This is a genomic window from Bradyrhizobium sp. AUGA SZCCT0169 (assembly GCF_018130085.1).
In the GTDB taxonomy this organism is placed as follows: domain Bacteria; phylum Pseudomonadota; class Alphaproteobacteria; order Rhizobiales; family Xanthobacteraceae; genus Bradyrhizobium.
In genome coordinates, this window is sequence record NZ_JAFCMC010000041.1 from 1 (window position 1) to 55,169 (window position 55,169).

General features: G+C 63.7%; 58 protein-coding genes, 1 other RNA gene and 2 pseudogenes (1 of these 61 running past the window's edge). 22 read left to right on the forward strand and 39 right to left on the reverse strand.

The window, feature by feature from the left end:
• Positions 1–377 precede the first annotated feature (377 nt).
• From JQ609_RS29950 to JQ609_RS29995, 10 genes and pseudogenes are all read right to left on the reverse strand, one after another.
• Positions 378–1,144 (reverse strand): annotated as a pseudogene (locus tag JQ609_RS29950) (serine acetyltransferase).
• A gap of 599 nt (positions 1,145–1,743) precedes the next feature.
• Positions 1,744–2,130: a type II toxin-antitoxin system HigA family antitoxin gene (locus tag JQ609_RS29955; RefSeq protein ID WP_212213096.1), complete on the reverse strand. Its 387-nt coding sequence runs from the start codon at positions 2,128–2,130 to the stop codon at positions 1,744–1,746.
• On the reverse strand, positions 2,127–2,438 hold the full coding sequence (locus JQ609_RS29960; RefSeq protein ID WP_212276390.1) for a type II toxin-antitoxin system HigB family toxin: 312 nt from the start codon (positions 2,436–2,438) through the stop codon (positions 2,127–2,129). Before JQ609_RS29960 ends, JQ609_RS29955 begins: the two co-directional genes overlap by 4 nt.
• A 186-nt stretch (positions 2,439–2,624) precedes the next feature.
• Entirely contained in the window at positions 2,625–3,110 is a 486-nt protein-coding gene (locus JQ609_RS29965; protein WP_211999528.1) for a DUF2852 domain-containing protein, read from the reverse strand.
• Positions 3,111–3,216: 106 nt separating this feature from the next.
• Positions 3,217–3,945, reverse strand: coding sequence for a TetR/AcrR family transcriptional regulator (locus tag JQ609_RS29970; protein WP_212213098.1), 729 nt, complete (start codon positions 3,943–3,945; stop codon positions 3,217–3,219).
• 115 nt (positions 3,946–4,060) lie between these two features.
• A complete protein-coding gene (locus JQ609_RS29975; protein WP_212276353.1) occupies positions 4,061–4,486 on the reverse strand; it encodes a YciI family protein in 426 nt (141 codons plus the stop codon).
• Positions 4,487–4,614: 128 nt separating this feature from the next.
• Positions 4,615–5,031 carry a YciI family protein gene (locus tag JQ609_RS29980; protein WP_212276354.1) on the reverse strand — a complete coding sequence of 139 codons (417 nt, stop codon included), beginning with the start codon at positions 5,029–5,031 and terminating at the stop codon, positions 4,615–4,617.
• 282 nt (positions 5,032–5,313) lie between these two features.
• Complete coding sequence (locus tag JQ609_RS29985) at positions 5,314–5,682, reverse strand: nuclear transport factor 2 family protein (protein ID WP_212276355.1); 369 nt, start codon at positions 5,680–5,682, stop codon at positions 5,314–5,316.
• Positions 5,683–6,336: a glutathione S-transferase family protein gene (locus JQ609_RS29990; RefSeq protein WP_212276356.1), complete on the reverse strand. Its 654-nt coding sequence runs from the start codon at positions 6,334–6,336 to the stop codon at positions 5,683–5,685. It abuts the gene before it with no gap.
• Positions 6,337–6,405: 69 nt separating this feature from the next.
• On the reverse strand, positions 6,406–6,957 hold the full coding sequence (locus tag JQ609_RS29995) for a dihydrofolate reductase family protein (protein ID WP_212276357.1): 552 nt from the start codon (positions 6,955–6,957) through the stop codon (positions 6,406–6,408).
• Positions 6,958–7,050: 93 nt separating this feature from the next.
• Between JQ609_RS29995 and JQ609_RS30000 the strand changes: the two genes are divergently transcribed.
• On the forward strand, positions 7,051–7,545 hold the full coding sequence (locus JQ609_RS30000) for a helix-turn-helix domain-containing protein (RefSeq protein WP_212276358.1): 495 nt from the start codon (positions 7,051–7,053) through the stop codon (positions 7,543–7,545).
• 329 nt (positions 7,546–7,874) lie between these two features.
• Entirely contained in the window at positions 7,875–9,485 is a 1,611-nt protein-coding gene (locus JQ609_RS30005) for a PAS domain-containing protein (protein ID WP_409411207.1), read from the forward strand.
• Positions 9,486–9,611: 126 nt separating this feature from the next.
• Here the strand turns inward: JQ609_RS30005 and JQ609_RS30010 are convergent, their stop codons facing one another.
• Positions 9,612–9,995: a cupin domain-containing protein gene (locus tag JQ609_RS30010; protein WP_312014738.1), complete on the reverse strand. Its 384-nt coding sequence runs from the start codon at positions 9,993–9,995 to the stop codon at positions 9,612–9,614.
• 153 nt (positions 9,996–10,148) lie between these two features.
• On the opposite strand from JQ609_RS30010, the gene JQ609_RS30015 reads away from it, so the two are divergent.
• Complete coding sequence (locus tag JQ609_RS30015; protein ID WP_212276359.1) at positions 10,149–10,937, forward strand: SDR family NAD(P)-dependent oxidoreductase; 789 nt, start codon at positions 10,149–10,151, stop codon at positions 10,935–10,937.
• A 2-nt stretch (positions 10,938–10,939) separates the two neighbouring features.
• On the opposite strand, the gene JQ609_RS30020 is transcribed toward JQ609_RS30015, so the two are convergent.
• Together JQ609_RS30020 and cobS are read right to left on the reverse strand one after the other, a co-directional pair.
• Complete coding sequence (locus JQ609_RS30020; protein WP_212276360.1) at positions 10,940–11,515, reverse strand: histidine phosphatase family protein; 576 nt, start codon at positions 11,513–11,515, stop codon at positions 10,940–10,942.
• On the reverse strand, positions 11,512–12,264 hold the full coding sequence (cobS, locus tag JQ609_RS30025; protein ID WP_212276361.1) for an adenosylcobinamide-GDP ribazoletransferase: 753 nt from the start codon (positions 12,262–12,264) through the stop codon (positions 11,512–11,514). The genes JQ609_RS30020 and cobS overlap by 4 nt, the downstream gene beginning before the upstream one ends.
• Before the next feature lie 82 nt (positions 12,265–12,346).
• On the opposite strand from cobS, the gene cobT reads away from it, so the two are divergent.
• Entirely contained in the window at positions 12,347–13,363 is a 1,017-nt protein-coding gene (cobT, locus tag JQ609_RS30030; RefSeq protein WP_212276362.1) for a nicotinate-nucleotide--dimethylbenzimidazole phosphoribosyltransferase, read from the forward strand.
• Positions 13,364–13,542: 179 nt separating this feature from the next.
• The gene (locus JQ609_RS30035; RefSeq protein WP_249119690.1) at positions 13,543–13,974 is read left to right on the forward strand and encodes a hypothetical protein; all 432 of its coding nucleotides are present in this window, start codon (positions 13,543–13,545) and stop codon (positions 13,972–13,974) included.
• A gap of 142 nt (positions 13,975–14,116) precedes the next feature.
• Here the strand turns inward: JQ609_RS30035 and JQ609_RS30040 are convergent, their stop codons facing one another.
• The 3 genes and pseudogenes from JQ609_RS30040 to JQ609_RS30050 all read right to left on the reverse strand — a co-directional run bounded on the left by JQ609_RS30040 (position 14,117) and on the right by JQ609_RS30050 (position 15,577).
• The gene (locus tag JQ609_RS30040) at positions 14,117–14,533 is read right to left on the reverse strand and encodes a VOC family protein (RefSeq protein WP_212213130.1); all 417 of its coding nucleotides are present in this window, start codon (positions 14,531–14,533) and stop codon (positions 14,117–14,119) included.
• Between the two features lie 55 nt (positions 14,534–14,588).
• Positions 14,589–15,125 (reverse strand): SRPBCC family protein, encoded by a 537-nt coding sequence (locus JQ609_RS30045; protein ID WP_212213132.1) that lies wholly within the window; start codon positions 15,123–15,125, stop codon positions 14,589–14,591.
• A gap of 24 nt (positions 15,126–15,149) precedes the next feature.
• A pseudogene (locus JQ609_RS30050) lies at positions 15,150–15,577 on the reverse strand (DoxX family protein).
• Between the two features lie 653 nt (positions 15,578–16,230).
• Between JQ609_RS30050 and JQ609_RS30055 the strand changes: the two are divergent.
• Positions 16,231–16,656, forward strand: coding sequence for a globin family protein (locus tag JQ609_RS30055; protein WP_212213134.1), 426 nt, complete (start codon positions 16,231–16,233; stop codon positions 16,654–16,656).
• Positions 16,657–17,014: 358 nt separating this feature from the next.
• On the opposite strand, the gene JQ609_RS30060 is transcribed toward JQ609_RS30055, so the two are convergent.
• Complete coding sequence (locus JQ609_RS30060) at positions 17,015–18,289, reverse strand: RNA polymerase sigma factor (RefSeq protein WP_212276363.1); 1,275 nt, start codon at positions 18,287–18,289, stop codon at positions 17,015–17,017.
• Positions 18,286–18,654 (reverse strand): YciI family protein, encoded by a 369-nt coding sequence (locus tag JQ609_RS30065; RefSeq protein WP_212213138.1) that lies wholly within the window; start codon positions 18,652–18,654, stop codon positions 18,286–18,288. The genes JQ609_RS30060 and JQ609_RS30065 overlap by 4 nt, the downstream gene beginning before the upstream one ends.
• Positions 18,655–18,916: 262 nt before the next feature.
• On the opposite strand from JQ609_RS30065, the gene JQ609_RS30070 reads away from it, so the two are divergent.
• Positions 18,917–19,882 (forward strand): glyoxylate/hydroxypyruvate reductase A, encoded by a 966-nt coding sequence (locus tag JQ609_RS30070; RefSeq protein WP_212276364.1) that lies wholly within the window; start codon positions 18,917–18,919, stop codon positions 19,880–19,882.
• A gap of 171 nt (positions 19,883–20,053) precedes the next feature.
• On the opposite strand, the gene JQ609_RS30075 is transcribed toward JQ609_RS30070, so the two are convergent.
• Complete coding sequence (locus JQ609_RS30075; protein ID WP_212276365.1) at positions 20,054–20,761, reverse strand: TetR/AcrR family transcriptional regulator; 708 nt, start codon at positions 20,759–20,761, stop codon at positions 20,054–20,056.
• A gap of 120 nt (positions 20,762–20,881) precedes the next feature.
• On the opposite strand from JQ609_RS30075, the gene JQ609_RS30080 reads away from it, so the two are divergent.
• A complete protein-coding gene (locus tag JQ609_RS30080) occupies positions 20,882–21,526 on the forward strand; it encodes a glutathione S-transferase family protein (protein ID WP_212276366.1) in 645 nt (214 codons plus the stop codon).
• Between the two features lie 148 nt (positions 21,527–21,674).
• Here the strand turns inward: JQ609_RS30080 and JQ609_RS30085 are convergent, their stop codons facing one another.
• The 10 genes from JQ609_RS30085 to JQ609_RS30130 all read right to left on the reverse strand — a co-directional run bounded on the left by JQ609_RS30085 (position 21,675) and on the right by JQ609_RS30130 (position 28,865).
• Positions 21,675–22,250 (reverse strand): TetR/AcrR family transcriptional regulator, encoded by a 576-nt coding sequence (locus tag JQ609_RS30085; RefSeq protein ID WP_249128575.1) that lies wholly within the window; start codon positions 22,248–22,250, stop codon positions 21,675–21,677.
• Positions 22,251–22,257: 7 nt separating this feature from the next.
• Positions 22,258–22,725, reverse strand: a complete 468-nt coding sequence (locus JQ609_RS30090) for a nuclear transport factor 2 family protein (protein ID WP_212276367.1) — start codon at positions 22,723–22,725, stop codon at positions 22,258–22,260.
• 71 nt (positions 22,726–22,796) lie between these two features.
• Complete coding sequence (gene ybgC, locus JQ609_RS30095; protein WP_212276368.1) at positions 22,797–23,246, reverse strand: tol-pal system-associated acyl-CoA thioesterase; 450 nt, start codon at positions 23,244–23,246, stop codon at positions 22,797–22,799.
• Positions 23,247–23,315: 69 nt separating this feature from the next.
• Positions 23,316–24,227 carry a metallophosphoesterase gene (locus JQ609_RS30100; protein WP_212276369.1) on the reverse strand — a complete coding sequence of 304 codons (912 nt, stop codon included), beginning with the start codon at positions 24,225–24,227 and terminating at the stop codon, positions 23,316–23,318.
• A 91-nt stretch (positions 24,228–24,318) separates the two neighbouring features.
• Positions 24,319–25,188: a DUF6869 domain-containing protein gene (locus tag JQ609_RS30105; protein WP_212276370.1), complete on the reverse strand. Its 870-nt coding sequence runs from the start codon at positions 25,186–25,188 to the stop codon at positions 24,319–24,321.
• 104 nt (positions 25,189–25,292) lie between these two features.
• On the reverse strand, positions 25,293–26,342 hold the full coding sequence (gene ruvB / locus JQ609_RS30110) for a Holliday junction branch migration DNA helicase RuvB (protein WP_212276371.1): 1,050 nt from the start codon (positions 26,340–26,342) through the stop codon (positions 25,293–25,295).
• A 39-nt stretch (positions 26,343–26,381) separates the two neighbouring features.
• Positions 26,382–26,696 carry an NIPSNAP family protein gene (locus JQ609_RS30115; protein WP_212276372.1) on the reverse strand — a complete coding sequence of 105 codons (315 nt, stop codon included), beginning with the start codon at positions 26,694–26,696 and terminating at the stop codon, positions 26,382–26,384.
• Positions 26,697–26,721: 25 nt separating this feature from the next.
• Positions 26,722–27,339, reverse strand: a complete 618-nt coding sequence (gene ruvA, locus JQ609_RS30120; protein WP_212032930.1) for a Holliday junction branch migration protein RuvA — start codon at positions 27,337–27,339, stop codon at positions 26,722–26,724.
• Positions 27,336–27,863 (reverse strand): crossover junction endodeoxyribonuclease RuvC, encoded by a 528-nt coding sequence (ruvC, locus tag JQ609_RS30125; RefSeq protein WP_212265556.1) that lies wholly within the window; start codon positions 27,861–27,863, stop codon positions 27,336–27,338. The genes ruvA and ruvC overlap by 4 nt, the downstream gene beginning before the upstream one ends.
• Before the next feature lie 255 nt (positions 27,864–28,118).
• Positions 28,119–28,865 (reverse strand): YebC/PmpR family DNA-binding transcriptional regulator, encoded by a 747-nt coding sequence (locus tag JQ609_RS30130; RefSeq protein ID WP_212213163.1) that lies wholly within the window; start codon positions 28,863–28,865, stop codon positions 28,119–28,121.
• Positions 28,866–29,084: 219 nt separating this feature from the next.
• On the opposite strand from JQ609_RS30130, the gene JQ609_RS30135 reads away from it, so the two are divergent.
• The 3 genes from JQ609_RS30135 to ppk2 all read left to right on the forward strand — a co-directional run bounded on the left by JQ609_RS30135 (position 29,085) and on the right by ppk2 (position 33,510).
• Positions 29,085–30,851: a methyl-accepting chemotaxis protein gene (locus tag JQ609_RS30135; protein ID WP_212276373.1), complete on the forward strand. Its 1,767-nt coding sequence runs from the start codon at positions 29,085–29,087 to the stop codon at positions 30,849–30,851.
• Positions 30,852–31,047: 196 nt separating this feature from the next.
• Entirely contained in the window at positions 31,048–32,472 is a 1,425-nt protein-coding gene (locus JQ609_RS30140; RefSeq protein WP_212276374.1) for a methyl-accepting chemotaxis protein, read from the forward strand.
• A 117-nt stretch (positions 32,473–32,589) separates the two neighbouring features.
• On the forward strand, positions 32,590–33,510 hold the full coding sequence (ppk2, locus tag JQ609_RS30145) for a polyphosphate kinase 2 (RefSeq protein ID WP_212276375.1): 921 nt from the start codon (positions 32,590–32,592) through the stop codon (positions 33,508–33,510).
• A gap of 5 nt (positions 33,511–33,515) precedes the next feature.
• Here the strand turns inward: ppk2 and JQ609_RS30150 are convergent, their stop codons facing one another.
• The 5 genes from JQ609_RS30150 to ssrS form a co-directional block, all read right to left on the reverse strand.
• A complete protein-coding gene (locus JQ609_RS30150) occupies positions 33,516–35,297 on the reverse strand; it encodes an adenylate/guanylate cyclase domain-containing protein (protein WP_249128577.1) in 1,782 nt (593 codons plus the stop codon).
• A gap of 93 nt (positions 35,298–35,390) precedes the next feature.
• On the reverse strand, positions 35,391–36,032 hold the full coding sequence (locus JQ609_RS30155) for a hypothetical protein (RefSeq protein WP_212213187.1): 642 nt from the start codon (positions 36,030–36,032) through the stop codon (positions 35,391–35,393).
• 21 nt (positions 36,033–36,053) lie between these two features.
• Complete coding sequence (locus JQ609_RS30160; protein WP_212213190.1) at positions 36,054–36,881, reverse strand: TIGR00282 family metallophosphoesterase; 828 nt, start codon at positions 36,879–36,881, stop codon at positions 36,054–36,056.
• A 3-nt stretch (positions 36,882–36,884) separates the two neighbouring features.
• Positions 36,885–37,460 carry a 5-formyltetrahydrofolate cyclo-ligase gene (locus tag JQ609_RS30165; protein ID WP_212276376.1) on the reverse strand — a complete coding sequence of 192 codons (576 nt, stop codon included), beginning with the start codon at positions 37,458–37,460 and terminating at the stop codon, positions 36,885–36,887.
• Between the two features lie 115 nt (positions 37,461–37,575).
• Positions 37,576–37,736: non-coding RNA, 6S RNA (gene ssrS, locus JQ609_RS30170), on the reverse strand.
• A gap of 164 nt (positions 37,737–37,900) precedes the next feature.
• Here ssrS and JQ609_RS30175 point away from each other — a divergent pair.
• Both JQ609_RS30175 and JQ609_RS30180 read left to right on the forward strand, forming a co-directional pair.
• Positions 37,901–38,131, forward strand: coding sequence for a BrnT family toxin (locus JQ609_RS30175; protein WP_312014913.1), 231 nt, complete (start codon positions 37,901–37,903; stop codon positions 38,129–38,131).
• 11 nt (positions 38,132–38,142) lie between these two features.
• Positions 38,143–38,442 (forward strand): BrnA antitoxin family protein, encoded by a 300-nt coding sequence (locus JQ609_RS30180; RefSeq protein ID WP_212213199.1) that lies wholly within the window; start codon positions 38,143–38,145, stop codon positions 38,440–38,442.
• Positions 38,443–38,486: 44 nt separating this feature from the next.
• On the opposite strand, the gene JQ609_RS30185 is transcribed toward JQ609_RS30180, so the two are convergent.
• Together JQ609_RS30185 and JQ609_RS30190 are read right to left on the reverse strand one after the other, a co-directional pair.
• Positions 38,487–38,870, reverse strand: a complete 384-nt coding sequence (locus JQ609_RS30185) for a cell division protein ZapA (protein WP_212276377.1) — start codon at positions 38,868–38,870, stop codon at positions 38,487–38,489.
• Entirely contained in the window at positions 38,867–39,187 is a 321-nt protein-coding gene (locus JQ609_RS30190) for a DUF4164 domain-containing protein (RefSeq protein WP_192736870.1), read from the reverse strand. The genes JQ609_RS30185 and JQ609_RS30190 overlap by 4 nt, the downstream gene beginning before the upstream one ends.
• Before the next feature lie 350 nt (positions 39,188–39,537).
• Between JQ609_RS30190 and tkt the strand changes: the two genes are divergently transcribed.
• From tkt to JQ609_RS30235, 9 genes are all read left to right on the forward strand, one after another.
• Positions 39,538–41,520 carry a transketolase gene (gene tkt, locus JQ609_RS30195; RefSeq protein WP_212276378.1) on the forward strand — a complete coding sequence of 661 codons (1,983 nt, stop codon included), beginning with the start codon at positions 39,538–39,540 and terminating at the stop codon, positions 41,518–41,520.
• A 295-nt stretch (positions 41,521–41,815) separates the two neighbouring features.
• Positions 41,816–42,823 carry a type I glyceraldehyde-3-phosphate dehydrogenase gene (gene gap, locus JQ609_RS30200; protein WP_192736872.1) on the forward strand — a complete coding sequence of 336 codons (1,008 nt, stop codon included), beginning with the start codon at positions 41,816–41,818 and terminating at the stop codon, positions 42,821–42,823.
• Between the two features lie 154 nt (positions 42,824–42,977).
• The gene (locus JQ609_RS30205; RefSeq protein ID WP_212276379.1) at positions 42,978–44,174 is read left to right on the forward strand and encodes a phosphoglycerate kinase; all 1,197 of its coding nucleotides are present in this window, start codon (positions 42,978–42,980) and stop codon (positions 44,172–44,174) included.
• A 58-nt stretch (positions 44,175–44,232) separates the two neighbouring features.
• Positions 44,233–45,300 (forward strand): class II fructose-bisphosphate aldolase, encoded by a 1,068-nt coding sequence (gene fba, locus JQ609_RS30210; RefSeq protein WP_192736874.1) that lies wholly within the window; start codon positions 44,233–44,235, stop codon positions 45,298–45,300.
• Between the two features lie 110 nt (positions 45,301–45,410).
• Entirely contained in the window at positions 45,411–46,451 is a 1,041-nt protein-coding gene (locus JQ609_RS30215) for a class I fructose-bisphosphate aldolase (RefSeq protein ID WP_212276380.1), read from the forward strand.
• Positions 46,452–46,453: 2 nt separating this feature from the next.
• The gene (locus tag JQ609_RS30220) at positions 46,454–47,161 is read left to right on the forward strand and encodes a thiamine phosphate synthase (RefSeq protein ID WP_212276381.1); all 708 of its coding nucleotides are present in this window, start codon (positions 46,454–46,456) and stop codon (positions 47,159–47,161) included.
• An 8-nt stretch (positions 47,162–47,169) separates the two neighbouring features.
• A complete protein-coding gene (locus JQ609_RS30225) occupies positions 47,170–48,300 on the forward strand; it encodes a tetratricopeptide repeat protein (protein ID WP_212276382.1) in 1,131 nt (376 codons plus the stop codon).
• A gap of 101 nt (positions 48,301–48,401) precedes the next feature.
• Positions 48,402–49,190, forward strand: a complete 789-nt coding sequence (locus JQ609_RS30230; protein ID WP_212276383.1) for an inositol monophosphatase family protein — start codon at positions 48,402–48,404, stop codon at positions 49,188–49,190.
• Positions 49,191–49,549: 359 nt separating this feature from the next.
• Positions 49,550–49,759: a hypothetical protein gene (locus JQ609_RS30235; RefSeq protein WP_212276384.1), complete on the forward strand. Its 210-nt coding sequence runs from the start codon at positions 49,550–49,552 to the stop codon at positions 49,757–49,759.
• Positions 49,760–49,762: 3 nt separating this feature from the next.
• Here the strand turns inward: JQ609_RS30235 and JQ609_RS30240 are convergent, their stop codons facing one another.
• The 3 genes from JQ609_RS30240 to JQ609_RS30250 all read right to left on the reverse strand — a co-directional run.
• Positions 49,763–52,900 (reverse strand): multidrug efflux RND transporter permease subunit, encoded by a 3,138-nt coding sequence (locus JQ609_RS30240; RefSeq protein ID WP_212276385.1) that lies wholly within the window; start codon positions 52,898–52,900, stop codon positions 49,763–49,765.
• A gap of 5 nt (positions 52,901–52,905) precedes the next feature.
• A complete protein-coding gene (locus JQ609_RS30245) occupies positions 52,906–54,114 on the reverse strand; it encodes an efflux RND transporter periplasmic adaptor subunit (RefSeq protein ID WP_212213242.1) in 1,209 nt (402 codons plus the stop codon).
• Positions 54,115–54,423: 309 nt separating this feature from the next.
• Positions 54,424–55,169, reverse strand: partial view of a cyclopropane-fatty-acyl-phospholipid synthase family protein gene (locus JQ609_RS30250; RefSeq protein WP_212276386.1) — the 3' portion only. The gene runs 283 nt beyond the window's last position; the window shows 746 of its 1,029 coding nt (coding positions 284–1,029); the start codon falls outside the window, past its right edge; the stop codon is at positions 54,424–54,426.

A 55,169-nucleotide genomic window follows, 5' to 3' on the forward strand; every position in this document is an offset into this window, starting at 1 on the left:
GCCGTGATCTCCCCGGAGACGAGTTCTTGGTTGACTCCGTCGCTGCCGTTCAGCTCTCGCCTACCCGACAGCTTGACGCCTGCAACGGGCGCCAGGACCACACGGTTTTGCCGTACGCTAAATCCACGCCGTCGTCAGACGTAAACCAGCGTCCACCGCAACCCGTCCAACGTCCGTGACGACGGCCGACGCCCTTCTGACCAGGACGGGATGGCGATAGATGCGCACTGATTTGGGTCGGCCGACAACAGAAATATTTTTGATTTACAGAAACTTTCTACTTGACACGATTTCTGAAACTCAGAACTTATTTGCCCGTCGGGTTGATTTGTCGCAGCCGGCACCCGAGATCGTGCTTGCGCGAGGAGCGACGCAGCTCACGCCGGCAGCCCCGCCTCGGCGCAATTGACGAGCCGCGCCGGCATGCCGACGGCGGTGCATCCGGCCGGCACGTCTTGCTCGATGAGCGCGCCGGCGCCGATCTTGGCGAAGTCGCCGATGCTGACATCGCCCAGGATCGTGGCGCCGGTGCTGAGCAGCACGCCGCGGCCGATCCGAGGCGCACGGCCCGGCAGCGCCTGCTTCCGGCCGATGGTGACGTTTTGCAGGATCGTCACCTCGTCGCCGATGACAGCGAAGGCACCGACGATGATGCCGGTCGCGTGATCGAGAAACACCGAGACGCCGATCGAGGCGGTGGGATGGATGCTGACCTGCAGGGAATCCGACGACAGGCTTTGCAGCAACAAGGCGAGATCGGTTCGCTCGTTACGCCAGGCCAGTTGGACACGCGCCAGGCCTGCAGCGCGACGTAGCCCTTGAAGTTGAGCAGCGGCGGCAGCAGCCCTTTGGTCGCAGGATCGTGAACGGCAATGCTTTGCAGATCGCGGCTTGCCGCATCGATCAGGTCGGGCGCGGCATGAAAGGCCTCACGGGCCACGCGTGCGAACAGCTCGCGGTCATCAGCGGTCTTGCCGAGCCGTTCGCCGATCTGATGGGCGAGCGCGCGACTGAAATCGGCATGATCGAGGATCGCTGATGACAGCGAAGCGCCGAACAGCGGATCGCTGGCGAGGACGCTTTCCGCCTCGCGGCGGAGGGATCGCCAGATCTGGTCGACTGGTAGAACCTGGTTCTGGATCATCGCCATCGCCTCAGTTGCGCCGGCTCGAAATATAGGTCGTCCAGGGGACTGCGCCATGGTCGGATAGTTTTGGCGGATGTAGTCGCTGATATCATCGAGGTTGCGGAGCGCCTCCTCGGTGTAGACGACCTTCATGCACGACGAAACTTATCAAACGCGGCCCTAACTTGCTCGTCCGTTGCAAAGCGTCCTTCGCCAGCATCCTTCAGGCCACGCTCAATCTCTGCGCGTTCCTCGGGAGTTGGCGCGATAGTCTTCCCCGGAAAATCCCGCGTCGATTTCCAGCGCAAGCTCGGCAAGCTTCACCTGGGCAGCCTCTGGCCAAGCCTCGACACGTCGCATTGCGTCCTGAAGTAATTCCGTGGTCATGAGGCGGAGTATGACATATCGGCCCTGTTTTTTTATAGTGGCATCTCTGCGAGATGGCCGCAACCAAACCCGGGCGACGCCGCGCCGGCGCATAGGGTAACCGCCGCTGAGCGCCTCAACGGCCAGATCAAGCGGCGGGCCGGCTGGTTGGCATACGCTGGACGCCATCGCGCCAGCGAGCGATCCCACCGCATTCATCCTGCAGCAGTTCGTTGCTATGGCCTGCGGGCCTACGCCACTGACTTTCGTCCGCGGGTTCGCGGCGGCGTGATCAGGGCTTCCGCAGGAATGTTCCACTCGTGATGCAGCTTCCAGGCCATCCGCATCGTGAGGGCACGCTTTCTGGTCAGGATGTCCGATGCGCGCTGCCGTGAGCCGAGCAGACGCCCGAGATCGGCTTGGGTATAGCCGCCCGTTTCCATGCGATAGCGGATCGCCTCAATCGTCCCGGGCGGGTCGATTGGCCAGCGCTTGCGTTCGTAGTCCTCGACGATCAGCGCGAGAAGATCGAAGCGATCCGCCTCCGGCGTGCCCGGCTTCGGTTCGTTTTCGAAGTACCGCTCGATTTCTTCGAGCGCCTCGTCGTATTCGGTTTCGGTACGAATCGGACGGATCATTTTCTTCGCCAAGACACGGTCTCCGGATCGATACGATCATATTCAGCATGGGTACCGATGAACTTCACGAGGACGCGTCCGAACGCAAAGGAAACGTGAACGATCAACCGGTATTTGTTGCCGCCGAGATCGAAGATGACCCGGTTGTCGCCCACGAAATCGACGGTAGCTCCGAACTGCCGCTTTATCTCGGCCGGCCCCTTCAATCGTGCCTTGGCGACAATCGCGAACCACGCTCGAATCGGGCCCTCCGCATGCGGGTAACGCGCCCAGAATTCCCTCAGCGTCCGACGGGCGATCACCTGCATCGCCAAGTCATATCATGTCACCAATTTGGTGACAACTCGCCCCGGTACCGGGGCGAAGGCGGCTGCAGACGCCGCGTATCCGCATAAAGCAAACCGCCCGTCTGTGCTGATCACAAACGGGCGGCTCGTTAGCCTTCAGGCGCTATGGGGGCACATCGCCCGAGGCGTCAGCTCACGACTTGAAGTTCAGCTTTGCGGCTGATCGTTCGGCGGGGTCGGACGCGGCTTGTGCTGCGCCATGAACTGGTCGAACTCTTCCTTGTCCTTGGCGTGACGCAGGCGATCGAGGAAGTCGCGGAATTCGACCTGCTCTTCCTCGAGGCGCCGCAGCGTTTCGGTGCGGTATTCGTCGAAGGCGCGGTTACCGCTCGAGGGCGGGCCGAAACCGCCGAAGCCGAAACCACGGCGCTCCATGCGGCCGCGCATCCGGTCCATCTTGTACTGCATCCGCTCCATCTTGTTCTGCCAGCGATCCTGGTGACTCCAGCAACCCATTTTTCTGCTCCCGAGTGTGAAAAAGAGAAGGGCAAGCCCGATCGGCCACCAGATGATGAAGCCGAGGATGGTTACGGCGATCCAGCCAGGATGCCAGGGGCTATCCAGCATATGCGGGGGCCGACTGGTTTCTTCAGCGGGGCCGCGCCATCGATTGACATCTGCGGTGTAGGCCATTTCCCTCTCCATGACGGCGATCACGCCGTTGTGAATGTAAATAACATTTACATACCTAAACCATCCACGTTTTTTGTCAAGCGGGCGGCAAGCGGCCGCCGGTAAATTATTTTGGAGAGCCCCAGGGGCCGGCCGGCGGAACCGGCGGCGGGCCGGACGGCTTCTCGCTCGCCGGGTCTTTCGCTGCAGCCCTGCGATCGGTCGGGAAGCCGAGCCCGCGCAGATAAATCAGCACTTCGGCTTCCAGGAGATCCTCGGCCGACATCGGCAGCTTGCGGCGCGCCGCATCGCCCCGCGCAAACAGCGACGCCACGCCGTGCGACATCGACCAGATGTGCAGCGCCATCATCATCGCGGGCGGCCGCGGCATGCCCGGCGGCACCAGCGCGGCGAGACGCTCGGCTGCAGCCCTGATCACGGCGAAGGCGCGTTCGCTCGCCGCCTGCAGTGTCGGACTAAGATCGACCGGAAGGCCGGATTCGAACATCGCCGAGTAGAACGCCGGCTCATTGCGCGCGAATGCCAGATAGGCTTTGCCCAGCCGCTCGAACGCCGTGACGGTGTCGGGGCGACCGTCGTCCCAGGCTTGCAGCAAGAGCGCCTCGAACTGCTCGAAGCCGCGCTGCGCGATCGAGGACAGCAATTCGTCGCGATCGCGAAAATGCCGGTAGGGCGCCGCCGGGCTGACGCCGGCCATCCGCGCGGCGTCGGCAAAAGTGAAACCGGCCGCGCCCTTTTCGGCGATCAGGCCAAGCGCCGCCTGCAGCAACGCTTCTTTCAGATTGCCGTGATGATAGCCGCGCTCGGGGCGGCGGGGTTCTTTGCGCCAACTCATGTGAAAGGCTTTTACATGAGTTGGCTATAAAGGTCACTTATTTTGGGCGTTCAGGAAGGTTAACGGGCGGAAATGCGTGGCTCCACAAGCGGCGCAAGCCGAGGGTTCCAGCGCCTCACCGCGCCTTGTGCGCATTTCCCTTCTGCAACTCTTCGAAGCCTTTGGCTGCCTGCTGCACTTCCTCCGAGAAATCGGACATCTCCTGCACCTGGCGGATTTCGATGATCTCGTTCTCGGAAGCCGGGCACTTCTTGGCCCAGGCGATCGCCTCCTCGCGCGATGCGACGTCGATCATCCAGTAGCCGCCAAGCATTTCCTTGGCCTCGGTGAAGGGACCGTCGGTGACGATGGGCTTGCCGGATGCAAACGACACCCGCGCGCCCATCGACGGCGGGTGCAACCCGTCGAGCGCGATCAGGACTCCGGCTTCACTCAGCGCCTCATTGTATTTCATCATCGCCGTGACGCGCTCGGGATCGAGCTGCACATCCGGCGCCGCGGTCTCATAACCCAGGGGGATCATCAGCATCATGAATCGCATGGTGGGGTCTCCTGTTTTGGAAGCTGTCATTCCGGGGCGCGCGAAGCGCGAACTCCGATGTGCAATTGCACATCGGAGAATCTCGAGATTCCGGGTTCAGCCCTGCGGGCTGCCCCGGAATGACTTCGTCATTTCTTCCCCGCCTGCGCGCGCAGGCGATCTTCCTGCTCGCGCAGTTCGGGGGTGAAGGCCTCGCCAAAATCCTCGGCCGCGAACACCTGGCGAATTTCGATCTCGGCGCTGCCGTCGAACGGCGCGCGCTTCATCCACGCGATCGCCTCGTCGAGCGATTTGGCGTTGATCAGCCAGAAGCCGGCGACGAGATCGCTGGTCAGGGGGAACGGCCCTTTGACGGCACTGCCCTCTCCGCCCTGATATTTGACCCGTGCGCCCTTGGAAGACGGATGCAGGCCCTCGCCCGCCTCCATCATGCCGGCCTTGACCAGCTCCTCGTTGAACTTGCCCATGGCGGTCAGCATCTCCGTGCTCGGCATCACGCCGGCTTCGGTATCCTTGCTGGCCTTCACAATCACCATGAATCGCATCGTTTCGCTCCGTTTGTCTGTCTGGCCGGTCGGCCGGTACCATCGCTCGTCAACATGACGAACCGGGCTTTGCGGCACCGACATGTCGGTGAAAATTATTTTGGAGGCTTGCCCCGGGCGCTGCGCAGCAAGCCGCTTCGCTTGGTGCGCTGCCGACCCGGGGTCCATCCATCGCGTTGAGGGAATGGACCCCGGATCAGCGAAGCAGCGTTACACGCTGCATCGCGTCCGGGGAACGTCGCGGGGGCGCACGCTCAATCGCCGATCGCCTGTCCGGCGCCTCTAGCCCTGCTGCTTAACAAAAACACCGTTCTGATATGTCGCACCGAAATAGACGTCGATGCGACTGATCCTGTCGCCCGCAAAAGCGAAGGACTCCGTATTGCGGAAACTCTTGCCTTCCTTGGCGACGCATCGATAGGTCACAAACGCCGCCTCGCCCTCGACCATGATCCGCTCGAGATCCTGTCGTTCGATCCAGTCGCTGTTCTGCCAGCACCGCTCGAAATAGGTCGCCTTGTCGATTTCGTCGTCATAGGGGCTAGTGAAACGGAAATCGTCGGTGAAGGCGGCCTCGACCGCTGCGCGGTCGTTCGCCAAATAGGCGGCGAACAGCTTGCGGATGATCCCGGTCTTGCTTGCGGCGCTCATTCAGCGCTCCTTCGGCACCATGTTGAAATAGGGCTCAGCCTCCTTCAGCACCCGTGCGAATGACGGCCGCGCTTTCAGGCGTTCGAGATAGGCGGCAAGGTTTGTCTCGCCGTCGCCGAACGGCAACGCCATGCTGCCGTAGAACAGCGACGGCGCCGCGGCGCAGTCGGCGAGGCCAAAATCTTCGCCCATCGCCCAGGCTCCGCCGGCCATCTGCCGTTCGATCATCGCGTATGATGTGCGCAGCTGCGTGCGCGCCTCCTCGACGCCGTGGGGGTCCTTCCTCCCTTCAGGGCGAAGCCGGTCGAGCATGATCTTCTGCATCGGCAGATGCACATAGAGATCGAAGAAGCGGTCGCGCAGCCGGGTCTGCAGGGCCCTGTCAGCGTCAGCCGGAATCAAACGCGTACGTCCGGGATAATGGCGATCGAGATATTCGATCACGATGCTCGATTCCGGGACGATCTCGCCCCTGGCATCGTCCTGCAGCACCGGAAATTTTCCGATTCCCCATAGTTGCAGCAGTGCGGCGCGTTCGGCCGGATTGCCGAGATCGACCAGCTTCGGCGTGAACGGGACGCCGTTCTCATAGAGCGCAATCAGCGCCTTCCAACAGAACGACGCCAGCGGGTGATAATGCAAAGTCAGCGACATCTAGGCTCCGGATGTTGAGGCACGCCAGCAAGACGAACCAGGTTTTGGCCAACCGACATTTGAGGCGAATTATTTCGAAGCTGCCGGCGCGTAGCGCAGGATCACGATCCCGGTCGACAACGCCCGGCTGTCCAGCAGCTTCAGCTTGGTCCGCGCGCCCTGCTTGAACAACGGCGTTCCGCCGCCAAGGATGATCGGGGTCAGCGCGATGCGGAATTCGTCGATCACGCCGTGCGGGATCAAATGCGACGCCAGATCGGCGCTGCCGAACAGAAAGATATCCTTCGTCGCATCGCGCTTCAATTTGGTGACGGTATCAGCCGCATCGTCTGCAAACATCCGCGTGTTGTTCCAGGCGGATTGTTTCAGCGTGCGCGAGAACACGTATTTCGGCGCCGCATTCATGAAGTCGGCGACCTCGCCGGTCGCCTTCGGCCAATGGTTCGCCATCAGCTCATAGGTGACGCGGCCGAACAGCAATCCGCCGGCGGCGTTGAGCTGCTCGATCGACAATCGCTCCAGTTCTTCGCCCCAGACGTCTTCATGCCAGGAGATGTCCCGGTTCGGCCCTTCGACGAAGCCGTCCAGCGTCATCAGGTTCCACATGATCAGCTTTGCCATCTCTGCGCTCCCTTAACTGATTGCGATTTGCAACTGGTTGCAGTCTGAGGCAACCGGTGCAATATTGCAAGCAGTTTTTCGGGGACGAATTCCATGACCGACGATCAACGCTCCGGCTGCCCGATCAACCTCACGCTGGAAGTGGTCGGCGACAAATGGAGCCTGCTCATCATCCGCGACATGATGTTCGGCAACCGGCGGCATTTTCGCGAGCTATTGACCAAGTCGGAGGAAGGCATCTCCTCCAACATCCTCGCCGACCGGCTGAAGACGTTGCTCGATGCCGACATCATCACCCGCGAGGACGATCCCAGCCACAAGCAGAAGGGAATCTATTCGCTGACCGAACAGGGCATCGAATTGCTGCCGGTCCTCGCGCAGATGGCGGCCTGGGGTTACCAATATCTCCCGGTCTCCGAAGAACTCGGCATCCGCGCCAGGCTGCTCAGCGAGGGCGGACCCAAAATGTGGTCAGAGTTCATGGACGAGTTGCGCGAGACACATCTCGGCATTGCCCGGCGCAAGAAGGGACCGACGGTCGGTGAGCGGCTCCAGGCGGCGTATGAGAGTGTCGTGAACCGGACATAATGTTCAAAAATCTGAAGAATGCGCTCCGTATGAATACGTAGGCCAGCAGGCCACGTCAGAGGCATTCACTCTGCACATCAACGTGCACACGCGAAAAATTATCGCGATGAATGAAGGGCGCACAGGAAGTTCACACCGAGCAGCGCATCGCACCAATTTCATCAGGCAAAACATTGGCGCGCGAGATGGTTTACCGTTGATAAACGGGTATCTGCAACTTTTCCCGGTGAATTATCAGCCATCCATTTTTTAAACTGCGCGGAGCCTCACGTGTTCAATTTGCAAAAGAAAGCAAACACCCAAAGCGCGCGCTTGCCCAAGCCGCTGCCATCAACAAGTCGCAGGCCGTGATCGAGTTCAAGCTCGACGGCACCATCGTCACGGCGAACCCGAATTTTCTCGGCGCCGTGGGCTACACGCTGGCCGAAATCCAGGGCAAGCATCACGGCATGTTCGTCGATCCGGCCGAGCGCGAGAGCGCGGCCTATCGCGAATTCTGGGCGCGGCTGAACCGGGGCGAATACCAGGCCGCGCAATACAAGCGGTTCGGCAAGGGCGGCCGCGAGATCTGGATCCAGGCGTCCTACAATCCGATCCTCGATAGTGGCGGCAAACCGGTCGGGGTCATCAAGTTCGCGACCGACATCACGGCGCAAAAGATCCACAGCATGGAGGACGCCGGCAAGATCGCCGCGATCAGCCGGGCCCAGGCCGTGATCGAATTCAACATGGACGGCATCATCGTCACCGCCAACGAGAATTTCCTCGGCGCGGTCGGTTACGCGCTCGATGAGATCCAGGGCAAGCACCACAGCATGTTCGTGATCCCGGAAGACCGCGACAGCGCGGCCTATCGCGAGTTCTGGGCGCGGCTGAACCGCGGTCAGTACGAAGCCGCCGAATACAAACGGCTCGGCAAGGGCGGCAAGGAAATCTGGATCCTCGCCAGCTACAATCCGATCCTCAACGAGACCGGCAAGCCGTTCAAGGTGGTCAAGTTCGCCACCGACGTCACCGCGCAAAAGCTGAAAGCCGCCGACAATGACGGCCAGATCGCAGCGATCGTCAAATCGCAGGCCGTGATCGAATTCAACATGGACGGCACCATCCGCACCGCCAATCCGAATTTCTGCGCCGCGCTCGGCTATTCGCTGCCGGAAATCCAGGGCAAGCATCACGGCATGTTCGTCGAGCCGAACGAGCGCAATGCGCCGGCGTATCGCGAATTCTGGGAAAGCCTCAATCGCGGCCAGTACCAGGCGGCGGAATACAAGCGGATCGCCAAGGGCGGCCGCGAGATCTGGATCCAGGCGTCCTACAATCCGATCCTCGACCTCAACGGCAAGCCGTTCAAGGTGGTGAAATACGCGACCGACATCACCGCCCAGGCGATCGCGCGCAAGAAGGCCGAAAACGCCCGCGGCCTGATCGAGTCCGTGGCGGCGGGCAGCGAGGAGATGAGCGCCTCGATCCGCGAAATTTCCGAGACCATGACCAAGTCCAAGGCGAATGCCGCGAATGCGACCGCCCGGGTCGACGCCGCGGACGCGCAAGCTGTGAAGCTCAGCGCCGCTTCGCAGGCCATGAGCGGGATCGTCGAGCTGATCGGCAACATCACCGGACAGATCAATCTTCTGGCGCTGAATGCCACCATCGAATCGGCCCGTGCCGGCGAAGCGGGCCGCGGCTTTGCCGTGGTGGCCTCCGAGGTCAAGAACCTTGCCAATCAGGCCAAGCACGCCACCGACACGATCTCGAAGGAGATCGAACAGCTCAACGGCGTCGCCAGCGAAGTCGTGGGCTCGCTCACGGCCATCAAGGAGGCGATCGCCAGCGTCAACGAGTTCATCGCTTCCACGGCGGCTGCCGTGGAAGAACAGAGCGCCGTCACATCGGACATGTCGTCCAACATGCAGCGCGCCTCCGCGGAATTGGCCTGATACGGGACCGCCAGCCCCTCGTATCGGTTCAATCAGCCTTCGGGAGCCATCCCGAAGGCGAGCTTGACCGGCACCGCAGGCGCAGAAGCGCAGCGGTGCCGGATTTTTTTGGGCATCGGCGGACGCTCAGACCGCTTCCCACCGCCGCGTCACTTCCGTCGCGCCCTCCACCGTGGCCTCGAAGATTGGCGACGCCAGCACGGCGTGGATGTGCAGCGTGGTAGTGCCGGAATTGCGGAAGCCGTGCAGTTGCCCGGCCGGCACGATCAGGGATTGCCCCGACGTGACGATGCTGCGTTCCGCGCCGAGCCACATCTCGGCCTCGCCCTCGCGCACGGTGAGCACCTCCTCTACGGGATGCGAATGCGTCGGGGCGCCGGCGCCGGGCGCTATCCATTGCTCGAAGATGCATAAATGCCTGGCGCCGTTGCGCGCCGAAACCAGCATGCGGGTTTCCACACCCAGCCGCCATTGCTCCGGTGGCATATCCCTGACGTCGACCACCATCATTGCCGGACCCTCTCGGTTGCCGTGACCTCGCGTGGTTTGAGAACGTGCGCCGGATGCGGCGCAGAATGCAAGCGCGGGCTGCCGGCAGGTTCGAGACACAATGAACGGCGTGGGGTATAGAGCCAAAGAATCAATCACCAGCGGACCTCCTCCATGTCCTCTTCCCTATCAAAAGTCGCACTCGTCACCGGCGCCGCGCGCGGCATCGGGCTTGCGACCGCAAAACGCTTTCTCGCCGATGGCTGGCGCGTGGCGCTGCTCGACATCGAGGGCGAATTGCTGCGTGGCGCGGTCGCCGCGCTGGCCGATCCCGACAATACGCTGGCGCTGCATTGCGACGTCAGCGATGCCGGCGCGGTGGCCTCGGCGATGACAAGTGTGATCGGGCGCTTTGGCCGGCTCGATGCGCTGGTGAACAACGCCGGCGTCGCGGTGTTCGCACCCCTGCTCGAGACATCGGACGAGGACTGGAACCGGATTCTCGCGGTCAATCTCACCGGGCCATTTATCTGCACCAAGGCCGCCGCGCCCCTGATGCGCGAACATGGCGGCGGCGCGGTGGTGAACATCACGTCGATTTCGGCGGTGCGCGCCTCGACGCTGCGTTCGGCCTACGGCACCAGCAAAGCGGGGCTTGCGCATTTGACAAAGCAGCTCGCGGTCGAACTGGCCTCGCTCGGCATCCGCGTCAACGCCGTCGCGCCCGGCCCGGTCGAGACCGCGATGGCGAAGGCGGTCCACACCCCGGAAATCCGCGCCGATTACCACGACGCCATTCCGCTCAATCGTTATGGCCTCGAAGAAGAACTGGCGGAAGCGGTGTTCTTCCTCTGCAGCGACCGCTCCAGCTACATCACCGGGCAGGTGCTGGCCGTCGACGGTGGCTTTGACGCCGCCGGCATCGGCTTGCCGACGCTGCGCGGGGAACGAAGGAATGGCTGACGCTATTCCCACCAGCGCTGGTTGACTGACCCGACGCGCCAGCCGGCATCGAGGCGATCGATCCTTGTCAGCGACAGCGGATCGATCACGAAGCGCAGCGCGTTGTCGGGCGCAAGATCCAGCGCGATGGCGAGCACCGCGCGGATGGTGCCGGAATGCACGACCAGCACCGCCTCGCCCGCGGGCAGACGCGAAAGTCCGTCCCGCGCGCGATCGATCTGATCGACAAAGCTTTCGCCGCCCGGCGGCCGGTTGCTGGCGGGCGACTTCCAGAACGCCTGATAGGCATCACCGAGTTCGGTGGTGAGATCATTGTGCCGCCGCCCGGTCCACGCGCCAAAATCCTGTTCGCGGAAGGCTGCCTCCTCGACCGGATCGAGTCCGAGCGTGAGTGCGGTCTGCCGCGTTCGCCGCGCCGGGCTGCAGACCGCATGGGCGCCCGGCGGCAATCTTGTTTTGAGCGCCGCAAAGGCCGCAGCGTCACTGACATCGGCCGGCGCATCCGGGCCGTGAATCACGCCGCGCGGTCCGTCGACCGGCGCGTGCCGGATCAGCCAGAGATGCGTTTCGCCGCTCATGCGAGCCGCGCCGCCAGCAGCACGAGGATGGCGGTTTCCGCCACCTGCTCGGCGCCACCCAGCACATCGCCGGTCTGGCCGCCGATCTGCCGCTGCGCCAGCCACGCCATGCCGAAACCGCTCAAGCCGGCCAGCAGCGCCGCGAACAGCGCGTTGCTCCAGGACAGCGACAGCAGCGCGACGATCACCGCCAGCACGACGGCGATCGTCGCCGTCGCCGCATCGGGCTGGCCGGCGTTGCGGGCGAGGCCGTCGTTGCGCGCATAGGGCAGCTTCACCGACATCCAGGGCAGGATGCCCCGGCCAAGCGCGTGCGCGGCGATCAGGCATGGCACGACATAGCCGTCCGGAACCGCCGCCAGCGCGGAAAGCTTGGCGGCAAAGCTGACCAGCAGGATCAGCGCGCCGTAAGTGCCGAGCCGGCTGTCGCGCATGATCTCGAGTTTGGCGGCGCGGTCGCGGCCGCCGCCGAAACCGTCGGCGACGTCGGCGAGGCCATCCTCATGCAGCGCGCCGGTCAGGATCGCGCCGGCGCCGAGCGCCAGCGCGGCGGCGGCGAGATCAGGCACACCGACGGACCGCAGGCCGAGACAGACCAGTCCCACCACCGCGCCGATCAAGGCGCCGACGACCGGAAACATCCGGTGCGCGCGCACGAAATTGGCCGGCATCGGGCCTTGCGGATGCGGCATCGGCAGTCGCGTCAGGAACGCGACGGCCGTTCTTAAATCGTCGAGCCATTCATTCATGGTGTAACCTGAAAAATCGTCTTAACCTGCGGCCCGTCCGACTCGTGCATGATCGCGCGCAATCATGCACATAGGGAATCGCATGCAGTTCGACAGTCTAGACGAAATCCGCGCTTTCTGTCGCGACTTGCCCAAAGGCGACGTGCGGTTCGCGGAAGCCGCCGTGCGCCGTCAGCAGAACCTGACCAAGCCGCCGGGAAGCCTCGGCCGGCTCGAAGAGCTTGCGATCTGGCTGGCGCAATGGCAGGGCCGCGAATCGCCGCGGCTGGATCGCGTCACGATAACCGTGTTCGCCGGCAATCACGGCGTCGCCGCGCGCGGCGTCTCGGCCTATCCGCCTGAAGTCACCGCGCAGATGGTGGCGAATTTTGCCGCCGGGGGTGCCGCCATCAATCAGATCGCCAGGCTGGCCGGCGCCGATCTGCGCGTGGTGCCGATCGAGCTCGATCGGCCGACCCGCGACTTCACCATGGCCGCCGCGATGGATGCCGATGATTTCCTGAACGCGGTCGAGATCGGCTACCGCGCCGTGCCTGAAGATTGCGACCTGCTGGCGGTCGGCGAGATGGGCATCGCGAACACCACGTCTGCGGCGATGCTGTGCGCGGCGTTGATCGGCGGCCGCGCGGCGCGCTGGGCCGGCCGCGGCACCGGCGTCGATGATGAAGGGCTGGCGCGCAAGCGCGCGGCGATCGATGCGGCGCTGGACTATCACCGCGGCATTCTCCTGGATCCGCTGGCCGTGGCGGCGGCGCTCGGCGGCCGCGAGCTGGCTGGTATCGCCGGCGCCGTGCTGGCGGCGCGGCGGCACGGCATACCGGTGCTGCTCGACGGGTTCGTGGCGACATCGGCCGTGCTGCCGCTGGCGCATCTCGACGCGGGCGCGCTGGATCACTGCCGCGCCGGGCATGTCTCCGCCGAGTCAGGGCATCGCGATCTCTTGCGCGAACTCGGCCTGGCCCCGCTGCTCGATCTCGACATGCGGCTTGGCGAAGCCTCAGGCGCCGGTCTCGCAATCCTGCTGATGCGTGCGGCGCTGGCCTGCCACGCCGGGATGGCGACGTTCGCCGAGGCCGGGGTTTCCGGCGCGGATGATTAGAGCGTTTTCGAGCGAGCATGCCCTCGGCTTGATCCGGGGGTGGGTACCGGTTCGCGTCAAAAAAGAGAAGTTCGAGCCTCGATTCTGATGCAATCGGAACCGAGGCTCTAGCGAACCTTGCCGGCCGCGCCGAGGTTGACTGGTTCAACAGGTCCGGGACGAAGGAGCCGCACATGCGAATGGCGCTCATTAAGGCAATTGTTGTTGCGGCGGCGCTATGCGCGGCGGTTTCACCTGTTCGTGCCGAGGTGCGCATCCTCGCCAGCCCCGGCGGACAGGTCGGCCCGTTTCTCGACCTGTTCGAGCGCCTGCGCGCGTCCGGCGAGCGCGTCGTGATCGACGGGCCATGCCTGTCGGCCTGCACGCTGGTGCTGAGCACGGTACCGAACGAACGCATCTGCGTGACGCGCCGCGCGGTGCTCGGCTTCCACGGCGCGCGGTCGATCGACCGCCGCGGCCGGTTGTATGCCGAACCGGAAGCGTCGCAGGCGGTGCTGGAAGCCTATCCGGCGCCGGTCCGTAACTGGATCAGCCGCCGCGGCGGATTGACGTCGCGGATGTTGTTGCTGCGCGGGCGCGAACTCGCCGCGATTTACCCGTCGTGCAGGTGAAGGATCTGTAGGGTGGGTTAGGCGAAGCCGTAACCCACCGCCTTTGAGCGGGGAAAGTGGTGGGTTTCGCGGAGTTTATCATCGGGCGCGCATTCGCGCGACCCGGTGGCTCTACCCACCCTACGCAGCTACGCACCCACCGTCATGACTGCATATCTGCCGGGCAGTTGACCATCCAGGGCGTGCCGAACTTGTCGACGCACATGCCGAAACCATTGGAGAAAAAGGTCTTGGCAAACGGCATCTTCACGGTGCCGCCATCGGCCAGTGCATTGAAGCGGCGCTCGGCGTCGGCGGGATCATCGACCTGCAGCGCGACCGAAAAACCCTGCGGCTGATGGAAGTCGCCGGGAAATGCGTCGGAGGCCATCACCACCTCGCCATCGACCGTGAAACTGGCGTGCATGATCTTCTTCTTCCATTCCGCAGGGATCGGCATGTCGGCCGGCCCGCCTTCATAGAGCATCATCGCGTCAATCTTGGCGCCGAGCACTTTCTCATAATACTTCAGTGCTTCTTCGCAATTTCCGTTGAAGAACAGATAGGGATTGACCTGCATGGTTGGCTCCTTGGGTGGACAGATTTGACGTGAACGCATTCGCGGTGACCGTGCGCTACTTCTCGGTGAGCTTCTTCAGATTGGCAAGACCAGTCTCGAAATCCCTGCCGATCATGCGGTCCAGGTTCATGAACACCTGCATCACCTTGGACAGGAACACGGCGGGGCCGGTCATCGTCCAGGTCAGACGGGTAGCATCGCCCTGCGGCAGCATTGTGAATTCGGCGGTGTTGTGACCTTCGAACGGCTTGAAGAAATCGAGCTTGATGAGGATCCTCGAGGGCACTGACGTTTCGAGGATTTCCATGCGGCCGGACCCGACATTCTTGTTGCCGTCCCAGGCATAGACCGCGCCCTTGCCGCTGTCGGCGCCGCCATAGGTGCGCTTCAGCGCAGGATCCCTGTCCTCGTAGGGCGACCAGCTGCGCCATTGGCGAAAATCGTTGATCAGCGGAAATATCCGGTCCGCCGGCGCCTTGATGCTGATGGCGCGCTGGACCTGGAACGTATCCGGCTTGGTCGCGGCCAGAACCAGCACGGCGGCGATGGCAATCGCCAGTATGACGGCGATGATGGCAATGATGTCGAGCATGTCAGGCTCCGTACGGGCTGGTCATTATGATGGAAGTCGGCGGCGGAAAGGAATGAAATTGCGCAAGGCCGGATCGCGCAGCCACAGCCCGCCCCATACCATCAGGCCGAGATAAAGCCCGAACAGCGTGTGGGTGAACAGCGGGCTGTCGATCCGGACATGGGATGCCATCGCGCCGCCGAGGTAACCGGTCAACAGGATGGCGCCGAGGATCGAGGTCGGCGGCACCGAATACAGCACCGTGCAGACGATGGTGATGATGCCCAGGCTGCGCGCCAGCGTTTCGCTCGAACCATAACCCATCTTGTCCATCGTTTCCGTGACGACCGGCCACGGTGCACCAGCTTGATGGCGCCGTCGAACAGCAGGAACACGATGACCAGGCCGGAGAGAGCACGGCCGGTCCAGCGGGCGGTTTTGGCGACCGGCGCGGTTTCGGCAATCGCAGACATGGTGGACATGGCTTTCTCCTGTCATTTGCACAATTCCAGGACGAACGAGCCTGACGCAAACAGACAGGACGGCCGAACTTTTTTCAGAGGCCGCCGCACCCCACGCCACACAAGCGGTGGGAGGTGGGCCGCATGAATCGACAGAGCACGCCGCCAACACGGTCTCCGGCGAAGACATCTCTGATCGAGATGGCACACATCACCATGGTCGATTTCATGCGTGCGATCAGCGGCATGCGATCGAGATAACCGCGCGCCTGGCACGAACCTTTCATCGCGAAGGCGCGACTAACGGCTGTCAATCGAAACAGCCGCCCCCGGCAAAACCCATCCATTCTGGAGCACGACCAATGTCCTGCGAACAAAAGACGCTTGTCCAAACCAACCGGCCTGAGGACTCGATGTCCTACGCCATGATCGTCATCGGCGGCGGTGTCGGAAATCTTGCCGCAGGGATTTATTCTGCTGTTGCATACGCCCTGCGTCGCGTCCTGGCTCCGCAATCGCCGGTTCGGGAACGCCGTCTCCCGGCTGCGTACAGTCAGCGGGGCTAATTGGGGGCCGCAGCTGGCGCGGCCTTTCACAGCGAAGCGCGACCAATGCCAAATTCATTGAAGACCAATCATTTAAGTCATTCATTGCGGAGCACGACCATGACCCCCGACCAGAAGGCGCTTGTCAAAACTACCTGGGGCATGGTGGTCCCGATCGCCGATACCGCCGCGCAACTGTTCTACGGCAGGCTGTTCGAAATCGACCCGTCCACGCGCCCCATGTTTGAGAGCACCGACATGCCGGAGCAGCGCAAGAAGCTGATGCAGGCGCTGGCAACCGTGATCGGCGGTCTCGACAACCTCGCGCCGCTGATCCCGGTGCTGGAAACGCTCGGCAAGAAACACGTCGCTTACGGCGTCCTCGACAAGCATTACGACTCGGTCGGCGCCGCATTGCTGTGGACGCTCGAACAGGGCCTGCAAACCGCGTGGACACCGCCGGTGCAGGACGCCTGGATCGCGGCCTACACGGCCGTCGCCGGCGTGATGCGCAATGCGGCGAAGACGGTTCCGGACGCCGCATGACCGGCGCCGCCTGAAGCCCATTTGCGACAAGATTGATTCGGTGATGAGCGCGCCGTTTCCGGCGGCGCTTCAGCCCCGGCGGAAGCCGTCGTGAGGCGCTAATGGCGTGATGAGGTTATGTTGAATTGGTCTGGCGGCGGTCTCGCTGCACCTCTCCCGCTTGCGGGGTCGAGACGAGCGAAGCTCGCTCTTAGGTCGACGCGCGAAGCGCGGCGGGTGGGGGCTCTCTCCAATCGAAGAGTGCGAATCGCGGATAGACCCCCACCCCAGCCCTCTCCCGCAAGCGGGAGAGGGAGCGCGCTTCCTTCGCGGTTGCTATTTGACCTAACTTGATCAAGCTCTAGCTGAGGAAGCTAGGCTACTTCCCCGCCTTGGCGCCGCGCGGCTTGCTGTCGCGCATCAGGCGGTCGAGATGCATGCGGATATGGGCGGCCTCGGCCGAGGTATTGGCCAGTGCGATGGCGCGGTCGAAGGCGACACGGGCTTCCTCGTTGCGGCCGAGCTGCATCAGGAAGGCGCCGCGCACGCCGAAGTAATGAAAGTAATTCGACAGCCGCGCCGCCAGCGGCTCGATCATGTCAAGCGCGGCTTCGGGACCCTTCACCTTCGAAACAGCGACGGCGCGATTCAGCGTGACCACGGGCGATGGTTGCATGATCTCAAGCGCGCCGTACAGCAGATCGATCTGGGTCCAGTCGGTATCCTCAGGCTTTTCGGCGCGGGCATGCAGGGCGGATATCGCCGCCTGAATCTGATAGGGCCCGCTGCGGCGATGGCGCATCGCCTTGTCGATCAGCGCCAGCCCCTCGGCGATCATCTTGCTATTCCACAGCGTGCGATCCTGGTCGTCGAGCAGGATCACCGCGCCATCGGCATCGAACCGCGCCGCGGCGCGCGCGTGCTGCAGCAACAGCAGCGCGGTCAGCCCCATGATCTCGGGCTCACTCTGGAACAGCCGCAGCAACAGCCGCGCCAGCCGGATCGCTTCCTCGCACAGCGGGCTGCGGATCTCGGCGGTATCGCCGCTCGCCGAATAGCCCTCATTGAAGATCAGATAGATCATCGCGGCTACCGCAGCCAGCCGCTCGGTGCGCTCCACGGCCCCCGGTGTCTCGAACGGCACGTCGGCGTCAGCCACGCGCGCTTTTGCACGCGTGATGCGCTGCTCCATCGCGGCCTCCGAAACCAGGAAGGCGCGCGCGATCTGCTTGACGGAGAGGCCCGAGACGATGCGCAGCGCCAGCGCGATCTGCTGTGTCGCCGGCAAATCCGGATGGCAGCAGATGAACAGCAGCCGCAGAATGTCGTCGCGGTAATGCGAGCCGTCGAGCCGCTCGGCGAGTTGCTCCTCGGCATCGTCGGTATCCGAGATCGCGTGGTCGTCCTCGGGCAGCGGCTCCTGCTTGCGGCCCCGCCTGATGTCGTCGATCGCGACGTTGCGCCCGACCATGATCAGCCACGCCGCGGGGTCGCGCGGCGGGCCGTTCTGCGGCCAGCTTTTCAGCGCCCGCAGGCAGGCGTTCTGGAATGCTTCCTCGGCGGTGTCGAGGTTGCGGAAATAGCGCAGCAGCGCGCCGACCGCCTGGGGGCGCGCCGAGGTCAGCGCGTTATCGATCCAGGCGGTGTCGGTCATTTCGGTGCGCTCCCGGGTGTGAAATGGCCAACTGGGCGGATCTCATAGGCGCCGCCGGGATTGGCCTTGCCGAGATCGCGCGCGACGTCGAGCGCCGCGTCGAGATTCTCGCAATCGACGACATAGAAGCCGAGCAGTTGCTCCTTGGTTTCGGCATAGGGGCCGTCGATCACGACCGGCGGATCGTCCTTGCGCAAGGTGGTCGCCGCCGTGGTCGGCAGCAGCCGCGCCACCGGGCCGAGCCGGCCCTGCTTGGTGAGCTTGTCCTGCACGACCCGCAGTTTCGTCATGACCGCGGCGTCCTGTTCCTTGGTCCAGGAACCCGTTAAATCTTCGTCGTGGTAGCAAAGGATGGCGTACAGCATGCGACCGGCATCTCCGTTCTTTGTAATGACGAATGATTATGCCCGCTGCCGACAGGGGAGCGAAAGAAATTTTCGAGTGTTCCGTGCCCTGTCAGAGACCGACAATCGAAATGCCGGCAGGTGCATGACAGCCATGACCGCAGCCGGAATTACGATGATTTGGCCATTTGGTATCTCCCTTGCTTGATGAAAGGAGGTTAGAGGAATGTTCAATCCTCAGAAGGTACCGGTCACGCTGCGTGGCGATACGAAGGGAAAATCAATGAAAAAAGGGGCGCTTGCGCTGCTGGTGCGTGGCGGGACCGATAACTGGGCAGCGTCGCGGTGGATGAAGCGGTTTGGCGACGTCTGCCCGGATCGCCTCGTGGTGGAGATGCCGGATCCATCGTTCGACCCGGCCGAGGTCCATTACGCCGCGGTATGGAAGCCGAAGCCGGGGGACCTCGCCGCGTTCAAGAATCTGCGCGTCATCTTCAACCTCGGCGCCGGCGTCGATGCGCTGATGGCTGACACCTCGCTGCCCGACCTGCCGCTGGTGCGGGTCGCGGTAAGCGACCTTACCGAGCGGATGACCGAATATGTCGTGCTGCACGCGCTGATGCACCATCGGCAGGAGCTTTATCTGCGCGAGAGCCAGCGGGTGAAACGCTGGTCGCCGCAGCCGCAATGGGCGGCGGGCGCGATCACCGTCGGCATCATGGGGTTGGGGGCGCTGGGCGCCCATACCGTCGGGGTCCTCAAGCACGTCGGCTTCAAGGTCGTCGGCTGGAGCCGGAGCCCCAAGGAAATCGCCGGCGTCCCCTGCTTTCACGGCGAACAGCAATTGGAGGCCTTCCTGCGGCAGACCGACATTCTGGTCAGCCTGCTGCCGCTAACGACGGATACGCACGGTATCCTCAATCGCGCCGTGTTCGAAAAACTCAACCGCTCAAGCCCGATGGGCGCGCCGGTCCTGATCAATGCGGGCCGCGGCGCCTTGCAGAACGAAGCGGATATTTTGAGCTGCCTGGAAGACGGCACGCTCGGCGGCGCCTCGCTCGACGTCTACGTGACCGAACCGCTGCCCGCGGACAGCCCGTTCTGGAGCCATCCAAAGGTGGTGCTGACCCCCCACAACGCCGCCGACACCGATCCCGAAGAGATTTCGAAATACGTCGCGCAGCAGATCGAACGTTTCGAGGCCGGCGGCGCGCTGGAGAATGTGGTGGATCGCAAGCAGGGGTATTGAGTCCAATTTGAAGGACGATGTCGTCCCGCCTTGAGCACAGATGCGCAATTGCGCATCGGGGGACCCATAGCCACCGGCAGTCGTTGGTTTGCGCGCTGGTCGTTATCTTTCTTTTGCGACAATGCTGGCCGCGGCGTATGGGTCCCTGCGTTCGCAGGGACGACAGTGGAGCTACCCCCGCACCATCATATCGACCGCGCCGTTCACCAGCGCTTCCAGTTCCGCGCGCGGCACTTGCGCGCGAGCGCGGATTGCAATGGTGTGGATCGTCGCCGACGCGAGATTCGCCAGCACTTGCGGATCGGCGGAGGCGGACAATTCACCCCGTTCCTGGGCGATCCTGAACAGGCGGGCGAAGAAGCGGTCCATCTCGACGAGGCCGCTGACCACCAGGGCGCGGATGTCAGGGTCGAACACCGCTTCCGAGGTCGCGGTCATGACAGTGAAACAGCCGCGCGGGCCGTCCTCACCCGACAGATACATGTCGAGCGCGATGCCATAGATTCGAAGCAGCATCGGCCGCAGCGGCATGTCGGCCGCGAAGGCCTCGCCCATCCGCGCGCGGGCGCGGTTGCGGTAGCTCTCATAGGTCTTCTTGTAGAGTTCGCGCTTGTCGCCGAACGCGCCATAGAGGCTCGGCCGGTTCATGCCGGTGGCGGCGCTGAGATCATCGAGCGAGGTCGCGGCAAAGCCGTCCTTCCAGAACACATCGAGCGCGCGCGACAGCGCCACGTCAGGCTCATAGGCGCGCGGCCGGCCGCGGCGTTTTGGCGGGATGCCGCCGGCCGGGGGTTGCGGCCTCGCAGGCTCGGGCTTTGAAAGCTCAGCCTTCGCCTTGGCCCGGGCGCGCGGCGGCGGCGGATTCCTTTTTTGTACCATCTTGCAAATAATCCTTGACGCTTATTTATACGAAACGGTACATAAATCAAGCTCAGCCGTCGCGACCGTCTGAACCCGAGCGTGAAACCCCAAAAGTGAACCCCACAGGGAGATTCGACCATGGACCTTTATTTCTCGCCCCTCGCCTGCTCGATGGCAACCAGGATCGCGCTGTATGAGGCCGGCAGCCAGGCCAACTTCATCGAGGTCGACCCCAAGACGAAACGCGTGTTGAAGGACGATTCGGATTTCTACGCGGTCAATCCGCTCGGCCTCGTGCCCGTGGTGCGGACCGACGACGGCGTGACGCTGACCGAGAACGCCGCAATCCTGCAGCACGTCGCCGAGCGGTTGTCCGATTCCAATATCGGCGCCAGACCCGGCATTGAACGCTCGAAGCTGCAGCAATGGCTGTGCTTCATCGGCACCGAACTGCACAAGGGCCTGTTCACGCCGCTGCTCGGCAAGACCGTGCCGGCGGAGGTCAAGGCCTATACGCTGGAGCGGTATCTGTCGCGCCTCGACTACCTCAACAAATATCTCGAGGGGCGTGAATTCGTGCTCGATCATTTCAGCGTGGCGGATGCCTATCTCACCACCGTGCTGAACTGGAGCATCGCGACCCCGATGATCGACTTTTCGAAATATCCAGCCGTGATGGATTATCTCGAGCGGATGAAGAAGCGGCCGAGCGTGGCGAAAGCGCTGGCGGAAGAGTTCGACCTCTACAAGGCCGAGATCGCCCGGCACAAGGCGGCGGCGTAATTCAGTTGTCGCCCCGGCGAACGCCGGGGCCCGTACGCCGCGGCGTGCGTAATTTAGGCGGGTGTCTGCCGACTTTTTTCTACCGATAGATCACGCGGTATGGGTCCCGGCTCCAGGCCGGGACGACATCAATGGAAAGTGACGTACCTCATTTCGCCAGCAAACGCGCCTTCATATCCACCATCGCCTGCCCGAACACTTTTGTGTCGTCGAGCGCCCGCGCCAGCACCAGCGCGCCCTGAATGGTCAGCAGCGCATCGGCGGATCGCCGCCGCGCTACCCTTGCGCTGAAGCCGGCGCGCCGCAGTGTTTGTGCCAGCGCATCGTTCCAGCGGCTGAAATAATCCGCTACCTGCGAGCTGAAAATATCTCGCGATGCCCCGAGCGCGATGACGCCGACCAGGCAGGCGCGGTGGCCCGAACGGAAATAGCGGTCGACACAAGCGGTCATGTCGGAAATCGCCTGTGCGGGATCGTCGGAGTTGCGCAGGGCTGCGAAGATATTGACCTCGAACCAGTGGTCGATCTCGGCCAAGACTTCCGCCGCCATCTGCGCTTTGCCGTCGGGGAAGAAATGATAGAGGCTGCCCTTCCCCAGACCCGTGGCCTTGCCGATCAGCGCCAGCGTCGCGCCTTCATAGCCGTGGCTGCGGAACACCTCCGAGATCAGCGGCAACAGATCGGCGCGTTCGGAAACGGTTTTGGCTATAGTTCCCTTGGCCATGACTCCGCTAGAACGGGCTCTCGCTCAAGCCCGCGACATCCGCCGGACGCGGTCCGGGCGCGGCCCAATGAAAGCGCCGGTCTTTCTCGGCAATCTCGACATCGTTGATGCTGGCCTCGCGCCGGCGCATCAGGCCGTGCTCGTCGAACTCCCATTGCTCGTTGCCGTAGGAGCGGTGCCACTGCCCGGCACCGTCATGCCATTCATACTGGAAGCGCACCGCGATGCGGTTGGCGTCGAAGGCCCAGAGATCCTTGACCAGGCGGTATTCGTGCTCCTTCGCCCATTTGCGGGTGAGGAAGTCAACGATCGCGGCGCGGCCTTCGAAAAATTCGGCGCGGTTCCGCCAGCGGCTGTCCTCGGTATAGGCCAGCGAGACCCGCACGGGATCGCGCGAATTCCAGGCGTCCTCCGCCATGCGCGCTTTCTGGGCGGCGGTCTCTCGCGTGAACGGCGGCAAGGGCGGGCGCGACATCGGGTATCTCCGGCTTCTGAACGAGCCGGAGACTGTACCGATCGGTACAGAGTGTCAAGTATTCGGCGAAATCAATCCAGATCGGCCTTCAGCAGCTGCCGCAGCGATTTCGGGATCGGCTTCGCCCGCCCCTCGCAAATGAAGGCGACGCGCACCTTGGCCGTAACCAGAGCTTCCCCGCCGCGTCGCACTTCCTGCGCCAGCGTGATCGAGGCGCCCTTCACCGCGATCGGCCAGGTCACCACGTCGAGCAGATCGTCCATCCGCGCCGGCCGCAGGAAATCGATTTCCATCGAGCGGACTACGAAGGCAAAGCCCGGCGTCTCCGCCTGCGCCTGCTCGAACAGCGCATGCTGATCGGCACCCATCAGCCGCAGATGATTGGTGCGGCCGCGCTCCATGAAGCGCAGATAATTGGCGTGGTAGACGATGCCGGAGAAATCCGTGTCCTCGTAGTAGACGCGGACCTGCATGTGATGGCGGCCGTCGCGGACCGCGCCGTCGATGTGGGGTAACGTCAATTGCGGCCCTCGATCGCCTGGAAAGCCATCGTTTTGCGCAAAATCCGCCTGCCGCGCAAGCGCGACAGATTACGCCACGACCGCACCCTGCCCGCCCAGCGTCACCAGCACGATCTCGGGCGGCACGCCGATGCGGAACGGCATGATGCTGCAGCCGAGGCCACCGGAGACGACGATGTCGTGCTTCATGCGGATGTGGCCATAGGCGAGCCGCTGGCCGGACGGTGCAACTGGCGACCAGCCCAGCAAACGCACCTGACCGCCATGGGTATGACCGGAGAGCTGCAGTGACACCCGCGAGGGCACGCGCCTGGCGATGTCGGGCTCATGCGCCAGCAGAATAACCGGCGCGTCATCGCTGACTTTCGCCAGCGTGGCGCCGAGATCGTCGACGCCGACCCGCCGCACCGGCCTGAAACGGCGTGCCGGGAAATAGGCCAGTTGATCGCCAAGGCCCGCCAGCCAGAATGGCCGCCCGTCCTTGGTGAGGCGCTTGGCGTCGTTGTCGTAGACCGGAATACCTGACGCCTCCAGCGCGCGGCGGGCGAAGGTGTGCCCCTTGCCTTCGCGCTGCACTTCCTTGTCATCCCACCAATCATGATTGCCGAGAATGGCGTGCACGCCGAGCGGGGCCTTCAGCCCGGCCAGCACCGGCGCCCATTCATCGGCCGGGATGAAGCGCGTCACCTTGCGGTGCCCGGCCACGTAGTCGCCGAGCATGACGATGACGTCGGCCTTCAGTGCGTTGGTGCGCTCGACGATCCCCTGGATGCGGTCGAGCGACATCCAGGGATCGCAGGCGTGCAGGTCGGTGATGACGGCGATCTTGAGCTTGAAATCGGCGGGCCATTGCGGCGGCAGAAGGTTGTACCGCGTGACGCGAAGCTGCAGCGCGGGTTCGGAGAACCCGTAGGCCGTGGTCGTGACGCCGAGGGCGCCCAATCCACCAAAGAGTTTAAAGAAATGTCGGCGTGAAATCATGGCTGGTCAATCGTGATGCATCGCAAACATGGGCGGGTATTGAGCCGGAATTGGGGTGCGTTTGTGCAGATCGTCAGCAGTTGCATTAAGGTTACCACCTGTTCTCCCCGACCAGCGCGTCGAGCCGGGCCCTCAATTCGTCGGAGGCGCGGTAGTACCAGACGCCGCCCAAAAGATCTCGAAAACGGTCGCTGGCCTGCGCCTCGCGCTCGATGCGGTCGATGGTTTCCATGCTGATGACATCCTCGAGCGGACCGGCCGCGAGCAGCGACAGCAGCGCCGGATTGGTCTCGATCTCGAGGATCGCGACGATCAGATCGATCGCCCTGTCCGGATCCTCACCACGCAATTCGCTCTCATAATCCATCATGGCAAAGAAATTGTCATCGCGGTCGCGGTCGGATTTCGAATGTTGCTCGACCCAGGCGCGAGCCAGCTCCGGCAGCGTCATCGCTTCGCAATCGAGCGGCTGTTTTGGGGTCCGTCGCGCGATGTCGTCGGCCTTCCAGCCCTTGAGGTCGGCGATCGCCAGGATGCGTTGCTTCAACGGCTCGTTTGGACCGAGCAGTATTCCGCCGAGCAGCCAGCGCAGCCGGGCGTTATCCTTCGCCTCGGCCTCGATCCGATCGATCACGCTTTCGCCGTGAGCATACATCAGCGACATCATGAACTTCTCATTGAGCTGCATCACGGTCGGCTTGTCGGATTCACGGCGCAGCACTTCGAGCGCAAGATCGAGCGCGCGATCCGGTTTGCGGTGCGGCAGATGATCGAAATAGAGCCTGGCCGCCCAGGCGCCGGAGGTCTGGTCGCGCTTGCTGAGCCGCTGCAGCACAGCCCACAATGAGGCCAGCTCGTCGACAGGCATCGCGTTGAGGACGTTATCGGTATCGTCGGGCGTGCCCAGTTCCGGCGCTGCCGCGACAACGGCCAGCACCTTGGCGTCTTCGGTCGATTTCATCTGGCACTCCACGGCAAAAACAGCCGGTCCCGCACGATGCGCGCGCCGCCGGCTTGTTGATATTTTCTATTAGTGCGTGATTGGGCCGATCCGGTTCGAACGCGTTAGTCGTCGCTCTCGCCGCCGCCGAACAAGCCGAACTGCGCCGGATCGCGCGCGGGCTCGGCGAGGCCGAGATGTTTGAAAGCGTGCGAGGTCAACAGCCGGCCGCGCGGGGTGCGCTGCAGGTAGCCGCACTGGATCAGGAACGGCTCGATGATGTCCTCGATCGCATCGCGCGGCTCCGACAGCGCCGCCGCCATGGTCTCGACGCCGACCGGGCCGCCGCCATAGTTCAGCGCGATGGTCGAAAGATATCGCCGGTCCATCGCATCGAGGCCGGCGGCATCGACTTCCAGCGCGCTCAGCGCATGGTCGGCAATGGCGCGGTCGACAGAGGTGGCATCCGCGGCGGACGCAAAATCCCGCACCCGGCGCAGCAGCCGACCGGCGATGCGCGGCGTGCCGCGGGCGCGGCGCGCGATCTCGTTGGCGCCGTCCGGCGTCATCCCGATGTTGAGCACACGGGCGCCGCGGGTGACAATCTTCTCCAGCTCTTCCACGGTGTAGAAATTCAGCCGCACCGGAATGCCGAAGCGGTCGCGGAGCGGATTGGTGAGCAGGCCCGCACGCGTCGTGGCGCCGACCAGGGTGAATTTCGCCAGCTCGATTTTTACGGATCGCGCTGCCGGCCCCTCGCCGATGATGAGATCGAGCTGAAAATCCTCCATCGCAGGATAAAGCACCTCCTCGACCGCCGGACTGAGGCGATGGATTTCGTCGATGAACAGGACGTCGCGCTCTTCGAGATTGGTCAGGAGCGCGGCGAGGTCGCCGGCCTTGGCAATCACAGGTCCGGAGGTCGCGCGAAAGCCGACGCCGAGTTCACGCGCCACGATCTGCGCCAGCGTGGTCTTGCCGAGGCCGGGAGGCCCCACGAACAGCACGTGATCGAGCGCCTCGCCGCGCTTGCGCGCCGCCTCGATGAAGATCGAGAGATTCTTCCGCGCCTGCGCCTGGCCGACGAACTCCGCCAGCAATTGCGGGCGCAGCGCGGTATCGCCGACATCGTCGCTGCGGCGCTCGGGGGTGACGATGCGGGAGGGCGTGTTCATGCGGCTACTTGTATGTCTTTCTCACCTCTTCGCCCAGCTTTAGGCCGTTTTCGGAAACAATGGCCGGAAAAATGACCGTTCAAAGCGGATGAAGCAACGCGTCCGTTTTGCGAAGGCGACCGCCTTCTGGCAGTCGGGATCGGTGCCGGCATCCTTGCGGTACTGTTCGTAGGCCGCGAGGCTCGGAAAGCTGAACATCGCCAACGCCACGTCGCTCTCGCCTTCGGATGGCAGAAAGTAGCCGTGATGGACGCCACCGAACCGCGGCAGCAGTTCAAGCCACATCGCGCCGTACGCCTCGAAGTCGGCGAGCTTGTCCGGATCGAGCTGGTAACGCAGATAACAGGTAATCATTTTGTGATGCTCCAGCGCAGTTCGTTCATTTCGCGAGTTCCTTCAGCCCCAACCGGATCAGTTGGGCCGTTTCCGCATTCTCGCCGGCGCTGCGCGAGGCGGACGCGATGGCGGCCGCCGCCTGCGGCTGGCCGTAGCCGAGATTGACCAGCGCCGAGATCGCGTCGGTGACCGGGCGTGGCGCGCGATCATTGTCGATCGCTCCTGAAAGATGTACCAGCGCCGGATCGACGCTGGCGAAGGCCGGCGCCTTGTCCTTCAATTCGGTGACAATGCGTTCGGCGACTTTCGGCCCGACGCCGGGCGTGCGCGTCACCGCGGCCTTGTCGCGCAGCGCGATCGCGTTCGCAAGTTCAGCCGGCGGCAAGGTCGAGAGCACCGCCAGCGCCACCTTGGCGCCGACGCCCTGCACCGTCTGCAGCAGGCGGAACCATTCGCGCTCGATATCGCCGCGAAAGCCGAACAGCTTGATCTGGTCCTCGCGCACATAGGTCTCGATCGAGAGCACCGCGGCCTCGCCGGGCGCGGGCAGCGCCTGCAGCGTGCGCGACGAGCAATGTACCTGATAGCCGACACCACCGACGTCGAGGATCACGTAGTCCTCGCCGTAGGAGTCGATCAGGCCTTTCAGTTTGCCAATCATAGACCCGCCACCTTCAGCCGTAGCGCCGTGCCGGCGCGGTGATGGGCGTGCGTGATCGCGATCGCCAGCGCGTCGGCGGCGTCGGCGGATTTCGGCTCGGCCTTCGGCAGCAGGATTTTGAGCATCACCGCGATCTGGTTCTTGTCGGCATGACCGGCGCCGACCACGGTCTTCTTGACCTGGTTGGGCGCGTATTCGGCAACCGATATGCCGAACATCGCCGGCGCTAGCATGGCGACGCCGCGCGCCTGGCCGAGTTTTAGCGTCGCAACGCCGTCCTTGTTCACAAAGGTCTGTTCGACCGCAGCCTCCATGGGGCTGTAGTCGCCGAGCACGGCGGCGAGGCCTTCATGGATCGCCAGCAGCCGGCTCGCCAGCGGCAGATCGTCCGGCGGCTCCACCGAGCCGCAGCCGATGAAGACCAGCCGGTTGCCCTCGGTCTCGATCACGCCCCAGCCGGTGCGGCGCAGGCCGGGGTCGATGCCGATAATCCGGACGGGTTGGCGAATCGGAGGAGATGTCATGGCCTGTGATAACGCCAGAGCACCGTGAACGAAACATAAAGAGAACAGTCATCCCCTGCCCAGGTCGCGTACCCACCATCAATTGTCATCCCCGCGAAGGCGGGGATCCAGTACGCCGGGAAGCCTGTGATGAATCGCAACTGCCCGGAGTACTGGATCGCCCGGTCGTAGGCGAGCGGAAGCGACGCCGTCCTTCAGACGGCTATGCCGGGCGACGACAGCGGAGCGTGGGGCCGCGTTCGCAGGGACGACAAATCACCCGCCCATCTTCGCCATCAGCGCGTCCGAGACTTCGAAATTGGCGTAGACATTCTGCACGTCGTCGTGCTCGTTCAAATGGTCGATCAGCTTGAGCAGCTTCTCGCCGGTCTCGTCGTCCACCGGCACCGTGTTCTGCGGCTTCCAGGTCAGCGCCGCCTTGCGGGCTTCGCCGAACTTCGCTTCCAGCGCCTTGGCGACCTCGCGAAACGTTTCCTTGGAGGCATAGATTTCGTGGCCGTTCTCGCTCGAAATAACGTCGTCGGCGCCGGCTTCGATCGCCGCATCCAGCATCGCGTCATCGGAGGCCACCTTGGCGTCGTATTCGATGATGCCGGTGTGATCGAACATGAAGGAAACCGATCCGGTTTCGCCGAGGTTGCCGCCGGACTTGGTGAAGTAGGAGCGGATATCGGAGGCCGCGCGGTTGCGGTTGTCGGTCAGCGCCTCGACGATCACGGCGACGCCGCCGGGGCCATAGCCCTCGTAGCGGATCTCGTCATAATTCTCGCCCTCGCCGCCGCTCGCCTTCTTCACCGCGCGCTCGATCGAATCCTTCGACATGTTTTCCTGGCGGGCGGAAATGATCGCCGCGCGCAGCCGGGCGTTCATCGCCGGATCGGGCTGGCCCATCTTGGCCGCGACCGTGATTTCCCGCGCCAGCTTGCCGAACAGTTTCGACTTCTGGGCATCCTGCCGCCCCTTGCGGTGCATGATGTTCTTGAACTGGGAATGGCCGGCCATGCGGGGTCTCTTGGATTCGTTCGTGAGCGGATTTGGATGAAAACGCGGCCTTATAGGCCGTCAACCGGCCAAAATCAAAGATTCAAGGCCCGTTCTGGTACTTAAGTAGTGCCCGTAAGATGGAATATGAGGCAGTTGTTAACCATGACTTCATGCCCGGATGAGAGGATGCGCCGCACCTACTCAACTTTTAAGAGACCCCAACCGTTAAGAGAGCCCATGGCGTTCGGTTTGTTTCGAAAGCGAGTGCCGGAGGCGTCCGCGCCTGCCGTTGAACCCAACAATCCGGGTGCGGTTCCGACGGCAGCAGCCGCGAGCGACGGCACGCTTGAAAGCGATTCGGCCAAGGAAATCCTTGAGCTGCTCGAACTCGAACTCGGCGGCATGATCCGCCAGCTCGAGCGCGCGGCCCATTCGGTCGCTGGCGGCGCCGAGGCGACCGCGGCGACGCTGACCACCATCCGCCACCGCACTGACGCCCTGACCGGCCGCACCACCGCAGCCCAGAGCACCGCAACCACTTTCTCGCAGGCCGCCGACAAATTCACCCATTCGGCGCAGGGCATCGGCGAGCAGGTGCGCGATGCCGGCAAGCTCGCCGACCAGGCCAGCGAGGCCGCCCGCGAAGCCAGCGCCAATGTAGACCGCTTACGCGAATCGTCCGCGGCGATCGGCAATGTCGTCAATCTGATCGCGCAGATCGCGCGGCAGACCACGCTGCTGGCGCTCAATTCCACGATCGAGGCCGCGCGTGCCGGCGAAGCCGGGCGCGGATTTGCCGTCGTCGCCACCGAGGTGAAGGCGCTGGCGGTGCAGACCCAGAACGCCACCGAGGAAATCACCAGGAAGATCGAGGCGCTGCAGCGCGACGCCGCCGGCTCGGTCGACGCCGTGCATCGGATTTCGCAGGCGATCGAATTGATCCGGCCGGTGTTCGACAACGTCAACGGCGCAGTTGCCGAGCAAAGCCAGACCACCGGCGAAATGTCCGAAAATGCCGCCTCCGCATCGCGCTTCATCGTCTCGGTCGGCGAAAGCGCCACCGAGATCGATGTCGCGACCAAGGAAGCCGAAGCGCATGGCGAAAGCGTCGCCGATGCCGGCCGCGCGGTCACGACCTTTGCGCAGAAGCTCAAATCGCGCTGCGCGGTGCTGCTGCGCCAAAGCGAGCGCCAGGGCCAGCGCAAACAGGAAAAGCTGCCTTGCAGCCTCAAGGTCGAAATCCAGACCCCGCGCGGCCTGATCACGGCGCCGGTCTACGAGATTTCGATCGACGGCATCCTGATCAGCGGCGCAGACGCCGAAAAGCTGCCGCCCAACCAAAGCCTCGACGCCACGCTGCCGGATATCGGCGCCTGCAAAATTCGCGTCAGTGAGCGTTCCAAAGCCGGCGCGCAGGCGCAGTTCGAGCGGCCGGATGCCGCGTTGCGCGAGGCGATCGAAGACAAATTGTGGGCGATCCACGACGAGAACACCGAGTTCGTCACCCGCGCCATGGAAGCCGGCGCCGCGTTGACCAGGATTTTCGAGCAGGGCGTCGCCAGCGGCGCGATCTCGATCGAGGACATGTTCGACACCAACTATCTCGAAATCCAAGGCAGCAACCCGGTGCAGTACCGCACCAAAATTCTGGACTGGGCGGACCGCGCGCTGCCACCGTTCCAGGAAGCTTTCCTCGCCAAAGACAAGCGCATGGCGTTCTGCGCTGTCATCGACCAGAACGGCTATCTGCCGGTTCACAACAAGATCTATTCACACCCGCAGCGGCCCGGCGACGTCACCTGGAACACCGCCAACAGCCGCAACCGCCGCATCTTCAACGATCCCGCGGGCCTCGCCGCCGGCCGCAACCAGCGCGCCTATTTGGTGCAGAGCTACGCCCGCGACATGGGCAACGGCAACACCGTGATGATGCGCGAGATCGACGTGCCGATCCGCGTCAAGGGCCGCCACTGGGGCGGCTTCCGCACGGCCTACAGGCTGTAGATTCTCGATTGACGCGTTTTCTTGACGCGAACCGGTATCCACCTCGGATCAAGTCGGAGGACACGCTTCGCTCGAAAACGCTCCAGCAGTTCGCTCTCAGGCAAGACGCAAGGCGCGAATCGCATTCTAGACTTGAAACTGGAATGCGCTCGCCGCGGTGAGCCGATCGTCGGCTCTGACTGGAGAAAGCTCGAGCATGTCCTTTGTGCAGCGTGCAGTCCTGGACACTCAATCCAACCAGTCACTTGCCGAACGACTGATTGACCAGCTTGCCGACCGCATCGGCGGGCTCGGCGTGGAGCTTGCCGACATCGCCGGCAACGTCCAGGAGGTCGCAAGCCGCGTCGCGAACCAGTCGGACCGGTTCCACCACTTGCAGAAGACGGCCCAGACGATGGTCTCGGCCAACCGCGACATCGCCAATGCATCGCAGGCGGTGCAATCGACCACGTCGGCTGCCGTCGGAGAGATCGTTCAGTCGCGCAGCGCGGTGGATACGGCCGTCCAGCACATCGCCGAACTCGTCGAAGCGGTCGGCCGCATCGAGGCCCGGCTCAGCGCCGTCGGCTCGGCCCTGTCGCAGGTCGCAAAAGTTTCCGGCTCGATCGAGGCGATTGCGAAGCAGACCAACCTTCTGGCGCTCAATGCCACGATCGAGGCGGCGCGCGCCGGAACTGCCGGCCGCGGCTTTGCCGTCGTCGCGAACGAAGTGAAGAGCCTGGCGGAAGGAACTCGCCAGGCCACGCAGCAGATTTCCGATACCATGCGCGATCTCGACGGCCAGATCGGCAGCCTGATCGGCGAGAGCAGCGACGCCTCGCTCCGCGCCAAGAGCGCTAGTGAAGGCGCACAGCAGATCAGCGGCATCATCGCGCGCGTGCATCAGGGCATCGCGTCCGTAGGCTATGAGATCGACGGCGTCGCCAGGGCCGCGACGTCCAATCTCGGCCATTGCGACCGCGTGATCGAGGAACTCGGCCAGCTTGCCCAGGGCGTCGGTTTGTCTTCCAGCGAGCTGAAGCAGGCCGACGGACGGGTAGCGAAGCTGCTCGAACTGTCGGAAGGCCTGATCGTACTGATCGCCGACAGCGGCGTCGAGACGGCGGATGCGCCGTTGATCCGCGTGGTGATGGATACCGCAAAGCAGATTTCCGACGCGTTCGAGGCCGCCGTCGCGCGCGGCGAGATCACGGTCGAGCAGTTGATGGACGAGAAATACCGCGAAATATCAGGTACCGATCCGAAGCAATATCTGACCGACTATGTCGCCTTCACCGACCGCGTCCTGCCCTCCATCCAGGATCCGATCCAGAAGAGCGATCCGCGCATCGTGTTCTGCGTCGCCTGGGCCAAAGGCGGCTATCTGCCGACCCACAATCCGAACTACCGCCTGCCACAGGGGCCCGACCCTGTCTGGAACAACGCCAATTGCCGCAACCGCCGCCTGTTCAGCGACCGCGCGGTGAAGAAGGTCGCTGATAACACAAAGCCGTTCCTGCTGCAGACCTACCGCCGCGACATGGGCGGCGGCAATTTCGTGCTGATGAAAGACCTCTCCTCCCCGATCCACGTGCGCGGCCGCCATTGGGGCGCCTTCCGCATGGGATTTCGGCAGAGCTGAACGACAGACGTCCAAGACGCCTTGCCCGGCGTGCGCTGTCACACCACTGACATGCCCATTTGAAACTAACGGTGACGCTGTGCATTTCCTTTAGGCTTTCCTGGGCGGAGTACCTCGATGACCGATAAGCCACTCAATGGCTCGATCCATGATCGCATCCACGCGGAAATGATGGACAGTTTCGATGAGGAACTGGAACTCGAGATCGACGACGACCTCCTCGACGCGCTGACCACCGAATTCGAGGGCGATACATCAGAGAAAACCGTCGACCGTCACCTTTATTTCAAGGAACTGTTCCGTCTGCAGGGTGAACTCGTCAAACTGCAGAGCTGGGTGCAGCACCAGAAGCTGAAAGTGGTTGTCATCTTCGAGGGACGCGATTCAGCCGGCAAGGGCGGCGTCATCAAGCGCATCACGCAGCGGCTGAATCCGCGGGTCTGCCGGGTCGCCGCGCTGCCGGCGCCGAACGAGCGCGAACGCACCCAATGGTATTTCCAGCGCTACGTCTCGCATCTGCCGGCCGGCGGCGAGATCGTGCTGTTCGACCGCAGCTGGTACAACCGCGCCGGCGTCGAGCGGGTGATGGGATTTTGCAGCGAAGCCGACGTCGAGGAGTTCTTCCGTTCGGTGCCGGAATTCGAACGCATGCTGGTGCGTTCCGGCATCATCCTGATCAAATACTGGTTCTCGATCACCGACGAGGTGCAGCATCTGCGTTTCACGATGCGGATCCGCGACCCCTTGAAGCAGTGGAAGCTGAGCCCGATGGACGTGGAGGCGCGCAGCCGCTGGGAGCAATACACCAAGGCCAAGGAGGCGATGCTGGAGCGCACCCATATTCCGGAAGCGCCGTGGCACCTGGTCGAGGCCGTCGACAAGAAGAGGGCGCGGCTGAACTGCATCGCCCATCTGCTTGAACAGATTCCCTACAGCGAGGTCCCGCAGGATCCCGTCATCCTGCCGCCGCGCGTGCGCCATCCGGACTACCAGCGCGGGCCGGTCCCGCCGGAGATGTACGTGCCGGCGCGCTACTAAACGAGCTAGTCCGGCAAACCCGCGTCGCGCAGTGCTGCTGATATCTCGTCCTGCCGCTTGGCGCGGCGGACGGGATAGGCCTCCGCCACGTGAGACGTCCGAAAACCGGGTTGAATCTTCAAAAGCCGGCTGACCGCTTTTTGCGCTTCCTCGGTCCGGCCGGCGCGCACCGCGTTGATGATCAACGCCCCCAGCGTATGGGCATTGACGTTGAACTGCATCGCCTTCATCGCCGCGACACAGCCTTCCTCATAGCGTTCGAGCGAGAACAGGGCGTGTGCGGCGCCGTCCCAGGCGCTGATCCGCAAGGGATCCAGCGGGCTCAACCTGATCATGCGGTCAAAGCTCTCGATCGCGCGCTCGGTCTCGTCGCACATCAGCGAGACCCATCCGCGCGAATACCACACGATGGCGAGATTCGGATTGAGCGCGACCGCCTGCTCGACCAGGGAAACGCCATAGTCATATTCGTGGCCGAGATAGGTCAGGACGTGACCGGCACGTGACAGCACGAACGCATCTTCTTCCGAGAGTCGCGCCGCCAGCCGTGCATGCCGGATGGCTTCGGCGCGATCTTCGGCGGCGAGCGGCAGGCCATCGACGGCCTGCCGGGCCATCCACGTCCAGGCCACCATGGCGTGCGCCGCCGCGTATTCCGGATCGAGTTCGATGGCTTTCCTGAAGAACCCGTATGCGTCGACCAGCGAAGAGCGGTGATGCAGCAGCGCCGCACCGCGCAGATAATGATCGTAGCTGTCGAGCTTCTCGGTCGGCTTGTGGCGCGCGCGCTCGAATTCGGCCTGTTCGAGCCGAGGCGCGATCAGGCCGACGACGCTGGTCGTCACCTGATCCTGCAGGCCGAATACGTCCTCCAGCCCGCCATCGAACCGGTCGGCCCAGATATGCGTGCCGGTCGCGGCCTCGATCAGCTGGCCGGAAATGCGAACCCTGTCGCCCGCCCGGCGGACGCTGCCTTCGAGGACATAGCGCACGCCGAGTTCGCGCCCGACGTGCTTGATATCGACGGATTTGCCCTTGTAAGTAAAGCTCGAATTGCGCGCGATCACGAACAGCGATTTGAAGCGCGACAGCGCGGTGATGATCTCTTCGACCATGCCGTCGGCGAAATACTCCTGCTCGGGATCGCCGCTCATGTTCTGGAACGGCAGCACCACGATCGACGGCATATCGGGAAGCGCAGGAGGCGGGCTGGACGGGACCGGATTGTTCGAGAGGGCGGCCACGGAAGGCGTCTCGCCGCCGATCCGGATTCGCCATGCCCGCATCGGCTCGGTGATGTTCTTGAGGGTCTGCGCGCCGAGGTCATCGAAGTTGGCGCCGACCTTGCCCCGGATTTGCCGGTGCGCGTCGTCGGAGATGCAGATGCCGCCGGGCTCGGCCAGCTTCTCAAGCCGCGCGGCGATGTTGACGCCGTCGCCGAAAATATCGCTCTCGTCGATCATGAGGTCGCCGAGATGAATGCCGATGCGGAATTCGATGCGCTTGTCCTGCGGCACGGCGGCGTTCTGCGTCGCCATGCCGCGCTGGACTTCGATCGCGCACTGCGCCGCGTCGACGGCACTGGCGAACTCGACCAGCATCTCGCCGCCGACGGTTTTCACGATGCGGCCGCGATGCGCCGTAACGGCCGGGTTGATCAGGGTCCTTCTGGCACTCTTCAGGTCGGTCAGCGTCCGCGCATCGTCCACGCGCATCAAACGGCCGTAGTCGGCGACATCAGCCGCCACCACCGCCGCCAACCGCCGTTCCAAGCGCTCGCTGGCCAAACAACCTCCACGATCGAAACGATCCGTCCGGTTGCATCAAAGCATGGCAAGGTAGCGCACGCCAGCTCACCAAAAGGCGGGCATCGCCGGAATCTAGCGCAGGCCTGCCGGCAATTCGAAGCCCTTGTACTCGCGCAGCAGCATCGCCTTGAGCACCGGCGTTTCCGGCCTGGCGTCGGGCCCGGGCACCGGATTGCTGTCCGCCTTGATGAAATCCGGTGGCGTCCCCGGCAATTTGTAGAGATTGAAGCCGTTCCGCCGCACCGCGAAATCGGCCTGCAGATAGCCGTCCGCCATCATGCTGCCGGCGGGCGCGAGGTAGAAGCCGTCCTCACGATAAGGCCCGAGCATCGAATAGGTCTTCGAGCCTTTCCGGACGCCGCTGAGCTGGCTGCTCAACCTTACCAGTTCGGTTTCGCGGCCGTCGATGTTGACATAGACCCGGCGCAGCGGCAGCTCGGCCTGGTCCTGCGTCACCACGCTGACGAGCACGAGCACATGCTTGGCCAGCGCGCGGTGTTCTTCCGCACTGGAGGCCCAGGAGAAATCCACCGAGGATCCTCGTGCCGCGCCCTTCGGCGCGACCTTCGCCGTGTCGATCGCGGACTTCTCCAGCCGCCCGGCCATGTCTTCGGGCGATACCGGGTTCTGCGATACCGGGCGCTGGGTGAGCTTTTGCGCGGACGCCGGCTGCGACAGCAACAACGCGAGCAGGAAGACCAGAAACCTTTGCATCACACCTTCTCGCACGCCCGTTCAGTGGCCGGTCCAAAATCCCGGCACCGCCGGCTCCAGCCTGCCGCCCGCCCGCACTGGCGCTATTCGCAGCGCCAGCCCGGTGGCATCGTCGGTTTCGACCGCGACACCGCTTAGTGTCGCGACACCGAACGCCGGTTCGAAACGGCCCGAGGGAATGCCGGTGACGAACCGGTGCAGCGGCTCTTCCTTCTGCATGCCGATGATCGAATCGTAATCGCCGGTCATGCCGGCGTCGCTCATATAGGCGGTGCCGCCGGGCAGCACCTGGTGATCGGCGGTGGGCACATGGGTATGGGTGCCGACCACAAGGCTGGCGCGGCCGTCGCAGAAGAATCCCATACCCTGTTTCTCGCTGGTCGCCTCGCCATGGAAATCGACCACGATGGCGTCGGCGGCTTCACGCAGCGGACAGGCGTCGAGCTCCTTGCCGACCGCGTTGAACGGATCGTTGAGCGGCTCCATGAAGACGCGGCCCATGGCGTTGATGACCAGCGCGCGCTTGCCGTTCTTGGTGTCGATCAGTGCGGCGCCGCGGCCCGGCGTATGGCGCGGAAAGTTCAAGGGGCGGATCAGGCGCGGCGCGCGCTCGATGAACACCAGCGCCTCCTTCTGATTCCAGGCGTGGTTGCCGAGCGTGATCGCATCCGCGCCGGCGTCGAGGAATTCCTGGTAGATCGCCTCGGTGATGCCGAAGCCGCCGGCCGAATTCTCGCCATTGACGATGACGAGATCGAGCGACCAGTCTCTGACCATGCCCGGGAGATGTTCTGAAATGGCGGTGCGGCCGGTTTTGCCGACGACGTCACCGATGAAGAGGATGCGCAAAATTCAGCTCCGGAAATCGAACACTTTCTTTTCCGTTAGCACATAATCCAGCGCCACGTCGTGCGGCTGGGCCGGAACCGCCTTTATTTGCTGCACGGCAAACGCCGTGCCGACGGCGGTAACGGCCTTCGCCTTGCGCAAATGCTCCAGCGTGAAATCGTAATGTCCGGCGCCATAGCCGATCCGGTGCCCCTCGGCGTCGAACGCCGCCAGCGGGATCAACATGATGTCGGGAATGAGTTCAGCGGCGGCCGGCGAAGGCTCGGGAATGCCGAGTGGCCCGAGCATCAGCCGATCGTTCCCGGACCACGCACGGAAGGCCAGCGACTTGCCACGCGCCATCACCGCCGGCAGCGCCAGCTTCGCGCCTGCTTCCGCGAGCTTGCGCATCAAGGGTGCCGGGTCGATCTCATTGCGGATTGGCGAATAACCCGACACGACCATGCCCGCCGTGATCTCAAACGGCAGGCCGCGCTTGGCGAGGGCTTGCGCGGCAGCCGCGCGCTGCTCATCGCTCAATGCATCGCGCTTTGCCAAAGCGGCAGCGCGAAGGTCTGCTTTCGAAGCACTTGCCGTCATGCAGCGTTCTGTTCCGCCGAACATCGCCCGCGAAGACGGACGAAGCGAAAGTTGCAGGGCCTGGGTGGTGAAGCCGGTAGAGTAAAATGCGACGCAAAAATCAACCGAAACAAAGTGCGAAGCCGCAGAGGCCGTTGAAGCGCTCGATCCCGGAGTTCCCTACGAAAGTAGGTGGGCACCATATGACCGGATCCACGGACCCGGCCAGGGACAGTTCCCTGAAGGATCGATAAGGCCCCGGGGATATATGGCTCCTGACGCGCGACGCAGCTTCGCCCACCCAATGTAGGCGTTAAAGGTCCAATCCGCCAGCGCTAACGCGCGATACACAAGCGAATGAGTTGGCACCCTCTCCCAGAGGGCCCCTCGGAATCGCACTGACATCTCGCTTCCGACCTTTGCCATTGACGCAGGATTATTTCGTATATACGATTTAATCAATGAAAATCATTTGGGACGAGCCGAAGCGCCTTGCAAACCTTGCCAAGCACGGAATGGACTTCGCAGACCTCAATGAGAGGTTCTTCGATCAGGCGTTTGTGCTTCCGGCGCTCGGGAATCGCCACCGCGCCATCGGCGTGAACATCCGCGGAGTCATCTGCGTCGTTTTTCGCGTACTACGGCAAGGAGGCCATCAGCATCATCAGCATGCGCCCCGCCAGCAGCATTGAGAGGAAGGCATATGAAGAAAGCCGCCGCTAAGAAGCGCCCTTCCAAGAAGGGCTACACTGCGAGCGACATGCGCGCAGTCAGTGACAATCCGGAGTGGACGAAGGAAGACTTCGCGAAAGCCCGCCCCTTCTATGAGGTCTTTCCGGAGTTGCGCAGAGGGCGGGGCCCGAACAAGGCGCCGACCAAGAAGCCCGTCTCTATCCGACTAAGCCCGGAAGTGATCGATCACTTCAAGCGTGGCGGGCCGGGTTGGCAGAGCAGGATTGATGAGGCTCTGGTCAAGGTTGTGCGGCGCAAAGCCGCCGGCTAGGCCGAGCCCGGCAAGCTTTGCCAGGCGGGGCGATAAGAAAATCGCTAACCGATCGCGACGCCGCCGCCGATGGTGCGGTTCAGCATTTGCGTGGTCTTTTCGATGCGGTCGGCCGCGGCATTGAGCGCGTTGGCGATCGCGGTCTGCGTCGTCCTAGCGCGATCGGTGGCTGCTACGCGCACATTGCGCAAGGCTTCGAGTTCTTCCTCGAGCGCACGGATGCGATGGTTGGCGTCGAGCAGTTCGTCGCACACGGTCAGCGCCGCCATCACGGTAAGCCGCGCATCGCCGATCTCGCCGAACTTGCCGCGCAGCGATTCGACGCGCGCTTCGAGGCTCTCGGCGAGCTTGAGCAGCCGCACCTCCTGCCCTTCCTCGCAGGCCATGCGGTACTGCCGGCCGTTGATGGTGACGTTGATGTGGCTCATGAGCTTTCTCCGGCGTCCAACACGGCGCGGATGGTGCCGATCGCGGCGTCGAGTTTTTCCGATATCTCGCGGTTGGTGCGCTCCAGCCGCCGGGTCTTCACCAGCGAGCCGTCGAGTTCGTCGGCGAGGCGCGAGCGGTCGGCGCCGAGTGCCTGGATCCGGCTCGCGAGTTCATTCTCGTCACGGTCGGCATCGCGCCGCCGCTCGGCCGCAGCTTCCAGCGCATCCAGCGCCGCCATCAGCCGCCTTGTTGCAGCGTCGATGTCGGCAAAGGCGAGCTCGGGGTTGCCGGCCCCGTTGGCGGGACGATCGCTCATGAGAGACAGCGCGCACCTTCGGTTAAGCCGGCCGCTCAGCAAAATCTGCGGTTCGGCAAGCGGTTAGGCCGCTAAATTTACGTGGCAAGCGAGGACAGCGCAACGCCCGCGCGAAGCTATGCACCGGTAGATCGGGCGAGCTTCGCGCCGGTCCCGTGGAAACCCGGTATCCGCTCTTCCGGATCATACGGATAAGCAACCTTTCGCACCGGAAGTGCGTTTCCTGAGCCTTGGACTCCGGGAATTGAGGTGCTATCCAGCCCTTAAGTCCTTCTGCCGAAGGGCAGCCCCATCACTGCAGTTCGCCGGCGGGCGGACATCAACCTCCTCATTTCAAGCGGATTTTCATCATGACGCAGGTCGATCATTCCCGTATGGCCAATGCGATTCGTGGCCTCGCCATGGATGCCGTCGAGAAGGCGAAATCCGGTCATCCCGGCCTGCCGATGGGCGCCGCCGACATCGCGACCGTGCTGTTCACCCAGTTCCTGAAATTCGATGCCGCCGAACCAAAGTGGCCGGACCGCGACCGTTTTGTCCTCTCGGCCGGGCACGGCTCGATGCTGCTGTATGCGTTGCTGTACCTGACCGGCAACAAGGACATGACGCTCGACCAGATCCGGAATTTCCGTCAGCTCGGATCGCTGACGCCGGGTCACCCCGAGAACTTCCACACCAAGGGTATCGAGACCACGACGGGTCCGCTCGGCCAGGGCATCGCGACTTCGGTCGGCATGGCGCTGGCGGAGAAGATGCTCGCGGCCGAGTTCGGCAAGAAGGTGGTCGGCCATCACACCTATGTGCTCGCCTCCGACGGCGACCTGATGGAAGGCGTGTCGCAGGAAGCGATCGCGATGGCCGGGCACTGGAAGCTCAACAAGCTGATCGTGCTCTACGACGACAACGGCATTTCGATCGACGGCCCGACTTCGATTGCCGATTCGGTCGACCAGGTGAAGCGCTTCAAGTCGGCCGGCTGGGCCGCCGAACTGATCGACGGCCATGATCCGAAGGCAATCGCCGCCGCGATCACCCGCGCTCAGAAATCCAACAAGCCGTCGCTGATCGCCTGCAAGACCACGATCGGCTTCGGCGCGCCGACCCGCGCCGGCACCGCAAAAGCCCATGGCGAGGCGCTCGGCGCCGAAGAGCTGAAGGGCGCCAAGGAAAAGCTCGGCATTTCGCTCGAGCCGTTCTCGGTGCCTGACGACGTCCTCAAAGCGTGGCGCGCCGCCGGCAGCCGCGGCGCTGCCGCACGCCAGGAATGGGAAAGTGTCTTCGGCGAACTGGGTCCGCGCAAGCGCGCCGAATTCGAGCGCCGACTGCGCCATGAGCGCCCGGCCTCGCTCGCCAAGGCGCTGCGCGACCACAAGAAGAAGCTGCTCGAGACGCCGCAGAACGTCGCGACCCGGAAATCCTCGGAATCGGCGATCGAGGCGATCGCCGGCGCAATGCGGATGGAATTCCTCGCCGGCTCGGCCGATCTGACCGGCTCCAACAACAACAAGGCGAAATCGGCTGTGGCGTTTTCCGCCAAGACGCCGAAGGGTCGCTTCATCCACTACGGCATCCGCGAGCACGGCATGGCCGCGGCCATGAATGGCGTCTTCCTGCATGGCGGTTTTGCGCCCAATGGCGCCACCTTCCTGGTGTTCACCGATTACGCGCGGCCGGCGATGCGGATCGCGGCGCTGATGGGCGCTGGCGTCGTCTATGTCATGACCCATGATTCGATCGGGCTTGGCGAAGACGGACCAACGCATCAGCCGGTCGAGCATCTGGCGGCGCTGCGCGCGATTCCCAACATGCGCGTGTTCCGGCCCTGCGACGCCGTCGAGGTCGCCGAATGCTGGGAGCTCGCGCTCAACCGCATCGACGGCCCGACAGTGCTGGCGCTGACCCGCCAGAACCTGCCGCAGTTGCGCACCACTGCCCCGAACGACAATCCCTGCAGCCACGGCGCCTATGAACTGGTCGCCGCGCAAGGCGAGGCAAAGGTCTCGCTGTTCGCCTCCGGCTCCGAGGTCGAGATCGCGGTCGCCGCCCAGAAGCAGCTAGCCGAACGCGGCATCGCGTCGCGGGTGGTTTCGGTGCCTTCGCTCGAATTGCTGCTGGCGCAGCCGGCGGACCGCCAGAAGTCCGTGATCGGCAACGCACCGGTCAAGATCGCGATCGAGGCCGCGGTACGCTGGGGCTGGGACGCCGTGATCGGCCAGGATGGTGAATTCATAGGCATGCACGGCTTTGGCGCCAGCGCGCCAGCCAAGGACCTTTACAAGCACTTCGGCATTACCGCCGAGGCTGTAGTTAACGCTGCCCTGAAGCGCCTATAGGTGCCCGTTTCCGAAGTTCGCGCGCCATTTGCGGCCCTGCGAACTTCGGACACAAAAGGGCAGTAGACGACAGCTAACTTTGCAGCGCCGCTTGTCGAGTTGAAGTTCCTGACGGCAACCATTGCAGGAACTTCAACTCTGCGGCGCTCTGCAGACGGTTGAGCTTGTTGGCAAAAAGGTCTACCTAAAAGCTCATCTTGACCGTTCTCGCCCGGCCGAACCGGGCGATCCGCCGTAAGCACCGCCGTGGAGCCATTCCGCGGGGGTGACACCAGCTATTAAAGGAGAAACGAGCATGGCAATCCGGGTCGCAATCAACGGATTTGGCCGCATCGGCCGCAATATCTTGCGGGCGATTGCGGAGTCCGGCCGCAAGGATATCGAAGTCGTAGGGATCAACGATCTCGGCCCGGTCGAGACCAACGCCCATCTGCTGCGTTTCGATTCCGTGCATGGCCGTTTCCCCGGCACCGTGACCGTCGACGGCGACTCGATCAACCTCGGCAACGGCAAGATCAAGGTTTCCTCCGAACGCGATCCGTCAAAACTGCCGTGGAAGGAACTCGGCGTCGACATCGCGATGGAATGCACCGGCATCTTCAGCGCCAAGGCCAAGGCCACTGCGCATCTGACCGCCGGCGCCAAGCGCGTGCTGGTATCCGCGCCGTCGGATGGCGCTGACGCCACGATCGTCTACGGCGTCAATCACGACAAGCTGACCCGCGACCATCTCGTGGTCTCCAACGGTTCCTGCACCACCAACTGCCTAGCCCCGATCGCCAAGGTCTTGAACGACACCGTCGGTATCGAAACCGGCTTCATGACCACGATCCACGCCTATACCGGCGACCAGCCGACGCTCGATACCCTGCACAGCGACCTCTACCGCGGCCGGGCCGCCGCGATGTCGATGATCCCGACCTCCACCGGTGCGGCCAAGGCGATCGGCCTCGTGCTGCCCGAGCTTCAGGGCAAGCTCGACGGCGTCGCGATCCGCGTGCCGACCCCGAACGTCTCTGTGGTCGATCTCAAGATCGTCGCCAAGCGCGCCACCGACGTGAAGGAAATCAACGAAGCGATGAAGCGCGCCTCCGAGCAGGAGCTGAAGGGCATTTTGGGCTATACCACCGCGCCCAACGTCTCGATCGACTTCAACCACGATCCGCACTCGTCCACCTTCCATGTAGACCAGACCAAGGTGCAGAATGGCACGCTGGTGCGGGTGATGTCCTGGTACGACAATGAATGGGGTTTCTCCAACCGCATGGGCGACACCGCCGTGGCGATGGGGAAGCTGCTGTAAGCTTACGTCTCGTGTCCCGGACGCGGTGCAGCGTGCTTCACGCTGCTCCTCAGAGCCGGGACCCATCTGCACCGCGACCACAGCCCCACCATGGGTCCCGGTTCTGCACAGCGGCGCTTCGCGCCGCGGTGCGCCCGGGACAAGAGACAGCCCAATGACAAAATCATTCCGCACCCTCGATGACGTCGACGTGAAGGGCAAACGCGTGCTGCTGCGCGTCGACCTCAACGTCCCCACCGACAATGGCCGCGTGACCGATGCCACCCGCCTGGAGCGCGTCGCCCCCACCATCATCGAGATTTCCAGCAAGGGCGGCAAAGTCATCCTGCTGGCGCATTTCGGCAGGCCGAAGGGACGCGACGTCAAGGAGTCGCTGAAGCCGGTCGCGGCGGCGCTGTCGGAGGTCATCAAGAAGCCGGTTGGTTTTGCCGATGACTGCATTGGCGAGGCTGCCGAGAAAGCAGTCGGCGCGATGAAGGATGGCGACATCCTCTGCCTGGAAAACACCCGCTTTCACAAAGAGGAAGAAAAGAACGATCCGGCCTTTGTCGCCGAGTTGGCAAAACTCGGCGACATCTGGGTCAACGACGCGTTCTCGGCGGCGCATCGCGCCCACGCCTCGACTGAAGGACTCGGCCACAAGCTGCCGGCCTATGCCGGCCGCACCATGCAGGCTGAGCTCGACGCGCTCGGCAAGGCGCTGGAAGCACCGACCAAGCCCGTGATCGCGATCATCGGCGGCGCAAAAGTATCGACCAAGATCGATCTGTTGGAAAACCTCGTCAGCAAAGTCGACGCGCTCGTCATCGGCGGCGGCATGGCCAACACCTTCCTGCACGCGCAGGGCGTCGGCGTCGGCAAATCGCTGGCCGAGAAGGATCTGGCGGCGACCGCGTTGCGGATCATGGAAAAGGCCGAGGCCGCGAACTGCGCCATCATCCTGCCCGTGGACGCCGTGGTCGCCTATCATTTCGCGGCCAATTCGCCCTCGCATGCCTATGGCCTCGACGCCATTCCGGCCGAAGGCATGATCCTCGACGTCGGCCCGCAATCGATCGCGCGGATCCACGCTGCGATCGACGACGCCGCGACGCTGGTCTGGAACGGCCCGCTCGGCGCCTTCGAAATGACGCCGTTCGACCGCGGCACCATGGTATCGGCCAGGCACGCCGCCGAGCGCACCAAGGCCAAGAAGCTGATCTCGGTCGCGGGCGGCGGCGACACCGTCGCGGCCCTGAACCAGGCCGGCGTGGCCGGCGATTTTTCCTATGTTTCGACCGCCGGCGGCGCGTTTCTTGAATGGATGGAGGGGAAACCCCTGCCCGGTGTCGAAGTTCTAAAAATTCGCTAGTACCTTCAACTGACAGCAGATCGAGCGCTTAGGCGCTGTAAATACAAGGAGAATTCGGATGGCTCGGATTACGTTGCGTCAACTGCTCGACCACGCGGCGGAGCATGATTACGGCGTGCCGGCCTTCAACATCAACAATATGGAGCAGGCGCTGGCCATCATGGAGGCCGCCTCCAGCCTGGATGCGCCCGTCATCATCCAGGCCTCGCGCGGCGCGCGCTCCTACGCCAACGACATCATGCTCAAGCACATGATGGACGCCGTCACCGAAATCTATCCGCAGATTCCGGTCTGCGTCCATCTCGATCACGGCAATGCTCCCGACACCTGCATGACCGCGATCCAGGCCGGCTTCACCTCGGTCATGATGGACGGCTCGCTGAAGGCCGACGGCAAGACGCCCGGCGATTGGGATTACAATGTCGGCGTCACCAAGACCGTCACCGGCATGGCCCATCTCGGCGGCATCTCGGTGGAAGGCGAGCTCGGCGTGCTCGGCTCGCTCGAAACCGGCATGGGCGACAAGGAAGACGGTCATGGCGCCGAAGGCAAACTGTCGCACGACCAGTTGCTGACCAATCCCGACGAGGCCGTCAAATTCGTCCAGGAGACCAAGGTCGACGCGCTGGCGATCGCAATGGGCACCTCGCACGGCGCCTACAAGTTCACCCGCAAGCCCGACGGCGACATCCTCGCCATGAACGTGATCGAGGAGATCCACCGCAAGCTGCCGAACACGCATCTGGTGATGCATGGTTCGTCCTCGGTGCCGCAGGACCTGCAGGAGATCATCAACGCCAACGGCGGCAAGATGAAGCCGACCTGGGGCGTGCCGGTTTCCGAAATCCAGCGCGGCATCAAGCACGGCGTGCGCAAGATCAACATCGACACCGACAACCGCATGGCGATGACCGGGCAGATCCGCAAGGTTCTGAAGGACAATCCGGAAGAGTTCGACCCGCGCAAATATCTCAAGCCGGCGATGGAAGCGATGACCAAGCTGTGCAAGCAGCGGCTGCAGGAATTCAACACCGCGGGCCAGGCCAGCAAGATCAAGAAGGTGCTGACCACGGCCGAAATGGCCAAGCGCTACAGCAAGGGCGAGCTCGATCCCAAGGTCGCCTGACCCCGCGCCAACCCGCCGCGGAGGCTGCCGGCCGCGACGAACGTTTTCTAGGCAATTGCCCGAGAACCGCCTATTTTGGTTTGCAAGGCAGGTGTCTGGAGAACGGATCGATGAATCTCGCTGACCTCAACAAGGTCGCCCTCGCCATGGTCACGCCGGGCAAGGGCATACTCGCCGCTGACGAGTCCTCAGGTACGATCAAGAAGCGGTTCGACGCCATCAGCGTCGAATCGACCGAGGAGACGCGCCGCGACTACCGGGAAATGCTGTTTCGCTCGCAGGAGGCGATGAGCAAATACGTCTCGGGCGTCATCCTCTATGACGAAACCATCTGGCAGAACGCCAAGGACGGCACGCCGCTGGTCAAGCTGATCGAGCAGTCCGGTGCCATCCCCGGCATCAAGGTGGATGAGGGGACCCAGGGCCTGCCCGACTGCCCCGGCGAACTGATCACGGCCGGGCTCGACAAGCTCGCCGAGCGCCTGAAGAAATATTACGAGCGCGGCGCACGGTTCGCCAAATGGCGGGCGGTGATCGACATCGGCCACGGCACTGACGGCCGGAACATTCCCTCCATGACCGCGATCCATGTCAACGCGCATGCGCTCGCCCGCTACGCCGCGTTGTGCCAGCAGGCGCAGATCGTGCCGATCGTCGAGCCGGAAGTGTTGATGGACGGCGATCACGACATCGACCGCTGCTTTGAGGTGACCCAGCGCGTCCTGAACAAGACATTCCAGGAATTGCGGATCCAGCGCGTCGCGCTGGAGGGCATGATCCTGAAACCCAACATGGCGATCGCAGGCAAGAAAAGCCCGAAACCGTCGTCCGTCGAGGAGGTCGCGGAGAAAACCGTCCGGCTATTGAAGAGCTGCGTTCCGGCCGCCGTCCCCGGCATCGCCTTCCTCTCCGGCGGACAGTCCGACGAGGATGCGACTGCGCATCTCAATGCCATGAACCGGATCGGCGGCCTGCCCTGGCGGCTGACCTTCTCCTACGGCCGCGCGCTGCAGGCGGCGCCGCAAAAGGCGTGGTCGGGCAAGGCCGAGAACGTCGCGGCCGGCCAGCGCGCCTTCACGCACCGGGCGCGGATGAATGCGCTGGCGAGCAAGGGTGAGTGGGAAGCCGGCCTGGAAAAGAAGGTGGCATAGCATTGGCCGCTAAACCCGTTCCGCAGCGCCCGGTGCCGCGCCTCTATCTCGCGACATCGGTCGTGGACGACCCGTCGCAGCTCATCGCCAGCCTCCCCGGACTGCTCGCCGCGGCCGACGTCGCCGCCGTGCTGCTGCGGCTGCGCGAGACCGACCAGCGCACCATGATCTCGCGGATCAAGGCGCTGGCGGCCCCGGTCCAGGACGGCGGCGCGGCGCTGCTGCTTGATGGCCATGTGGAGCTGGTGGCCCGTGGCGGCGCCGATGGCGCGCATCTGACCGGGTTAGCTGCCATCGAAGACGCCTTCCCGTCCCTGAAGCCCGATCGCATCGCCGGCGTCGGCGGCCTCGCCACGCGGCACGATTCGATGGCCGCGGGCGAAGCGGGTGCGGACTACGTGCTGTTCGGTGAACCCGACGCCAAAGGCGAGCGCCCCTCGGCGGAAGCGATCGCCGAGCGCCTGCAATGGTGGGATGAATTGTTCGAACCGCCCTGCGTCGGCTATGCGGCCTCACGCGAGGAGGCCCGCGAATTTGCCGCCGCGGGTGCGGATTTCGTGCTTGTCGGCGATTTCATCTGGGCCGATCCGCGCGGGCCCGAGGCGGCGCTGGTCGATATCGAGCAGACGATCACGCAAGCACACGCCGACGCGTTTGGAAAAAACAAGAGCACGGACAACGCCACCGAGCCGACGACCGGACGGGGATAGCGCCGGACATGAGACTGCTGCGTCCGATATCGATCCTTGGCTGCTGCCTGATGGCGGCGGCCGGCGCATCGGCGCAGATCTCGCTGACGCCGCCCGCTGCGCAAACGCCAGCGCCTGCCAGCAAGCCGGCCGCGAAGAAAGAGGCGCCCAAAGCGACGACCAAAGAGACTTCCAAGGATGCTTCCAAGGAGGCTCCGAAGCCGAAGGCGCCCGCTGTCGCCAAGAAGCCTGCGGCCACGCCCAAACCGGCCGCGACGCCCGCTCCGACAGCTTCACCCACGCCCAGCTTTGACGATCCCAATGTCGATCTCGTCTACGGCGCCTATCAGCGCGGCCTCTACAAGACCGCGCTCGATCTGGCGCTGACGCGGGCGCAATATGCCGGCGACGCCAAGGCGATGACGATGATCGGCGAGCTCTACTCCGGCGCCCTCGGCGTCAAGCGCGACTACGCGAAAGCCATCGAATGGTACCAGCGCGCCGCCGACGCCGGCGACCGCGAGGGCATGTTTGCGCTGGCGATGATGAAGCTTTCCGGCCGCGGCGGCCCGGTCAACCGCGAGCAAGCGGTCAAGCTGCTGGCTTCCGCCGCCAAGCTCGGCAGTCCCAAGGCGGCGTATAATTTGGCGCTGCTGTATCTCGACGGGCAGACGCTGCCGCAGGATGTGAAACGTTCAGCCGAATTGCTGCGGGTCGCGGCCGACGCAGGAAACCCGGAAGCGCAATACGCGCTTGCGACCTTCTACAAGGAAGGCACCGGCGTGCCCAAGGACATCGACAAGGCGGTGCGCCTGCTGCAGGCCGCGTCGCTGGCCGACAATGTCGATGCCGAGGTCGAATACGCGATCGCGCTCTATAACGGCACCGGCACACCGAAGAACGAGGCCGCCGGGGTCGCGATGCTCCGCAAGGCGGCCCGGCAAAACAGCCCGATTGCGCAGAACCGCCTCGCCCGCGTGCTGGTCAGTGGACAGGGCGCGCCGGTGGACAAGGTCGAGGCCCTGAAATGGCACATTGTCGCCAAGACCGCCGGCAAGGGCGATCCGATGCTGGACGATGCGCTGGCGGACCTCGGTCCCGAGGACCGCGCCAGGGCCCAGGAGGCCGCCCGCAAATGGATCGGCAACGACAAGAAATGACGCCTTGACGGCGACACATCGTCAGGGCACCCAGTCTCTCAACCCTTGCACTACCCTTGGCGGCATTGGCCGTTTCCCTCCTAACCCATAAGCCCCGCATCATGCTGCATTCAGCCCTTATCAACGTCATGGTGAAAGCCGCGCGCCACGCCGGCCGCAGCCTCAAGCGCGACCTCGGCGAGGTCGAGCATCTGCAGGTGTCGCTGAAGGGGCCTGCGAATTTCGTCACCATGGCCGACAAGCGCGCCGAGGAACTGCTCTATGCGGATCTGACCAAGTCGCGGCCGGGTTACGGCTTCATCGGCGAGGAAGGCGGCACGCGCGAAGGCGCCGACAAGAGCCATACCTGGATCGTCGATCCGCTGGACGGCACGACGAACTTCCTGCACGGCATTCCGCAATTCGCGATCTCGATCGGCCTGCAGCGCGAAGGCACCATCATCGCCGGCGTGATCTACAATCCGGCCAATGACGAGCTTTACATCGCCGAGCGCGGCAAGGGCGCGTTCCTCAACGACCAGCGGCTGCGCGTCGCCGGCCGGCGCCAGCTCGACGAATGCGTGGTCGGCTGCGGTCTGCCGCATATCGGACGCGGCGATCATGCTCAGTCGCGGCTGGAAATGACCGCGATCCAGCAGCGGGTTGCTGGCCTTCGAAGGTTCGGCGCCGCCTCGCTCGACATGGCCTTCGTCGCCGCCGGCCGCCTCGACGGCTATTGGGAGCGCAATCTTCAACCATGGGACATGGCAGCCGGACAGATCATGATCCGCGAAGCCGGCGGCGTCGTGTCAGGCATGGCGGGCGACGACGATCCGCTCACGACCGGTCACCTGATCTGCGGCAACGAGTTCGTGCACAAAGAGCTGGTGAAGATTCTGAAGCCGCTGTAAACGGCGCCGCCGCCGCCGCGGCCACCACGCTCCTCTCCGCTCTTGTACTGGCGATCTACCTCTGGCATCGGACCCTCCCTGCCCGAACGCGGCGGCACGACCTGCTTTGCCGCGAACTATGATCCGCCACGTCCCATCGATCTGTCCTCGCCCAGAAATGACAAGCGCAGATCAGGCGAAGTGAGTTCGATGCGGATCGAGATTGATCTCGATCCCGACGAAAGCCCTACCGCAGCGATCCATCGGGTGGCGGCTACGACTGGCGCTACAGCCTGCGCCTTGCTGCCGACCTCGCCAACGGCGAACGCCTGGCGAGCGGCGCCATCTGCGAATGGCACGCCACGTTCATCGACCGGATCATGCCCACCCTGTCCTGCTACATCGATTGTGAAGGCGGCAGCGTCACCGTCTGGCGCACGTTCGGGCGCAGCGCGCTCTCCGCCCGCTTCGAGGCGGGCGAGCGGCTCAGGACGGGCGGAAGTTGCGGTGCCGGCGGCAGCCTGTTTATGGGCGCGGAACGGGATGCCAGGAGCCTGCCGGTCGATGCGACGGGCCGTTGCGGTGAATGATCGCTACTCCGCCGGCCTCGGCGCGGCCTGCGCTTCCGCCACCACTTCCCGGTCTCCCGCAAAGAACCTTTGCACCACGACGAAGAACACCGGCACCATCAGCAGCGCCAGGATCACGACCGCGATCATGCCGCCCATCACGCTGGTGCCGAGCGCCTGCTGGCTGGCGCCGCCGGCGCCGGTCGCGATCACCATCGGCAGCACGCCGCAAACGAAGGCGAGACCGGTCATCAGGATCGGGCGGAAACGCAAGGTACAGGCTTCGATCGTCGCTTCGACCAGCGGCTTGCCTTGCGCGCGCAGCTCCTTGGCAAACTCGATGATCAGAATGGCATCTTTCGCAGCCAGTCCGATGATGGTGATCAGGGCGACGGTGAAGTAAACGTCGTTCGGCAAGCCGCGCAACGACGCGGCCAGCACCGAACCGCAGATGCCAAGCGGCACCGTCAGCAGCACGGCGAGCGGAATGGTCCAGCTTTCATAGAGCGCCGCCAGACACAGGAACACCACCAGCGCCGACAGGCCAAGCAGGAACGGCGCCTGCGAGCCCGAGAGCTTCTCCTGCAGCGATTGCCCGGTCCACTCAAAGCCGAAGCCGCGCGGCAGCTTGCCGGCGAGCCGCTCCATCTCGGCGATGGCATCGCCCGAGGTAAAGCCGGGCTTGGCTTCGCCGCTGATGCGTACCGCGGGATAGTAGTTGAAGCCGGCGATCTGCGTCGGCCCCTTCGACCATTCGACGGAGGCGAACGAGGACAGCGGCACCAGCTGGCCACGGCTGTTCTTGACGTTGTAGTTCAGGATGTCGTCGGCGTTCATGCGGCTGCCGCGGTCGGCCTGCACGATCACGCGCTGCATCCGGCCCCGGTTCGGGAAGTCGTTGATGTAGTTCGATCCGAGATTGGTCGAGATGGTGTTGTTGATGTCCTCGAAGGTGACGCCGAACGCGCCGGCCTTCTCGCGGTCGATCATCAGATTGACCTGCGGCCCCGGCGGCAGGCCTTCGACATAGACCTTTTGCAGCACGCGGCTGGCATTGGCTTCCGCGATCAGCTGCTCGGCGGCGCTCACCAGCGCCGGATAACCCTTCTGGCCGCGGTCCTGCAGGCGGAATGAGAAGCCCGAGGAGTTGCCGAGATTATCGATCGGCGGCGGCTGCAGCGCGGAAATCCGGGCGTCACGGATCGAGGACAGATCGCGGTTGATGTCGTTGACGATCGCCGCGGCCGAATCCTTCGGTCCGCGATCCGACCAGTCCTTCAGCGTGATGAAGGCCTGCGCGGTGTTGATGCCCTGGCCGAGGAAGCTGAAGCCGGTGAGGAAGGTGACGTTCTCGACGCCGGAACGCTTGGCCAGATATTGCTCGACCTTCTCGACCGCCGCCTCGGTGCGGGCGTAGGACGAGTCAGCCGGCGTCTGCACGTCGGTGGTGATGAAGCCCTGGTCGTCGACCGGGAGGAAGCCGCCGGGCAAGCGAATAAAGGCCCAGCTCAGCCCGACGATCAGCGCCGCATAGATCAGCATCAGTCGGCCGGTTCGCTTTAAGGAGTGCCCGACGACGCGCGTATAACCATCCTTGGTGCCGTCGAGCGCGCGGTTGAACCAACCGAAAACGCCCTTCCGGGCATGGCCGTGGCCGGCCGTGACCGGCTTGAGCAAGGTCGCGCACAGCGCCGGCGTCAGCGACATCGCCAGCAGCGCGGAGAACGCGATCGCCGCGACCATCGTTACCGAGAACTGCCGGTAGATGACGCCGACCGATCCCGGAAAGAACGCCATCGGCACGAACACCGCGATCAGCACCAGCGTAATGCCGATGATGGCGCCTGTGATCTGCGACATCGCCTTGCGGGTGGCCTCCTTCGGCGGCAGGCCCTCCTCGGACATGATACGCTCGACGTTCTCGACCACCACGATGGCGTCGTCGACCAGAATGCCGACCGCCAGCACCATGCCGAACATCGTCAGCATGTTGATGGAGTAACCGGCCGCCAGCAGGATCGCGCAGGTGCCGAGCAGCGCCACCGGCACCACGATGGTCGGGATGATCGTGTAGCGGATGTTCTGCAGGAACAGGAACATCACGATGAAGACCAGCACGATGGCCTCGACCAGCGTCATCAGCACCTTTTCGATCGAGGCCTTCACAACGGGCGTGATGTTGTAGGGAATTTCATAGGCGATGTTGGCCGGGAAGAAGCGCGACAGCTCCTTCATCTTGGCTTCGACCGCGCTTGCGGTCGCCAGCGCATTGCCGGTCGGCGACATCAGCACCGACAGACCCGCCGTTGGTTTGCCGTTAAGCCGCGTGTTGAACTGATAGCTCAATCCGCCGATCTCGATCCGGGCCACGTCGCGCAGCCGCACCGTCGAGCCGTCCGCATTGGCACGCAGGATAATCGAGCCAAATTCGTCCGGCGACGAGAGCTGTCCCTTGACCAGCACCAGCGCCGAAATCTTCTGGTCATCCGTGCTCGGCTCGGCGCCGATGCTGCCGGAGGCTACCTGCGCGTTCTGCGCCGTGATCGCCTTGTTGACGTCATCGGCGGTCAGCCCGTAGCCGACCAGCCTGGCCGGATCGACCCAGATACGCAGACTGCGTTCAGTGGAGTAGAGCGTGGCGCGGCCGACGCCGGGAATGCGCCTGATTTCGCCGAGAACGCTGCGAATCATGAAGTCGCCGAGGCCGACCTCGTCGAGGCTTCCGTCGGTCGAGCGCAGCGTGATGATCTGCAGCACGGCGCTGGAAGCTTCCTCGATCAGGATGCCCTGCTGGATCACCGCGCGCGGCAGACGTGCCTCGACGCGCTTGATGCGATTCTGCACCTCCACCGACGCCGTCCCCGTGTCGGTGCCGGGCACGAAATTGGCGATGATCTCGACCTGACCGAGCGAGTCGCTGGTGGATTCGAAGTTCAGGATGCCGTTGGCGCCGTTGAGCTCTTCCTCGATCAGCCGCGTGACGCTGTTGTAGAGGTTTTCCGGCGACGCGCCGGGATAGCTGGTCGAGATCGAGATCGAGGGCGGTGCGATGATCGGATATTGCGCGATCGCCAGCAACGGGATCGAGATCGCGCCGATCAGACAGATGAAAAGCGCGACGACCCAGGCGAAGATTGGCCTGTCGATGAAGAAACTCGGCATCTAATCTACCGTGTCGCTTGCGCGGACGGCTTGGCGCCAGCGAAATCGGCGGACGCGTCGGCCTCGGTCAGCAGCTGCGGCCGGACCTTATCGCCGGCGGCAAACTTCTGGAATCCCTCGACGATGACCCTGTCTCCGGCCTTCAAGCCCTCGGTGACGAACCACTGGCCGCTCTGCAGCGAGCCGGTGCGTACCGGCTGGACGGCGACGAGGTTGTCGCTCTTGACCACGAACACTTCGCTGCCGCCGCCGCCATTACGCTGGATCGCCTGCTGCGGCACCGCGATGGCGTCGGTATCGATGCCCTGCTCGATCAGCACGCGGACATACATGCCCGGCAGCAATTCGCGCCTCGGATTGGGAAACTCGCCGCGCAACGTCACCTGCCCGGTATGGGCATCGACCTTGGCGTCCGAGAACAGCAATCTGCCGGCAATCGGATAAACCGAGCCGTCGTCCAGCACCAGGCGAACCTTCATGGCGTCGGGCGCGATACGGTCGAGATCGCCGCTCTCCACCGCCCGGCGCAGCTGATTGAGTTCGTTCACCGATTGGGTGAAATCGGCATAGATCGGATCGAGCTGCTGGATGGTCGCAAGGCTCGTGGTTTCGTTCTGCACGACAAGCGCGCCTTCGCTCACCAGCGCGGCGCCGACGACGCCGTCGATCGGGGCGCGAATGGTCGCATAATCTAGATTGAGCTTGGCGCGGGCAACGTCGGCCTTGCGGCCTTCGACATCGGCGGCCGCCTGACGCTCGGCCGAGATGGCCTTTTCGTTCTCGGCTTCGGGGGCTGCGCGCTGGCTAGTCAGCGTGGCGATGCGGCGTGCATGCGATGCGGCCTGATCGAGCGTGGCTTTGGCGCGCGCCAGCGCGGCTTCGGTCGATTGCACCTCGACCTCGAACGGCCGCGGATCGATTCTGTAGAGGGCGTCGCCGGCCTTGACCTCGCTGCCCTGATGGAACAGGCGCTCGACGACAATCCCGGACACCCGCGGCCGCACTTCGGAAACACGGGTCGGCGCGATACGGCCCGGCAATTCGCGGATAATCGCACGCGCCTGAGGCCTCACGGTAACGACACTGACGTCTGGCTCGGAAGAATGTGGCACGGCAGCCGTTGCAGCGGTTGGCTCTTTGCATCCAGCCAACAGCGGCGCCATCGCAAGGAGCATGAGCGCGAGGCCAGCCGATTGCGCACGAATTCCAGACATCAGAAATATCGCCCCTTAGTCGAGTTGAAGCGCAAACAAATGTTTGCGCGATATGTCGCGAAGACACCGCGTTCTTGTTGAGATCAAGGATAGGATGAGTTTGCTGCGATGCAATGCGCATTCGCGGCGGCCCAATGTCACACGACGCTATCACACTGAACAAACAGCGGTTTTGTTGACTCACTGGATTGTGACAACGTCACGCTTCAGCGCGTCGGAATGGAACGCAACAAGTGTAAGCGGGAACCGGCGCTCCAAACGCGGCATCCCGCGAATTTGCGCAAAACTGGCGCGAATCACTGCTCCCCGTTAACCAGCCGTCTTCATCCGGTAGTGGCTGATACCCCATTCGCTGCCGTCGGCGTAGCCGAACAGGCCTGACGTTGCGAGGAAGAACCAGCGCCAGCGCCGCATCCACAACGCGGTCTCGCGGCCATAGACAGGACGCAACACCGCTTCGATCTCCTCGCGGTGCAGATCGAAATTGGCCAGCCAATCCTGCGCGGTGCGGTGATAATGCAGCCCGCTCCAGCGCCATTCCTTTTCGATTTCGAGCAGATCGGAATATTGCCGGATCAGATGGTGGCTCGGCATCATGCCGCCGGTGAAGAAATGCTGCGCGATCCAGTCCTCGCCATCGGCGCGGTCGAACAGGTAGGCGCCCGAGCGATGGGTGAAGATGTGCATGAAGAAGCGGCCGTCGGGCTTCAGCCACGAACGGATCCGCGACATCAATTCGCGCCAGTTCAGCAGGTGCTCGAACATCTCGACGGAGACGATGCGATCGAACTGCGTCTGCGGATCGAACAAATTCATCTCCGCGGTAACCACACGCAGATTCTTCAATCCGCGCTTGCCGGCTTCGCCCTCGATGAATTCGCATTGTGAGGCGGAGTTCGATACTGCCGTCACTTCCGAATGCGGGAATTGCCGCGCCATCCACAGCGACAGCGAACCCCAGCCGCAGCCGAATTCGAGAATCGATTGGCCGTCGGCGATATCGGCATGCCCGACAGTCTGACGCAGCGCCTCCTCTTCGGCCTCCTGCAATGTCG

Bases quoted from the DNA above. Each gene is read 5' to 3' on its own strand.
- JQ609_RS29955 (WP_212213096.1), bottom strand. From the start codon at position 2,130: ATGATCCGTCCGATTCGTACCGAAACCGAATACGACGAGGCGCTCGAA.
- JQ609_RS29960 (WP_212276390.1), bottom strand. From the start codon at position 2,438: ATGCAGGTGATCGCCCGTCGGACGCTGAGGGAATTCTGGGCGCGTTAC.
- JQ609_RS29965 (WP_211999528.1), bottom strand. From the start codon at position 3,110: ATGGCCTACACCGCAGATGTCAATCGATGGCGCGGCCCCGCTGAAGAA.
- JQ609_RS29970 (WP_212213098.1), bottom strand. From the start codon at position 3,945: ATGAGTTGGCGCAAAGAACCCCGCCGCCCCGAGCGCGGCTATCATCAC.
- JQ609_RS29975 (WP_212276353.1), bottom strand. From the start codon at position 4,486: ATGCGATTCATGATGCTGATGATCCCCCTGGGTTATGAGACCGCGGCG.
- JQ609_RS29980 (WP_212276354.1), bottom strand. From the start codon at position 5,031: ATGCGATTCATGGTGATTGTGAAGGCCAGCAAGGATACCGAAGCCGGC.
- JQ609_RS29985 (WP_212276355.1), bottom strand. From the start codon at position 5,682: ATGAGCGCCGCAAGCAAGACCGGGATCATCCGCAAGCTGTTCGCCGCC.
- JQ609_RS29990 (WP_212276356.1), bottom strand. From the start codon at position 6,336: ATGTCGCTGACTTTGCATTATCACCCGCTGGCGTCGTTCTGTTGGAAG.
- JQ609_RS29995 (WP_212276357.1), bottom strand. From the start codon at position 6,957: ATGGCAAAGCTGATCATGTGGAACCTGATGACGCTGGACGGCTTCGTC.
- JQ609_RS30000 (WP_212276358.1), top strand. From the start codon at position 7,051: ATGACCGACGATCAACGCTCCGGCTGCCCGATCAACCTCACGCTGGAA.
- JQ609_RS30010 (WP_312014738.1), bottom strand. From the start codon at position 9,995: ATGATGGTGGTCGACGTCAGGGATATGCCACCGGAGCAATGGCGGCTG.
- JQ609_RS30015 (WP_212276359.1), top strand. From the start codon at position 10,149: ATGTCCTCTTCCCTATCAAAAGTCGCACTCGTCACCGGCGCCGCGCGC.
- JQ609_RS30020 (WP_212276360.1), bottom strand. From the start codon at position 11,515: ATGAGCGGCGAAACGCATCTCTGGCTGATCCGGCACGCGCCGGTCGAC.
- cobS (WP_212276361.1), bottom strand. From the start codon at position 12,264: ATGAATGAATGGCTCGACGATTTAAGAACGGCCGTCGCGTTCCTGACG.
- cobT (WP_212276362.1), top strand. From the start codon at position 12,347: ATGCAGTTCGACAGTCTAGACGAAATCCGCGCTTTCTGTCGCGACTTG.
- JQ609_RS30035 (WP_249119690.1), top strand. From the start codon at position 13,543: ATGGCGCTCATTAAGGCAATTGTTGTTGCGGCGGCGCTATGCGCGGCG.
- JQ609_RS30040 (WP_212213130.1), bottom strand. From the start codon at position 14,533: ATGCAGGTCAATCCCTATCTGTTCTTCAACGGAAATTGCGAAGAAGCA.
- JQ609_RS30045 (WP_212213132.1), bottom strand. From the start codon at position 15,125: ATGCTCGACATCATTGCCATCATCGCCGTCATACTGGCGATTGCCATC.
- JQ609_RS30055 (WP_212213134.1), top strand. From the start codon at position 16,231: ATGACCCCCGACCAGAAGGCGCTTGTCAAAACTACCTGGGGCATGGTG.
- JQ609_RS30060 (WP_212276363.1), bottom strand. From the start codon at position 18,289: ATGACCGACACCGCCTGGATCGATAACGCGCTGACCTCGGCGCGCCCC.
- JQ609_RS30065 (WP_212213138.1), bottom strand. From the start codon at position 18,654: ATGCTGTACGCCATCCTTTGCTACCACGACGAAGATTTAACGGGTTCC.
- JQ609_RS30070 (WP_212276364.1), top strand. From the start codon at position 18,917: ATGAAAAAAGGGGCGCTTGCGCTGCTGGTGCGTGGCGGGACCGATAAC.
- JQ609_RS30075 (WP_212276365.1), bottom strand. From the start codon at position 20,761: ATGGTACAAAAAAGGAATCCGCCGCCGCCGCGCGCCCGGGCCAAGGCG.
- JQ609_RS30080 (WP_212276366.1), top strand. From the start codon at position 20,882: ATGGACCTTTATTTCTCGCCCCTCGCCTGCTCGATGGCAACCAGGATC.
- JQ609_RS30085 (WP_249128575.1), bottom strand. From the start codon at position 22,250: ATGGCCAAGGGAACTATAGCCAAAACCGTTTCCGAACGCGCCGATCTG.
- JQ609_RS30090 (WP_212276367.1), bottom strand. From the start codon at position 22,725: ATGTCGCGCCCGCCCTTGCCGCCGTTCACGCGAGAGACCGCCGCCCAG.
- JQ609_RS30100 (WP_212276369.1), bottom strand. From the start codon at position 24,227: ATGATTTCACGCCGACATTTCTTTAAACTCTTTGGTGGATTGGGCGCC.
- JQ609_RS30105 (WP_212276370.1), bottom strand. From the start codon at position 25,188: ATGAAATCGACCGAAGACGCCAAGGTGCTGGCCGTTGTCGCGGCAGCG.
- ruvB (WP_212276371.1), bottom strand. From the start codon at position 26,342: ATGAACACGCCCTCCCGCATCGTCACCCCCGAGCGCCGCAGCGACGAT.
- JQ609_RS30115 (WP_212276372.1), bottom strand. From the start codon at position 26,696: ATGATTACCTGTTATCTGCGTTACCAGCTCGATCCGGACAAGCTCGCC.
- ruvA (WP_212032930.1), bottom strand. From the start codon at position 27,339: ATGATTGGCAAACTGAAAGGCCTGATCGACTCCTACGGCGAGGACTAC.
- ruvC (WP_212265556.1), bottom strand. From the start codon at position 27,863: ATGACATCTCCTCCGATTCGCCAACCCGTCCGGATTATCGGCATCGAC.
- JQ609_RS30130 (WP_212213163.1), bottom strand. From the start codon at position 28,865: ATGGCCGGCCATTCCCAGTTCAAGAACATCATGCACCGCAAGGGGCGG.
- JQ609_RS30135 (WP_212276373.1), top strand. From the start codon at position 29,085: ATGGCGTTCGGTTTGTTTCGAAAGCGAGTGCCGGAGGCGTCCGCGCCT.
- JQ609_RS30140 (WP_212276374.1), top strand. From the start codon at position 31,048: ATGTCCTTTGTGCAGCGTGCAGTCCTGGACACTCAATCCAACCAGTCA.
- ppk2 (WP_212276375.1), top strand. From the start codon at position 32,590: ATGACCGATAAGCCACTCAATGGCTCGATCCATGATCGCATCCACGCG.
- JQ609_RS30155 (WP_212213187.1), bottom strand. From the start codon at position 36,032: ATGCAAAGGTTTCTGGTCTTCCTGCTCGCGTTGTTGCTGTCGCAGCCG.
- JQ609_RS30165 (WP_212276376.1), bottom strand. From the start codon at position 37,460: ATGACGGCAAGTGCTTCGAAAGCAGACCTTCGCGCTGCCGCTTTGGCA.
- JQ609_RS30175 (WP_312014913.1), top strand. From the start codon at position 37,901: ATGAAAATCATTTGGGACGAGCCGAAGCGCCTTGCAAACCTTGCCAAG.
- JQ609_RS30180 (WP_212213199.1), top strand. From the start codon at position 38,143: ATGAAGAAAGCCGCCGCTAAGAAGCGCCCTTCCAAGAAGGGCTACACT.
- JQ609_RS30185 (WP_212276377.1), bottom strand. From the start codon at position 38,870: ATGAGCCACATCAACGTCACCATCAACGGCCGGCAGTACCGCATGGCC.
- JQ609_RS30190 (WP_192736870.1), bottom strand. From the start codon at position 39,187: ATGAGCGATCGTCCCGCCAACGGGGCCGGCAACCCCGAGCTCGCCTTT.
- tkt (WP_212276378.1), top strand. From the start codon at position 39,538: ATGACGCAGGTCGATCATTCCCGTATGGCCAATGCGATTCGTGGCCTC.
- gap (WP_192736872.1), top strand. From the start codon at position 41,816: ATGGCAATCCGGGTCGCAATCAACGGATTTGGCCGCATCGGCCGCAAT.
- JQ609_RS30205 (WP_212276379.1), top strand. From the start codon at position 42,978: ATGACAAAATCATTCCGCACCCTCGATGACGTCGACGTGAAGGGCAAA.
- fba (WP_192736874.1), top strand. From the start codon at position 44,233: ATGGCTCGGATTACGTTGCGTCAACTGCTCGACCACGCGGCGGAGCAT.
- JQ609_RS30215 (WP_212276380.1), top strand. From the start codon at position 45,411: ATGAATCTCGCTGACCTCAACAAGGTCGCCCTCGCCATGGTCACGCCG.
- JQ609_RS30225 (WP_212276382.1), top strand. From the start codon at position 47,170: ATGAGACTGCTGCGTCCGATATCGATCCTTGGCTGCTGCCTGATGGCG.
- JQ609_RS30230 (WP_212276383.1), top strand. From the start codon at position 48,402: ATGCTGCATTCAGCCCTTATCAACGTCATGGTGAAAGCCGCGCGCCAC.
- JQ609_RS30235 (WP_212276384.1), top strand. From the start codon at position 49,550: ATGCCCACCCTGTCCTGCTACATCGATTGTGAAGGCGGCAGCGTCACC.
- JQ609_RS30240 (WP_212276385.1), bottom strand. From the start codon at position 52,900: ATGCCGAGTTTCTTCATCGACAGGCCAATCTTCGCCTGGGTCGTCGCG.
- JQ609_RS30245 (WP_212213242.1), bottom strand. From the start codon at position 54,114: ATGTCTGGAATTCGTGCGCAATCGGCTGGCCTCGCGCTCATGCTCCTT.